Raw genomic sequence first — 43,654 nt, 5'->3', positions numbered from 1 at the left:
CCCCCCCCCCCCCCCCCCCCCCCCCCCCCCCCCCCCCCCCCCCCCCCCCCCCCCCCCCCCCCTCGACTCTACAAAAAAGCAGCCGAGCGTGGGCTCGGCTCTACCAGACGCGCATCACGCGGCGTCGATGGCCTCGGACAGGCGTTCGACCGCGATCACTTCCATGCCCTTCACCGTGCCGCCCTTGGGGGCGTTGGCCTTGGGCACGATGGCGCGCTTGAATCCGTGGGTCGCCGCTTCGCGCAGGCGATCCTCGCCATTGGGTACCGGGCGGATCTCGCCCGACAGGCCGACCTCGCCGAAGGCAATCGTCTTTTCCGCCAGCGGCCGGTCCTGCAGCGACGACAGCACGGCCAGCAGCACCGGCAGATCGGCGGCGGTCTCCTGCACGCGGATGCCGCCCACAACATTGACGAACACGTCCTGGTCGCCCACCAGCACGCCGCCATGACGGTGCAGCACCGCAAGCAGCATGGCCAGGCGGTTCTGCTCCAGGCCGACGGCGACACGGCGCGGGTTGGACAGCGGCGAGGCATCGACCAGCGCCTGCACTTCCACCAGCAGCGGCCGGGTGCCCTCGCGGGTCACCATCACGCAGCTGCCCGGCTGATGGGTGCTGGCACCGGACAGGAAGATGGCCGACGGGTTGGAGACTTCCTTCAGGCCCTTGTCGCCCATGGCGAACACGCCCAGTTCGTTGACCGCGCCGAAGCGGTTCTTGAACGCGCGCAGCAGGCGGAAGCGGCTGCCGCTCTCGCCTTCGAAATACAGCACGGCGTCGACCATGTGTTCGAGCACGCGCGGGCCGGCGATGCCGCCCTCCTTGGTCACGTGGCCGACCAGGAACACGGCGGTACCGGTTTCCTTGGCAAAGCGCACCAGCCGCGCGGCACTTTCGCGCACCTGGCTCACCGAGCCGGGGGCCGCAGTCAGCGTTTCGGTCCACAGGGTCTGCACCGAATCGGCCACGATCAGCCGCGGGCCGGCCTTGGCCGCGTGCTGCAGGATCGACTCGACGCCGGTCTCGGCCAGCACGTTGACCCCGTCCAGCGGCAGTTCCAGCCGGTGCGCGCGGCCTGCCACCTGGGCCAGCGACTCTTCGCCGGTGACGTACAGCACCGGCAGCACGGCCGCCATCTTCGCCACCGCCTGCAGCAGCAGGGTGGACTTGCCGATGCCCGGGTCGCCACCGACGAGCACCACTGCACCCTCGACCAGGCCGCCGCCCAGCACGCGGTCGAACTCGCCGATGCCGGTACTGACCCGGCGATGCTCGGTCTGCTCGACGTCCTTCAGCGCGGTGATCTTCGGCGGGTCGATCTTGCCGGCCCAGCCAGCCCGGCGCGAGGCAGGCGCCTTGGCCGCCGCCGCGCTCTCCAGCACGATTTCCGACAAGGAGTTCCAGGCGTTGCACTCGGTGCACTGCCCCTGCCACTTGCTGTACTCGGCGCCGCATTCGTTGCAGACATAGGCAGTGAGGCGGGCTTTGGCCATGGGGCAGGACTTCGATGCGGGGAGGTGAAGGAGGATAGCCGAGGCCAGTCGCAGGCGCTGCGACCCCCGGCATGAGGGTTGCCCGGTCATGACATCTCCTAATATGAGATGAACATCACACTTTGAAGCACTAAAGTGCAGCACCGCGCGGCCGCTATAGTCCGCGCCTCCGTGCCCCCTACTCCGCCCCCGAAGGACGTTCAATGACTGGCACCTACAGCCAGAGTCTGGTTGTTTTCTCGCTGCTGGTCGCCATCCTGGCGTCCTATACCGCACTGGACATGGCCGGCCGCCTGGCCACGACCGAAGGCCGGGTGGCGCGCTGGTGGCTGACCGGCGGCGCCACGGCCATGGGTCTGGGCATCTGGTCGATGCACTTCGTGGGCATGCTGGCGTTCAACCTGCCGATCCCGATCGGCTACGACCTGGCCATTACCCTGTACTCGCTGGCGGTGTCGGTGGGTGCATCGGCGTACGCGCTGTGGCTGGTCTCGCGCCCGCAGCTGCCGCGCCGCCGCCTGCTGGCCGGTGCGGTGCTGATGGGGCTGGGCATCGCCACCATGCATTACCTGGGCATGACCGCGATGCGCATGCAGCCGGGCATCGATTACGACCCGCTATGGTTCATCGCTTCCATCCTGATCGCCATCGGTGCGGCGGGTGCTGCGCTGTGGATCGCCTTCCGCCTGCGCAAGGAAGGTGAGCGCACCTTCCGACTGCGCCTGCTGGCCTCGCTGGTGATGGGCCTGGCCATCGTCGGCATGCACTACACCGGCATGGCCGCCGCCCGCTTCCCCGATGGCAGCATCTGCGGCGCGGTGATCGACGGCGGCATCGACAGCCGCTGGCTGGCGGTGCTGGTCATCGTCACCACCCTGGGCACCATCGGCATCGCCCTGGTCGCGTCGCTGTTCGACCGGCAGATGCGCGAGCGCACCGGCCTGCTGGCCGAATCGCTGGAAAAGGCCAACGACAAGCTGCTGCAGGCCGCCCTGCACGACCCGCTGACCCAGCTGCCCAACCGCATGCTGCTGCAGGATCGCATCGAGCAGTCCATCGAGAAGGCGCGCCGCCGAAACCACGGTCTTGCCGTGATGTTCTGCGATCTGGACGGCTTCAAGGCGGTCAACGATGCCTATGGCCACCAGCTGGGCGACCGCCTGCTGGTGCGCATGAGCGAGCGCGTCAGCAACCTGCTGCGCCCGCAGGACACCTTCGCCCGGCTGGGCGGCGATGAGTTCGTGATCGTGCTGGCCGTGGATGAGCCGGACGATGCTGTGGTGGTCGCCGAGCGCATCATTGCCGCCGTGGCCGAGCCGTTCCTGATTGATGCGGCCGAACTGCAGGTCAGCGCCAGCCTCGGCATTGCCCTGTACCCGGACGATGGCGCCACCGAGCGCGAACTGATGGCGCACGCCGACGCGGCGATGTACCACACCAAGGACGGCGGCCGGAATGGCTATACGTTCTTTACGCCGTCGATGCAGGTCAGCGCCAACCGCCAGTTGCGGCTACTGCAGGACCTGCGCCGTGCCGCCGACCGTGGCGAGCTGCGCCTGCACTACCAGCCCAAGTTCGTCGCCGCCGGCACGCCCGCAGTGGGCGCCGAGGCCCTGCTGCGCTGGGAGCACCCGGAGCTGGGCATGCTCGCCCCGGATGTGTTCATCCCCATCGCCGAGCGCAGCGGGCTGATCCTGCCGATCGGCGATTGGGTACTGGACCAGGCCTGCGCGCAGCTGCGCGCCTGGCACGACTCGGGCCACCCGGAATGGACGATGGCGGTGAACCTGTCGCCGCTGCAGTTCTCTTCGCCCTCGCTGGTGGACAACGTGCGCGACGTGCTGGCCCGCCATGCGATCGCGCCGGAGCGACTGACCCTGGAGATCACCGAGACCACCGCGATGAAGGACGTGGAAGCCAGCCTGGTCATCCTCAACGACCTGACTGCGATGGGCGTGCACATCTCCATCGATGATTTCGGCACCGGCTATTCCAGCCTGCTGTACCTGAAGCGCATGCCGGCAACTGAACTGAAGATCGACCGCGCGTTCGTGCGCGACCTGGAGCAGAACGCCGAAGACGCAGCCATCGTGTCGTCGATCGTGGCACTGGGGCGCTCGCTGCAGCTGCAGGTGGTGGCCGAGGGCGTGGAAACGCGCGAGCAGCAGGAATACCTGAGCGGGCTGGGCTGCGACCAGCTGCAGGGGTACCACCTGGGCCGGCCGATGGACCCGGACGAATTCCTGCGCAAGGTGGGGTAAGGCGGGGTCGGATCCCTTTCCGCAGGAAAGGGCCCTGCCCCCCGATGCATCCGCGCATGGCGTGGATCTACTGCTGCCGACAAGCGGCCGGCACTACCGATCCGCGATCACCCCACCCAAACGAAAAGGCCGCCCCGAAGGGCGGCCTTTTCGCGTGTGGCAACGTCGCGAAGACGTCAGTGCATCATGTGCACGTTCATGTTGTGCATGACCCACAGGGTACCGGCCACGATGATGCCGATTACCACGACGGTGAAGGCAGCAGCGTTGACGTTCCAGCGGCTTTCCGAAGAGCGGTCCAGGTGCAGGAAGAACACCAGGTGGACCAGCATCTGCAGCACCGCGGTGACCGCGATCACCACACCGCAGACGGTGCGCGAGAAATCGCCGGACATCACCACCCAGAACGGGATGACGGTCAGCACCACCGCCAGCACGAAGCCGATCAGGTAGGACTTGACGCTGCCGTGGCTCTCGCCACCCGCTGCGTGGTCATGTGCATGGTTGTCATGTGCCATTACAGCGCTCCATTGAGGTAGACGACGGAGAACACGCCGATCCAGATGAGATCCAGGAAGTGCCAGAACAGGCTCAGGCACGCCATGCGGGTCTTGTTGGTCGGGGTCAGGCCGTACTTCTTCAGCTGCACGAACATCACCAGCAGCCACAGCAGGCCGGCGCTGACGTGCAGGCCGTGGGTACCGACCAGGGCGAAGAACGCCGACAGGAAGGCACTGCGGTCCGGACCATAGCCCTGATGGATCAGGTGCTGGAATTCATAGACTTCCATGCACATGAAGCCGAAGCCCAGCAGCCAGGTCACGCCCAGCCACAGGAACATCTGGCCGACCTGCTTGCGGTGCATGGCGATCATGCCCAGGCCGAAGGTCAGCGACGAGGTCAGCAGCAGCGCGGTTTCCCACGCCACGAACGGCAGCTCGAACAGGTCCTTCGCGCCGGGGCCGCCATCGGTACCGCCGGCCAGCACCACGTAGGTGGCGAACAGCGAGGCGAAGATGAGGCAGTCGCTCATCAGGTACACCCAGAAACCGAAGACGGTATTGCCGCCGGTGTCGTGGTGCTCGTGGTCGTCATGGCCATGGGCCGCCGCGTGTGCGGCGTGCCCGTGGCTCAGGGTCGAGGTATTGGTGCTCATGCCTTCAGCTCCGACTTCACCAGGCCCTGGGCTTCCAGGTGCTTGCGGTGTTCGTTCTCGATGCGTTCCACCTCGGCGGCCGGGACCCAGTAGTCCACGTCCTGGTCGAAGGTGCGGTAGATGAACGTGGCGATCATGCCGACGAAGCCGATGATGGCCAGCCACCAGATGTGCCAGATCATGGCAAAGCCGAAGACCATGCTGAAGGCGCCGATCACCACGCCCGTGCCGGTGTTGCGCGGCATGTGGATGTCGGTGTACTTGGCCGGCTTCGGCCAGGCTTCACCACGCTGCTTGCGCTCCCAGAAATCGTCCAGCTCGGTGACTTCCGGCAGGGCGCCGAAGTTGTAGAAGGCCGGCGGCGAAGAGGTTTCCCACTCCAGCGTACGGGCATCCCACGGGTCGCCGGTCAGGTCGACCGTCTTCTTGCGGTCGCGGATGGACACGGCCACCTGGATGATCTGGCACAGGATGCCGGCACCCACGATGAAGGCGCCCACGGCGGCAACCAGCAGGAACGGCTCGTAGGCCGGGTTGACGGTGCTCTGCAGACGACGGGTCATGCCCATGAAGCCCAGCACGTACATCGGCATGAAGGTCACGTAGAAGCCGATGAACCAGCACCAGAACGCGCACTTGCCCCAGAACTCGTTCAGGCGGAAGCCGAACATCTTCGGCCACCAGTAGGTGATGCCGGCGAACATGCCGAACACCACGCCGCCGATGATGACGTTGTGGAAGTGGGCGATCAGGAACAGGCTGTTGTGCAGCACGAAGTCGATGGCCGGGATCGCCAGCATCACGCCGGTCATGCCGCCGATGACGAAGGTGACCATGAAACCGATGGTCCACAGCACGGGCGTGGTGAAGTGCACGCGGCCGCGGAACATGGTGAACAGCCAGTTGAAGATCTTCACGCCGGTCGGGATCGAGATGATCATCGTCGTGATGCCGAAGAAGGCATTGACGTTGGCACCCGAGCCCATGGTGAAGAAGTGGTGCAGCCACACGATGAACGACAGCACGCCGATGCAGGCGGTGGCGTAGACCATGCCCTTGTAGCCGAACAATGCCTTGCGCGAGAAGGTCGCGATGACTTCGGAGAACACGCCGAAGGCCGGCAGGACCAGGATATAGACTTCCGGGTGACCCCAGATCCAGATCAGGTTGATGTACAGCATGGCGTTGCCGCCACCATCATTGGTGAAGAAGTGCGTACCCAGGTAACGATCCAGGGTCAGCAGCACCAAGGTGATGGTCAGCACCGGGAAGGCAGCGACGATCAGCACGTTGGTCACCAGGGCAGTCCAGGTGAACACCGGCATCTGCATCAGCTTCATGCTCGGGGTGCGCATCTTCAAAATGGTGATGAAGAAGTTGATACCACTCAGGGTGGTACCCAGGCCCGCTACCTGTAGGCCCCATATGTAGTAGTCCATACCTACATTGTTGCTGTACTCGATACCCGACAATGGCGGGAAGGCCAGCCAGCCGGTGGCGGCGAATTCACCGATCCACAGCGACAGCATGATCAGCACCGCGCCGGACACGAACAGCCAGAAGCTGAGCGAGTTGACGAACGGGAACGCGACGTCGCGCGCACCGATCTGCAGCGGCACGGCCAGATTCATCAGGCCAGTGATCAGCGGCATCGCCACGAAGAAGATCATGATCACGCCGTGGGCGGTGAAGATCTGGTCGTAGTGATGCGGCGGCAGGTAACCCTCGGACCCGCCGACGGCGATGGCCTGCTGGGTACGCATCATGATGGCGTCGGAGAAACCGCGCAGCAGCATGACGAAGGCGACGATGAGGTACATCACGCCGATCTTCTTGTGATCCACCGAGGTGAACCACTCCTTCCACAGATAGCCCCACAGCTTGAACTTGGTGATCAGGGCGATGACGCCCAGGCCACCCAGCACCGCGCCGACCAGGGTGGTCAGCACGATCGGATCGTGGGGGATCGACTCAAGAGAGAGTTTTCCCAGCATGTTCATTCTCCCGAACCCATGTGGCCTTCATGGCCACCGTGTTCGTCTGCGTCAGTGGCATCCAGGTTCTTCCCGGATTCCTTGGAATCATGCGCCTCGGTCGGGGCATGCCCCTCGTGCGCTTCATGGGTAGACGCATCGGCGGCTGCGGCACCCGCGTGGGAATGCTTCATGCCGTAGTGCTTGTTGTCACCCATGTGCTTGGCGAGGACCCAGTCGAACAGGCCTTCTTCCACGGTGCCGTAGTAGGTCACCGGGTACCACTCGGAGTTCTTCGCTTCGCCCAGGGCCTTGAAGGAGGCCTGGTCCAGCGTTTCCTTGCCGGCGCGGACCTGGTCCAGCCATTGGCGGTATTCGGCATCGGTGACCGAATAGGCGGTGAAATGCATCTTGGCAAAGCCCAGGCCGCTGTAGTGCGAGGACATGCCCGGGAATTCACCGGTCTCGTTGGCGATCAGGTGGAGCTTGGTCTCCATCGCCGCCATCGAATAGATCATGCTGCCCAGGTGCGGGATGAAGAACGCATTCATCACCGTGTCGGACGTGATCTTGAAGTTCAGCGGGGTGTTGACCGGGAACTTGATCTCGTTGACGACCGCAACCTTCTCTTCCGGATAGATGAACAGCCACTTCCAGTCCAGCGAGATCGCCTCGATGGTCACCGGCTTGACGTCCGATTCCAGCGGCTTGTACGGGTCAAGCGCGTGCGAGGACCGCCAGGTCAGCACCGCCAGGACCAGCACGATCATGCACGGGATCGACCACACCACCACCTCGATCGCCGTCGAGTGGGACCACTTCGGCTCGTAGCGGGCCTTGGTGTTGGAGGCGCGATACTTCCACGCGAAGGTCAGGGTCATGATGATGACCGGGATGACGACCAGCAGCATGAGCACGGTGGCCGTGATCAGCAGGGTCTTCTCATCCTGGCCAATCTGGCCCTTCGGACTGAGGATGGCCACGGCATCGCAACCGGTGAGCATCACCAGCAACGACAGCAGCAGGCCCGGGCGCAACCAGCGCCCAAGGGTTTTCAACGGAATCATCGGTCGATCCAATTGCGAGGGAATGCCGTTCCCCGTCCTGCCCGCTCCGGCCAAAGCCGGTCCCGCCTGCGGTTGAGACAGGCAGTGAGGTGGGGTCGAGTCAGCCTTTCAATTTTAGGCCGTCACGCAGCATTTAAGAAGGGCATTGACAATGATCCAGCGCAGGAAGTGGCCGGATATCGCTGCGACACGTTGTCGCACCGGGTACGCAGAGCGCGCGGATGCCGGAATCGGCAAAGCATGATGAACGCATTCAGGAATGCAGATGGCTGGCGCCCCTACTGCCCCGCCGCGCCACGGGGCGCGGGGTACTCGAAGCGCAGCTCGCGCTGGCCCTCGCCCACTACCGGCAGCAGCGGATCGACGCCCACGCAGCCCATGCGCAGCCGCAGCTGATCCTCCGCAGGCACCCCGCCGCAACTGCCGAAGCTGGTGATCTCAACGCCCGACAGCAGTGTCCTGAAGAAGGTTTCCGCCTCGCGGCGCGCCTGCTCGCGGCTGGCCGCGGTCTCCTCCACGCTGTAGCGCAGCTTGATGGCGTACAGGCGGTCGATCGCGAAGACCATCACCGAGCTGTAGGCCGTGCCTTCGTGGCTGTAACGGAAGTCCAGCACGTTCGCATCCACCCGTGCAGGCCCACCGGGCCCGATACTTGCGACCGGCACCGCCATGGATTGCAGCGGGGACATGTCGCGCTCGCTGGCCATCTTTTCCCTGCGCGCGTCCAGCAATGCCTCGCGCTCGCCTTCGGCCGCCGCCCGCTGCTGGGCCGGTTCCTGCAGGCCGGCGGGATAGAAGTACAGGTCGATCCAGCCGGTTTTGTCGCCCGGCCGCTCGAAGCGGACCGAAGCGCCACCCAGCACATCGTCGTACCGGCGCTCATTTACCGCCTGCCACTGGCCCACCTGCATCGGATAGACCACGCTGGTGCCGCGCAGGAAATCGCCCAGGAACACCGTGCGGTCCGGCGGCCCTGCATCGTCCGCGTCCAGGCTCAGGGTTTCCCGGGGCGCATCGGCGCCGCACTTCTCGTCAAGGATCGCCGCCACATGCGCGCGCAGGGTGCCGGCCTTCTTCAGCGCGGCCAAGTGATCCACGCCCGGGATCTTCAACGACGGATCAGCCTTCATGAACACCGCGTAGGCCTTGAGCGCACTTTCCACGCCGGCCAACTGCCGATCCAGCTCGTCGCCGTCGCTGCCTTCGGTGATCTGGTGCGCCAGGTTTCCGAAGGTCTGCTGCGCGAGTACTTCCGGCGCGATCGAGGTTTCCTCATCCACGGTCTCGGGCAGCCCGAGGACCGGGCAGATAATCACCTGATAATCCGGGGTTTCCAGCGCCCAGTTGAACAGCCACCGGCGCATCTCATCCGCGCCGGGCTGCAGCGGAGACACTTCCAGTTGCCGGGTTTCCCGCACGAACCGGGTGGTCTCGGCCTCCGGCGCGGCCCCTGCCAGCGCAGGCAGTGCGGCCGCAACCACGAAGGCTGCGGCGAGGATGGACCGGCGCAACACATTCCCTGATGCCATGGCACACACTCCCTGGGGCCGCGCGACGCGGCGTGCAGGCGAAGCGTATCAGCTTGGCCTGACTTCCCTGCACACCAGTTCGGCCAGTTCGCGGCAGGCGAAAAACAGCCCCTCGACCACGCCTTCATCCAGATGGCGATTGGGCGTGGCCACCGACTTGCAGCGACTGGCCGCGTGCAGCATCTCCACCGCGGTCAGGATGGCGACGGCCGCACGGTCGATGCGCGCCAGGGACTGGCGACGGCCCTCGGACAGATTCTCTTCCGGCCAGAGCATGCCATCGGAGCCTTCGCCATCGCGGATGCGCCGGAGGCAGCCCTGGAAGGTGCTCAGTTCGTCGGCCGGGTTGGCGTCGTCGTTGATGGGGTCATCGATGGGGAACGGCGGAGTCTTGCGGGTGGTCATGGCGTCGGCTTCCGTGGCTGTACTTAACAGCGCCACCGCGCGGAAGCGGGTGGCGGACGGTGCGGGTTGCAAACCGGGACGTTTAGCTGAGACCGGTGGATCCGAAGATCCCCACGCACCGCCCGCCATAGAGGCCGACGGATTGCCAGCCGGCACCGCTTCAGGACGGTGCCGACTGGCAAGCGTAAAAACTAAACGTCTTCGGGTTTGCACACCCGGCCACCCGTTTTCGGTGGCGCGCCATGTTGTTTACGCCTGCACGTTCGATTCAATGAGAAAAATCCGAAAGGGTCGGACGCATCGAGCGTGCGGGAGGCAGTGTTGCATGCGCGCGGGAGTGGCAGAGGCGACATGGAAAGTCGCGAGTGCGCTGATGTGGGGGCGTACACGACATGGGGTGGCGCCGAAGGACCGGGAATCAGCAGGACGCGTGACGCTTTCCGCTTCCAACTATCTGCATGAAGGTGGACAACTGGATGTTCTGGAACCGCTAGGGACGGGGCATCGTGACGCAACCAGCTGAATTGACGTGCAATAAGCGACAGGCGCCAGCTACAGCTGCCCCGCACCCGCCCTGCGCCACATTGGTTCGAAGCCGCACCAAGCGTGATGCGAAATGATGGCGCAGATCATGGAAGCGGAACTCTTCAATGCGGGCATCGGCTATGAGGTTGCCCCACCGCTTCTTGATGTCCGTCACGTCGAAGACCTTGCCCGCACGGCGTTCGCCCGCTTGTCTAGCCCAACGCTGCAGGACTTCCATAGCTTCGACATTCAGCGGGATGTGACGTTGCCTACCGGACTTGGCGTTCTCGGCCTGAATGGTCAGCATCTTGGCTTCCCAGTTGATGTCCGCCCATGTCATCGACAACAGTTCACCCCGCCGCATGCCGGTATTGATGGCTGTAAGGACCACCGGTGTCAGGTGATCGACATAGCCGTCCATCGGCAGATCAGGCAGAACCACTTGCCGGTACTTACGCCGGGTCGCATTCGCGTTAGCCCTCCCCTCAACCCCCGCTAGATCGCGCGCTGCGAGCGCGGCCCGGAGCATCGCTTCTTCGTCCGGAGACAGGAACCGAACCACCTTGCGGCTAGCTGCTGATCGCTGACGCATGCCCAAGAGGGGATTGGTTTCGATCAGCTTCCACTCAACAGCCCGGGACAAGGCAGACCGCAGGCAAGCAAAGTCGCGCGCTGCGGTAGCCTTGGTGACTGCATCGGGGCCAGTGACACGCCCGCGCCACCATCGCTCCATAGTGGGCACGTCAATCTCAATGATCTGACGGCGTAACAGCCACGGGAACACCGATCGGATGCGGTCTGGGTACTGACGACCACCCTTTAGCTCAGCTATCGCCCAAGGTTCGAAGTGGTCATTGAGCAGTGTTTCAAGCGTGCAACTGGTGGGCTTGGACTTTGCGAGTGTCGGCAATCCGGACTGAACGTATTCAGCGACCGCTTGCCGGGCTTGGTCGCGGGCCTGATCAAGTGACAGATGTTCGACCGAGCCTAAGGTACGACGCTTACCGTGCGCCCAGGTCACGATCCACGCCTTGTGCCCTGATGGCTGCACACGCAGGATCAGGCCGCGAACCTGAGCGCCCCTAAGCTCATAGGGGCGCTGCCGGGGCTCCGCTGTGAGAACGATGCGCTTGGTGAGGGCGGATGACATTGCGCAAACTGTCCGTAAGTGGCGGTAGAGCCAACTTAGGACAGGATGCGAGACGGTGTTTGGATAAGGATCGTCCGCATGCGATGTCGAATGTCTTCGCCGTTAGAGCGAAAACTTGCTCGGATCACTGAACGGAAAAACCTACTGCCCTACGCCGTCGGTTCGCGCATCCTGGCTGTCGACGCGGGGACCCTCGGCGAAGTTCAAAAACTGAAGTACGATCTCCTCCAGGTTTAGCGCTCCACCGCAAGAGATATAGCGCCCGTCCGAAATCTCGGACTGAATCCAATCTACTTCCGAACGATCAATGCGCGTCCTGGGCAGCGAATATTCACTCAACTCCGTGTCAACCAGGTCGACAGTGAGAATCCACCCCGGGTTATCCAAAGTATCTATCTTGATACCGTAGGAATGCTCCCAATCTTCGTCACAGTGATTCAAGTACCAACTTTGTAAAAGCGCAATCGCAGTGCCCATAAATAATCTCAGTTTCGCTTTGGTAGCTCTTCTGGGAGCGCCGGACGCACCCCCTTTTGCCCTACCTCTTTCACATGAGGTGTGGCAACGATGGATCCATCAGGATTGGCATGAGCCTTTCCGGTTACGTCGACACGTTTTACCTCTTGGAAGCCTGACGGATTGTTCGGATTTGGCTGGTAAGTGGCAGTATTGCTGATATTGCCATCCTCACCACGCTTTAGGACAGAGTGTGCGCCCTGTGCATTGGCGTCCGGTCGCAATTTGTTTGTGTTCCGCCCAGATGGCGCGCCAACTGTAACAGTCCCAGTCCGGGGTGGCTGCATACGCAGGGGCGGCACTCGAACACCGCCAGCATGGGACTGACCGCCCTTGACAATACCGGCACCAATGCCATAACCAGCCTGCTCAGCCCAGTTTGCATGAAGCGGAAATCCGTGCTCGTATCGGGAAGCGTTGAGTGTTCCGTTCTCAAAGCCGGTCTGAAAGTCACTCCAACTCTGTCGCCCATCCGGATCTGTGAATTTGTACGGATTCCCGTTCGCATACCGATACCGGTTGAACTGCCCTACAGGCTGCTCATACGCCGTCACCGGATCCACCGACAGGAACACACCCAACTGCGGGTCCATGTACCGCTGCTGCATGTAGCTCAGCCCGGTCGACGCATCGCTCACATGTCCGGTATATCCCGGTCCATCCGTGACCTCACCACCCACCACGGCACCATAGGGCTCGTAGTCATAGCGCTTGATCACGTTGCCGTTGGCATCGCTCTCAGCCACGACCGAGCCCAGGGCGTCAGTATGGATGTATGTAACCGTCTGGGCACTGGCAGAAGCAACCATGCAAAGAAGCGACAGCCAGCAAAAGGTAAAACGCGAGATCAGGTTCGACATGATATTTCCCCCGTTCATAGAGGCGGCTCCCCCGGATTCTCCGGCTTCGGATCCCGCTCCACCGTAGGCACGAATGGTGCCGACCACCCAGAGCAGCCCGCCGCGTTGCATGCCCTTACGACGTAGGGATTTGCGCAGTACTGAATCGAGTAGCCGCTCCCCTGAATGTCATTGAGCGGCCCCGAGTACATCTGCCCATACACCGTCGTGCCATCGCCTGCGTGCAGCTCATAGCGCTCCGTTCCAGCAGAAGCAGTCCAACGTACATTGCAGGCAGTAAATTCGCTGTCCTGGGGCCCCGCGTAGTAATAGTGGTGATGTGCATAGGTAATCACGGGAGCCGACGGAGCTCGTATTACATTGACGGTCCTTGTCGCAGACCAGCCGCCACAGCCGCTGCTGTTGCATGCAGCGACGCGATAGGCGTAGCTGCCAGATGGCCCGGGATTGAATGAGGTACTCGTACCCGCATGATCGCCTGCACCGGCCCAAGCAGCACCGTTGATACTCTGTTGCAGGCTGTAACGTGTCGCTCCGGTGACGGCGGACCAATTGACCGAGTAAGCACCGGCTGCGGAGCTCGGCGCGCTCAGGGAAGGCGCGCTTTGGGGGGGAAGCAGAACCGTAACAACCCCCGTACCGGAGTAGCCACTGCAGCCGCCGCCATTACAGGCGCGGACACGGAACGAGTAACTACCGCTCCCCCGCCCACTGATTCCAAGGCTGGTACCCGCCCCGCTCTGAATCTGCGACCAAGCACCGGACACAACTTCTTCCAACCGGTACTCTGTAGTCGCCCCAACGGCGGTCCAGGAGACAGTAAACGCCCCATTCGCACTGGAACTGGGCACCGTCAGCACCGGGGCAGCCCCCGGCGGCCGGGTCACTGCTGTGGATACCGATGTGGAATAACCGCCACAACCACTGGCGTTGCAGGCCTTGGCACGATACTCGTACGTCCCGCTGGCTTTGCCGCTGACAGCTTTGCTGACTGCAGAACCGTCGTACACGTTGGCCCATGCACCACCGGCAACCCGCTCATCCAACTGGTAGGAAGCCGCAGTAGGTACGGATGACCAACTCACCGTCCAAGCGCCTGAACTGTTAGTGGCAGGAACAGTAACTGCTGGCGCACCCGGCACCAGCAGAACAACGATTCCCTTGTCTGCCGACCACGGCCCGCAGCCGCCAGCATTGCAGGCTTGCACACGGTAGCTCCAGGTCCCAGTGGCCTTGCCGGATACATTCCGTACTGTTGACCCTTCTGCCTGCACGCCCTGCCACGCCCCGCTGCCGAGACGCTCCTCCAAACGATACTCCACAGCGCCAGCCACTGCACTCCACGTCACAGGGAACGAGCCCGTCGTGCTGCTACTGGCAAGGGTGATCGATGGAGCGGCGCTTGGTGGCAGTAGGACTGACGTAGACACGACGTTTGACCAAGGGCCGCAGCCTGCGGAATTGCAGGCGCGTACCTGGTACCCATAGACGCCGGTCGATTTCCCGGCGATCTGCACAGCCGTTCCGGCAAGGCTGGCGAGGTTGGTCCACGCGGCGGTTCCGAGGCGCTCCCGCGGCTCATAGCGGATGCTGCCCGCCACTGATGTCCAACTTACGGTGTAGGCCCCGGAATAGCTGCTGGCGGGGGCGGTCACTGTCGGTGCCGTGTCTGTCGGGTAGATCACAGTCATCGCCTGCGCAGCCGAGTACGGCCCACAGCCGGACACGTTGCAGGCGCGAGCACGATAGCTGTAGCTGCCGGCCGTCCTGCCATGCAACGTCACAGCAAGTGCTGCTCCGTCATGCACAACCCCCCATGCGGCGGCTTCAGGCTGTTCCTCGACGACATAGCGGGACGCGTCTGCAATGGCCGACCAGTTGATGGTATGACTGCCATTGAGGCCAACCGCCGGCATGGCCAGCGCGGGCGTCGCTGTGGGAATGGGGACATAACTGATAAGGACGGACGCGCTCCAGCTTCCGCACCCGCTCCCTTGGCACGCCCTGACCTGGTAATGACGCGTTCCTTTCTCAACACCTGCAACGGCGTAGGACAGCGCACTGCCCGCATAGGCACTGCTCCACGAGCTACCCGAACTGGTAGAAACACGAAGTTCATACCGGTTTGCGTTTCCGATTGAACTCCAGCTCACCGTGTAGTTGCCAGTGGCCACGGTAGCCGGCGCGGAGATCACGGGCGTTGCCAGAACCACTCCCGTCTCCACTTGTGCGATCAAATGGGCGCCGAGGTTCACATACTCAACTTCTTTTCCGGTGCGCTTGTTGTGTTGACGGCGCAGGACTCCGTCGTTGCCATAGAAAGACAGAATGTCTCCCTGCGCGGCGTTATAGCTGCCCACACGGCGGCCATGGGCATCGTATGCATATGTCTCACGCCCTCCCACATCACGCAGACGATTGCCAAGATCAAAGCGGAACCCTTCACCATTCTTCTTGGCGAGGTTGCCCTGCACATCATAGTCAAGCCCGATGATGGCATTACCGTCGTCTTGGTTGACGGTCGTCATCCGGTTACGGGCGTCGTACCAGTAGTTGTGCTGCTTGATGCCCCCCAACTTGGCGCTGCGCAGGTTATCCAGAACGTCATAGGTAAACCGATAGATCTTGTCCCCACCAAACGAAGCAGAGTTTGCCTGCGTCAAGCGATCCGAGCTGTCGTACTGCATCTGCCGAGACTTGGCCGTCTCGATTGCATCGGTAATGCTGGCGACGTTGCCATTCTTGTCGTACGCAATGCTGACATCGATCACTCCGGAGTCAACCGCCCTGGCTGGCAGCCCGCGAGCGTTCTGCGACATGCTGTGGGTGACACCGTTCCCGTAGGTAAAGGCGCGCAATGCGCCATTGGGGTAGTAGCCCACGCCGGTAGCGAAGCTACCAACCCGAGTCGGTTGGCCAAGGGCGTTTGGCGACAGCGTCACCTGCAGGCCACTTGGGTACTGAAGACTGGCCATTGCGCCATTGGCATCGTAGCCATATCCCATCGACCAGATGCCCATCCCGGTCTGCTGAAGGGTTTCGTTGATGATCAAGCCGCGTTTGGCGTAGGCAAAGGTATTGATGACCTGCCTGCCGTCCGGATTGGCGGTCACAACCTGCGTAGGCTGCCCCACGTTGTTGTAGGACCATATCTGGTCACCGCTACCATCGGCAAAGAACAGTTGCTTCAGGCGATTGCGGGCATCATACGTGCGATCAACGCGACGACCGGACGCCTGCGCCGCTGCTGCATCGCACGTGTTGGGTGCCATCTGTGTCAATCCCGCAGCGGACCAAGCGAGGTTGCCCGCGGCATCGTAGCCCATCGCCGTCGCCCCGGTTTCGGGCTCCACGCTCTTGCAGAGCTCCTGCTGGGGGTTGTAGACGTAGGAGCGTGTAACCGACACACCACTGGTTGCATTGCGACGCTTGATGGACGTCGGCTTTCCGAACACATCGCGCGCGATATCGGTGAAGGCACCGCCCGGATGCTCTATGGCCACGGGCATGTCGTACATCGGCGAGTCATACACCCGGTGCTGGACGGTCGTCGATTGCCCTCGCGGATCCGTCGTCCGTACGCGCATGCCGGACAGGTAAGCCGTGATCGTAGTCAGCAGCCCCTGCTCGCTATCAACCGAAGTCGACGTAGGCCGACGCAATGCATCGAATTCGCTCCACTGTCCGGCGGTGGGATTGCTTCCCGCGGCCGGATAAGATTGGAACGTAGTCCTGCCTGCATGATCGTAGCTGAAGCGCTGATAGCGCGCAGTTGACCCGACACTGCCGCCATCCTGCTCAAGGATCAGTGCCGGACGCCACATCGCATCGAACCAGGTCACCTTGCTGCGATTACCGGTGTTCGTGGTCAACCGCCAATGGCCAGCCGCCAGCCCGTGCTCCACAGCATCGACACGCTCAAACACCTGGGTCGTGGGATTCCACGCAACTGAGTCACCCGTGGCAAATGTCTTGCGCACAAGGCGCCCCATGGGATCGTAGTCGAACGTGCTCTGGTAGCCCACCTCGTTGGTGGTCGACCGGATCCAGCCATTGTCATCAACGGAAGCCGACATCGAAGTACCGTCGGCAAAGCTGATCAACTGCGGCGTTCCGCGCTTCCAGTTGCTCAAACCGGTGGCATTGCCTCGCCCATCTGCAACGCTGGCCACGCTGCCATCGGCATGATAGGTCAGCGTCTGGACCAGCTTACCGAAGCGCCGCTGCTCGGTCGGAAGCGCAGCGGTGTTGTACGTCGTCTGCGCTTCGACCAAGCCTGAGTTGTTGTTTGTCTGCGAAGCAACTTGGCCGAGGATCCAGAGGGTGGTGTCGTTGTAGTAACTGGTGGTATCAGTCCGACTGGCTCCCTGTGAGCTACTACGCGTCACGCTTGCCGGGCGTCCATACCCGTCAAACGAGCTGACCTGCCAAGTCATTGTCACGTCATCCCGGGTCAATTGCCGCTGCTGCATTGGGCGAATGGTCACCGAACTGTCATCACTCCCACCCCAGCGAGATCCGTACCGATCAGGAAACGGCATGGACGACATCTGCGCGGTGGAAACATAGGTCAGCTTCTCTGACTCCAGTACCACCCCGGAGGATGACACCGTGCGCCGCCCCAGAAGCTTTCCTTCGTTGTGGCCAAAGACGATCCCGTACGTTTCTTCCAGCCTGCTGCCGTCCGGCTGGGTGATGCTCACCACCTTTGACTGCGTGCAGGTTGTACAAGGCGGCACGCCATCCCACATGCCCTGATATTCACCAGAGTCTCCATATGTCCAACGCAACACAGCGATCCCAGGGCCGCTGATGGTCTTCTCCGATAAAGACAACACATCGAAGTAGTACGGCGTTCCGAGCGTATGGGTGATCGTTCCGCCGCTCTCGGTTGCGCCGCCCTGCGTCTCCGCGACGCATTGAATGACGGGTACGCCGGCGCGATAGAAACGGCCGTGGTCGAAACGGAATGATCCTACCGCTCCCGATGGGTGCTTGATCTGCAGTGAGTACGTCTTGGGACGCAGCGGCGCTACACCGCCACAACCAGGACCCGGATCGTCGGTCCATTGCTCATAATCCACGTACATGTCTGGCACATGGGTAAACTCCCAACTCGCCGAGTCGGGTTGCACCACCCGTTGCAAGGTCGCTCCAGCGTAGACGTACGACCACGTACGCCCATTGGCCGTTGCACTTGCGAGTTGGCTTCCGGAGTACTGCAGCGAAATGGATCGTCCATCATTGGCAGTGATAGACGTCGGATGCCCATTGCCGTTTTAGGCAATGTTGACCCAATTGCCGAAACGATCCTCGATACGACTGGCGAGGATATAGACCTCGATCCGCGGCCGGCTCTGCGAGGTCGAGGAGTCTGTACCCATCTCGCCAACTGTGCGCACTGTTCCGATATTGAAGGTGTACTTGACCCCCTCCGTAGTCTGCAGAACAAACCCCTCACCCTCATAGCCTGAAATCATGGCAGTACAGGAGATCGCGTCCAGCGAACTCGTGGTCCAGTTGTTGCTCTGCCCACCCGTCGGCTTGAACTGGGAGGGCGGCATTCCGATCAACGTGCGCGCGTTGTCGCCAGGAAGGTTGACCGTATAGCCGGACCAGATGCTGTTGATGTTGTGGGGAGGCGAAGTCCACGGATGAAACGTATCCGTGCAACGCGCGGTCTTGCGCGCACCCATCCCGTAAATCCAGCCATAGTGGGAATCGAAGACCCCCGAAATGAATGGAACATCGACGTTCCAGTCACCCGCCCCTCCATAGATCTGCGGTGGCATGCCGCCTGTCGGGATCGGACGGACAGAAAGCTTACGTGACAGCCTTACCGGCAGCGCATTGGTCCCACGAAGATCAATGTCAGTCTGCTGGAACGATGTCGACTGGTCGTAGACGTTGACTGCATCGCCAAACAAGTCGGAGGTCAGCGCGCCCACCTGCTCGGCGGAACGCACCTGCTTGTCGTACTCCTGGTAGGGCTGCTGTACCGCTTGCTGGGCATGGGCGCTCCAGCCCGATGTGATCCCAAGAATGACCGCGCACACACGCGCAGACGGCCACATGCCGACTTTCAAAGACTCGATCCGCATCCCTGCCCCCTGATTGTTGCCAGGAGTATTCAGCCAAAGTTGGCAAATATCAATACCGCGTGAATATGCTAGTCAGACCCGACTTCTCAACAAGCCTTCGCGCGTTTTTTCGGCAGTGACAGCCCGGCCTCGCGACAGCCTTACGCAGTTGAACAGGAAATTCCGGTCATGGGGGTTGCGACAGGCCAAAGCTAATCAACAGCATGCAACATGCTGCACAGCCAAGCGCTTGATGCTCCCAATTTCCTAAGCGCCAGGGAAGCCGAACTAGTAATTTGGTCGCAAGAATCGGAAATTGAGGGCTGCCAGCCATGGGCTGGCACTACGGGTTGCCGGCATTCCGCCGGGCATGGCCCGGCGCTACCAGAGCACAAAAAAGCCCCGACCAAGGCCGGGGCTCTTCATACAACTGGTGCCGGAAACAGGAGCCGTTAAGGCACGTTCGGCAAAGCGTTGAGGCTACTGCCACAAGGCTTTCAGCTGTACCCTTTGTGCCCGCACTTTGTACCCGCACCACAATGTCCCTCCCCTCCGGCATCAAGCGCCGTGGCAACAGCTACTCCGCTCGCTATGTGCTTCCTCGCGCTGTGCAACGCATTGCAGGCAGGCATGACCTGGTGCAGGCACTGGGCACCAATTCCCTAGCTGACGCCGTGGCGCTAGCTGCACCGATCATCGCGGGATGGAAGGCGTGGGCGGTCGCCATCGGCAAAGGAGACACTGAGCATGGTCCCGAGGTCTACGTAAGGCGCGCTGAGGTGGCCCATCGACTGATTAGGGACGGCATCGACCAGTGGTCGCCGGAATTGATCGTGGAGCGGGCCCGGGAGAGCTACTCCATGCGCGCGTCGGGAGAGGTCTCTGCCATCGACGTGGAAGCCCAAGTATCGCGCGACGTGGAGCGGTATGTCGCGCAGCAAGAACACACAGGCGCACAGATCGACGCCGAGGGCCTACAGCGCGCGCACAGGGCAGCACGAGGCCAGCTGGGGACCACCGTATCGGACAGCCTACAAAGCTTTCTGCAGGAGCGCTCAGGAGACCTCACAGCGCAGTCTTTGGCTGAGGTTGAGAAGCGATGCGGCGCGTTCGTGCAGTGGATCGGGCGTAGCACCGAGATTGCCACTGTGAACCGCATCGCTGCCGGGCAGTTCGTTGCCAAGGTGATCCAGCCTCGTGACGTCTCGAGGGTGACGAAGACCAAGGAAGTTTCCGCCTGCCGCGTGTGGTTCCAGTGGGCCATGCTTCGCGGCCAGATTGACGCCAATCCCTTCGATCGGATGCAAGCGACGCTCAAGAAGTCGAAGCGAGGAGTCGAGGCTGCACGCAGGACGTGGACCGACGGCGAACTGCTGGTGGTGCTTAGGGGCCTGAAAGACGACCGACGGGAGCCCTTGTTGCTTCCCCTCACGCTGCTTGCGCTCTACACCGGAATGCGATTGAACGAGGTCTGCAACCTCACCGTGAGCGATTACGATCCTGCAGCCCAGGTGCTACACGTTCGCGAAGGTAAATCACAGGCGGCGGTGCGTATGGTCCCGATTCACCCGGCCATCGGCCCCACCGTCGCAGCGCTTGCGAACGCCACACCTGATGGCTATCTGCTGCCTGGGCTAGTGCCGGGCGGCCCGGACCGTAAGCGAGGTCATGGCATCGGCAAGACTTGGGGCCGACGCATCCGCTCCCTCGGCATCACCGACCGTCGCCTAGTGTTCCATGCGCTGCGCGCCACCTTCATCACATCCGCCCTCAACGGCGGGGCTCCCAAGGAAGTGGTGCAGCAGGTGGCAGGTCACGAGCGGGAGGGCGTGACCATGACGAGCTATGCGCGAGTGCTGAGTTTGGACCTGTGCCGGGCTGCGGTTGAAGGGGTCATCTTCGCGGCGGTGGACGGATTTCTTGCTCTACCCGCAGTCTCAGCCAGTGAGTCCCATGCTGCTTAAGTTAGCTGGATGGCTACCAAAAAAGATCATGAAGACCGCTGCCCTACCCGACCGAGAATGTTCGACCACTTGAACTTAGGGCCCGACCCTAGGTCACCCGAGAAAAGACTTGAAGCCGAGACCATGGAGCGCGCCCGACGGACCGGCCGGGGCAATAAAGACTGGTGGCTAAAGCGGCCAAAAGCGTAGGCTAGGCTTCTCAGGGGAGAGGGACACTGGATGCCAATATATTGCTACTACACCCCCCCCAGGCGCTGCTGGCTCAGTCCGACGATCTCCCTAAAGGATAATTACATTTACTCACTCGTCCGCGCGCAGACGGCCAAGGATGCCTTGGCCGCGCACCTGCCGGACCTTGGCGTCGAGGGCACCGTCACCGGCGTCCCTCACTAGACGTTGTTGGTCATTTGAATAAGACGCCAAGCAACGAAAAGCACAACTCCTGACACAAGGGTTCGGAATTGCCACGTCATTAGCAGCACGTTCTTACTGTTCTGCTTTTCCATCCGTGCGCTATGGCGCCTCATCGCCTCCTGAAGTTCCGTTGGGGGTGGCTGTTTGGGGTGAGTACCCATTCCAAGCTGTGCCAAGTCCGTGTTCATTCGCACAGTGGTTAATACGGACTCAATACGCATAAGCCCTAAGTAGAAGCTCACAACCCAAAGCACTATAGCCAGCACGCCTGTCGCCGAATGGGCGCTTAGGTGTACTCCGTCTAGTTTTTGTAGCCCAAACCCAATCGCCGCTCCTGTTGCCGCGAGCAGGAAATAGGCGTACTTGTCATACATGTCACTTCCAAGCTTATAAAGCATGGAGACATCGTCGCGCGTGTAGCTCATAGTTGGACCTCTTGGATTGAGGGCCAATTTTACCGCGCGTACAAGGTAAATCCTGCTTGCGGCAACGTCAATCATTTGAGATTGAAAATTGCCGACTATTAACTTCCCTGAGTGGATCACCTGTGAGTCTGAGCGTCGAATACACGACGACGTCCGGGTGTTCCTGTATGTCCTCTGGCGGCACCTGAAGCTACCCGAGCCGACCAAACGTCAGTACGCCATTGCGCAGTACGTCGCCAACGATCATTGATGACCTGGAGCCGCTGCTGAATCAGCACCGCCTGATCGTGGATGCCAGGGCAGTCAAGGCCGATGCCGAAGCCTGCAAGGGCGACGAGCGGGAGCAGAAGTACAGCCTGATGTACCAGCTGACGCGCATCACGAAGGACCGAGGGTGCCTGCGGCATGACGACCGCATCGACGCCCTGGCTCACGGCGTCCGGTGGTTCCGAGAAAGCCTGAGGGTTGACGCAGAGAAGGCCGAGAGGGAGCACCTGAAGGCCGCTGAGGATGCCCGCTGGGCTGCGCGGTTCGACGGGCGCGGTGGGCAGGCTGGCTCTGTCAGCGTTACCCGTTCCCGTCATCGTTGATTGACTAGGACAAGGACGGCCTACAACGAAGCCTTAGGTACACCTGAGGTACACCTAAGGTGGTGCGGGACAAGGGACTCGAACCCTTACGCCAAAGGCGACGGCACCTAAAGCCCTTGCGCCCACCAATTCCACCAATCCCGCAGTGCCCACGAAGCACACCTGAGGTGTCGCAATGGCGCTATTTTCCGTCCCTCTTAGGCAGTGCGTGGTCCTTTGCATAGCGCCCTGCAAGGTCCGCAGGCCTAGTGTTTTGCACCGGTTGCTTGGCAGGCGCGGCAGGCTGCGGAGATGGCTTGTCGTTACTCATCATCACTCCAGGTTTTGGATAATTACTTTGACTGGTTTTTCAGTGGCTGCAACAGTATTGAAGAGGTAGGCCGTCCCGGAAGCAATAAATAGGGTCAGGCAAACTACTAACGCGCGATTGGCTTTGTATGCCCATCCTGCGCGCTCATCATTGTGGACCCCATTCTCGCCAGCGCAGTTCATGTAAATCTCTTCGATCTTTTCGAGGTACTCGGCCGCCGCACGCCGCCGCGCTTCTTCTTCCGGAACGTCCTTCTCCTGCAAATGAAAGTTGAGGAAATCCGCCCGATACTTGGCAACCAAGCGGGTGTCGGGGAAGTAACGGTAGTCGTATCCAAAGATTGATCGGCACATGAAGTACACGGTGACGACAAGCCCTCCGCCGGTTAGCACGAGACATGCACCGAGTAACGTGTTTGCAACGGAACAGTCAGCCGAGACACCCCTCCACATCGCGACTGTTCCGCCTGCTAGAAGCGTCACGATGCCCACCGTGAGGTTTAGTGCGCTCGTGAGCGAATCCCTTCGCTGAAGTTCGAAGAAGTGGTGTTCCTTGAAGGTGGTATCCGTGTCCATACGGGGCTTGTGCTCTTTGGCAGGGTGCGGACGCATTCTTGCAGAAAAATCTGAAGGGGTCTCGATAGATCGGACGCAGCCGGTTACCCCCTGGCCCCACCTTCGTTAAGGCATCCGGGTAGGTCGGGTATGCTCGCCGAGGCAGCCTGAGCGGTACTATCCGGCACTTTCGGGTCAAACTGCGTTGCTAAGTGACTGACCGGAAAGGGATATGCACTAGATGGCGCATCTTGCGCGGTACGTATAGGGCACCTAAGGCCATGCCTGGGGGCCGACGTGCGCCCAGCGGGCGCAACTCGTTGCCTATGTTTCGCCGTCGCCCTGATTGGCGATAAGCCTTTTTCAGGCCGTCAGGATCGCAAAGAGGACTGAGGCCCCAGCGATCCATAGAACAGTCTTTACGGTGCCTTCAATCATGTTCCCGCCGAACAGAATTTCTAGAACTCGCATGGCATACCTCTGGCTAGTCGATGACCAATTATCCGACCAGCAGGACGGCGCGGTAAGACTTGTGCTGCCGCCAAATCTCTGAGCAGCCTTCGCCCGTCAGGGACCCGAGGGGCACACCTAGCCCGAATCAAGCTTAGTTATCCGGTTGCCCTGTCGCCCGCCCATACGGAAACCCCGCGTCGAAGTCCTGCGCTCCACGCACTGGAATCAACCACTTGCGAACATCATGATTGGCATACGCAAACCGATCGGTTACGGTATGCGCTTCGACGGGATTTCTGCCTGTCAAGACTGAGGCACACATGGGGTTCACCGCAGCACAGCACCGCGCACTGGCGAGGGCACAAGGAGAGGCGCCCGGAGGTGTCACCGTGGACGTGACCGGGCCTGATTGGGAGGGACCAGGACGATGACGAAGCGCCTTGCAATCTATGCCCGTGTCTCGAAAGACGAGCAGACCGTAGAGAATCAGACAGACACCCTACGGGAGTGGGGCGAACGATCCGGCCTGACAGTGGTACAGGTCTACACGGACGAGGCAATCTCAGGTGCGAAGGGACGCGACAAGCGCCCCGGCTACGATGCCATGTTGAAGGATGCGCAACGCCGCAAGTTCGATGTACTGGCGGTGTGGCACGTTGACCGTCTCGGACGCGGCACTCTGGACGCCTTGACCAACATTGAGATTCTTCAGGCCGCTGGCGTTGCACTGTGGGTTCAACTGCTAGGCATGGACACCCGAACCCCGGTCGGCCGGCTGGCGCTGGAGATGACTCTTTCGTTTGCTCAGTTCGAGCGCACCTTGAACGTAGAACGCACCAAGCTGGGCATTGCACGGGCGCGTAAGGCGGGTAAGCGGATTGGCCGCGCTCCCGTCGATATGCTCCGCGAGGAACGCGTTAGGTCGCTCCTGAGGGGCGGCATGGGGCAACTGAAGGCGGCGAAGGAGGCCGGGGTGGGTACGTCCGTGGCCCAGCGAATCGCAAGAGAACTGAAGGAAGAGGCGGATGCGGCCAAGTAGGCGGCCTCACGCTTCGCGGGGCGCTTCCGCGCCTGGATGGGTATAGCTGGAACCGTAGCGGATTTTTCACCGCTGGCACTTTTCCGCTACTCAACCCATCGCCGCGGAGAGCACGTTGACTGCCTGTTCGCAGACGTTTAAATCGGGCTGACCTTCGGAACATCAACGCCCAGTTTCGGCGAAGTTTTGCCAACTCTCTCGCCCGCACAGCGACACCTCAGGCGCCTCCTGCCGCACACACGTTGCTTGCATGTTCCCCGACGTTTCGATTGTTGTTGGCTATAGGAAGACTACCCCCACTTTCGCCGAAGTTCCTCATGCGGCCGTCCGCCCAAGCGTCTATCACGATCCGCGCTTTTGGTGGAGCCAGCCTGCGCGCCACTCTCGACAGCCCCAGTACCGACCACATGACCACCCCAGCCTCACCCACCGCCCACGTCAGTCTCCGCGCGCGGGCCCTCGCCGGTTCCAACCGTCTGGCCGAGCGCGCCCCCCCCGAACTCTTGGCCAATGTCGTCTCCCGCGTCGAGGCCCGCAAACCCGTCATTCAAGCAATGTTGGCCGCAGTCGCCACGCTACCGCCAGGACACACTGAGGCCGAGCTACAAGCCTGCCTTGCCGCCACCCTCGCGCCTTTCCCTGCGGAGCTACACGAAGAGTGCCTGAAGATCGCCTCACGTAACCACGCAGAACACCGCAGGACCCAAGGCGCGCGCATCCCTCACCCCGGCCTGACCCCGAAGAACCGCCCGCCTCGCGTTATGGTCCCGTGTCCGCCGTTCCCTACCAACGGTCCCGATCATCTCGCTGTCCAAGAGGAATGGGAGAGCGCCCATCTTCATGCCGAATTGGCCCGATACGAACTGCGCCCGGAAGTGCTGAACGCATGGGCCGATCATGAGCTACAGCTGGCCCGCTATGAGGCACAGGAGCATGGTCGCAAGGCATCCGGAGACCTACGCAGGAGCGTCCCGCGTAACCTCTTTCAGACCACCCGCGCCAGGCGGCAAGAGCACTATGAAGCCAGCCTGCGGCGGCACCTCGAAATCATCGAAGCCATTGCCTCAGGGGACGTAGAGGTCCATCACGGCGACGTTATAGAAGGCACCCACCACACCTACCGTATGGGCGAAGATGATACCCGCATCGACTGGAGCCGCACGGAGCTTGGCACTGACGGCATCACCGTGCGCATTCGCAGCGAGCGGGAACGCTGGGACGCCGAACGTGCAGCCCGAAAGGCCGAGCGTGACGCCCTGACCCCTGAAGAACGGGATGCCCGCTTCGACGCGCTAGTAGCTGCGGTCACGGCGGAGCCGCTGTTGGCCCCCGACGAACCAGATACGTCTGACATGTTCGATTTGCCGGATGACCCGGACCGCATGTCCCCGGCCATGATTGACGCGATGATCGGCTATGTCAGCCGGGCCAGCGATATTGCGCAAACTAAGTTTGAGAAGACATTGACCAAAGCCCGGACGGCGAAGCGTAGGGAAGCGGCAGCTGCGGACCCGGAAGCTGCCAAGGCCGCGCGGATGGACAAAGCCAGGTCTATGGCAAGGGACCGCACCGCCCGCCGACGGTCGAAGGAGACCCCCGAGCAGGCCACAGCCCGCAAGGCGAGGGATGCAGCTGCGAAGAGGGCCAAGCGCGCGGCGGCGAATGGGTGACGCGTCTGTCACGATCCCACGGCTTATGGTGAAGGGCAGCAGCCTAGTGGAAAGCCGAGGGCGTCTGTCACGATCCCACGGCTTATGGTGAAGGCACAGCCCTACGTACACCTCAGGCTCCACCTACGCCGTTCCAGTAATGATTGATCCATCGACCTGGCCAACCACGTAGCACCCAGGCCGCACCTCGCGTACACCACAAGGCCACCGCTAGTGCGCCTACGGCTCTACCTTCAGTTCCTCCGGACCCTTGGTCGGTACGGTCGGATACCGGAGGTAGAGCTGTGGACTCACTCGCGGTGGCCTTCGCGTATCCCCTACTACACCGACCCCGGAGCGCTTTATGTCACCTGATGACCTTACCGCCGATGCCTACAATCAAGCTTTGCCCCGCGCGCCCCGCGTCCCTGAGTACGTCCTGCCAATCGGCAATAGTGAATGCTCCGTGGCGGGGGTCTACGCAAGCGCCGTGCGCCGCCTGCCCCTGACCGTCAAACAATGGCGATGGATTATGTCCTTCGACCTTGAATGCTACCTGCTCACCGCCCGTGGCGCAGTTATGTCGAGTCTCGCCATCCTCGACGCCCGCAACGATGACGGCACCTACTACCTGAGCGACGAGACCGAGCGCGCTTGCCACGAGTTCGCGTTGATCGCTGACCGCAACGACCTCCGACTGGTCGAGTGGTGCGCCGAACTGCGCGCCCACATGTACTACGCGATGGCGGTGTTTAAGCACCGTCAGCGCAAAGCCGCGAAGAGGACGCCCGCGCCGCCGCAGTTGCAGCCGGTGCCGCCTGAAGCCGTCCCCCAGGACAACCCCACTACCCCCTGAAGCCACCCCTGCGGTGGCTTCTTCATTTTAGGAGCCATCATCATGGGCAACGTTCGCAACCCGCTAACCGGCAAGTTCCACCCCAAGCCACCGAAGGATCAACACAGGGGCTGCAAAGCCTGCGGCGCACCGCTGAAGCGAGCCTTCAGCCTTTACTGCTGGAAGCATAAGGCCACCCATGCGCGCACCCGTTCGCCGAACGGCAGGATGCCAACACGGGCCGAACTGAAGCCGTTCCGGTCCATCATCGAAGTGGCAATGATGATCGGCGTGGAGCAGGAACCGGAAGCCGCCAAGGCGTTCCAGTTCTTTCACGACCTGATCCGCATCCGCACCTCTGATCGTGTCATGCAGGCGCAGTTCAACCGGCTCCTGCAGGACGATGCGACGGGCCGCGAAATGGCCGTGCGGGTGATGACCGTCATTGCACTTCAGACGGAGACGTTCGGCGGACGCCCGGACCTTGGCAAAGGCGAACTGACACCCGACAACCTGCGCGCCGCGATGGGCAATCAAGTGCTACGCGCTACTGCACCGCCGAGGCGCGCGCGGCGCACCAGCAAGAGGTCCCAGGAGATTCCGCTACCGGGCCGGGTGTGCTTCCAGATTGGTGACGTAATCGTGGACCGCAACGCGTTCGGGTTCTTGCATCGCCTCTGGAAACGATGCCTTTACCGGTACGAAGAGGCCCGAGGAGACCACCTGTGCAAACTGTTCAAGCCAATGCCGGCTGATCCGTCGCAGCCCCGCGAACTGCGGGCCAGCATTGTGCAGGCGGTCCGCACCCCGACGCCCGGCATGCGCCACAGCCCACGGTCTCCCGCCATTGCACCTGCCGCTGCACCTTCAGCGCCTTTCATCAACCCCGAGCCAGTGGGCCACGACGCCCACGGCCTCCCCACGTTCGAGCCAGCACCATGACCCCGACTAAGGCCTCCGCGTTCCGTTCGTTCTGCACCTGCGGCCTGTTCCAGCTATGTCCAGCCTGTGACCTAGAGCCGAGCCGGTATGAGCCAGAGCCGGAAAGCGACGAACACTGACCCTCCACCTGCGCAGACGCGCGCAGGGACATCTGCCCCCACAGCGCCCCACCGTCTCCGCAGAGGGTTCCGCCCCGCTAAGAGCGAGACCACGCGGCTGTGACCTTCCGTCTACTTCCAGCCCCGCCCGAGGCCGACTACCAGCCGCCTATACGCATCGCAGGCGACCGCCGCCAGTCAAGTCCCAGGCCACCTCAGATAACCCGACGGTCTCCACGCCGTCCCATCCCGCTCAAATCCCGATGACACACAACGCAGATTCAAACCTGTTCGCCGCCATGCGTGACGCACGCGAGGAAGAGGCCCAGCTGTACACGTATCTCACCGAGTTGGAGGCGGTCAATCAAGAGAACGAACGCCGATACTCTGACCGCCAGCCGCTGCTACCTGAGCCGGAACGACCGCCGACCCGCGCCGAACTGGCAGAGGAAGCTGAAGCCGCCCGGATGCTGGCCTACGTCGAAGCGAACATGGCCCGCGAAGCACAAGGCCTGCCCCCGCTGCAGTATCAGGTCCCGGCGCAGGCACGACCCGCTGCACCGCGCCCGAGTACCACAACGGCACCGACTTACCACGGCCCGCCGTCACCGGTAGCCGCGCAGGCACCGGCCAACGCCCCCCCGGCAGTGGTTCCCTACATCTCTCCGGCGTTCGGGGGCGATATGCGGATGGATTACAACCCGGACACCAAGCCGCTGCCTAAGCGCACCGGCCCGGTCAATCCGCTGTGACCGTGCGGCACACCCCCAGGTCACCCAAGGTCAACCCGCTGGAAACCTCTCAACGCCTGATCGCTCAGGCCGAGGTCTCTCGCCGCGCCCATGAAGCCACGCAGCATCGCATGGCCGAGGCCGCAACCGAGAGGGCGCAGCAGGAAGCCGAGGAGCGCGCACGCAGAGCCGTCTTCGACGCCACCACTACCGCCGCGCAGACCGACCGTAGCGCGGCGCGCAGGGATGCGCTGCTGGCCGCTGGTGTAGCGCTAGCGGGCCTTAGGTCTGCCCTGCAGCGTCTGGAGACTACTGGCGTACACATCGGCGCTGCCATCCCTGTAATCAACAACATCGCCGAAAGCATCGGCATCACGAACTGAGAGTAACGAACATGCACGACACCATCCGAGTAGCCGCCAATCCGCTGAAAGCCCACGGCGAAGCCCTCGCAACCGAAGGATTCAAGCAGATTGGACTGACCGGCCACACCATCGGAAGCATTGCCACGGGTGAACAGGTCCTGCGCGCACGTGACCGCGCTATCACCAACGCCGTTTCTGCCGCCACAGTCTCAGGTGGAGCCGAGGGCGACACCTCGCGCACCGTCGAAATCGCCACGTCCGAAGGCAAGACTGCGCGCGTCACCTTGCGCGTTAAGGGCCGCCGGGACAACGAGACGCCAGACGAGCGTGACCACGCCCGACTGCTGAATCTCGATTACGCGTCCCTCGGGCGGGCTGAGACGAAGCAAATTGCGGCACTGGAAGCCGACCTGTCGGCCATTGCCCGTTACGATATTGACGGAGACGGCAATCCTGTGCCGGTGCGCAAGCTGGAAGGCAGAGCCCGCGAAATCGCAGAGCATCGTCTAACCAACGCGAGGCGCTCGCTGAAGAATGCGCAGATCGACGCCGCAGCCGCCAGCGTCGTCCAACGCGAACACCGCACCGCGAAGGAAAAGGCTCTCGCAGCCGATATGGCCGAAGCCCAGGCACAGGCCATTGCAGAGGCACGACAGGAGCGCATCAACGGACTGAAGCGCGTTGCAGCGCAGAAGGTCAGCCGCTCCGGCCTGTACGACTGAGGCCATCCGAGGGGCCACCTGCGCCCCTCTTCCGCTCCACTGCAACCACATAACGGCAACCTCCTGCACGTACCCCTCGGACCTGTGGGAGGCCCTGCCGTGCGCCAAAGGAAAACCGCATGCCCCCCGCAACATTCATCGCAATGTCCGATGCGTTCGGCACCTCGTGCAATACGCTGAAGGGACCGATGCGCAGCGTACTGAAGCCACTGCTGCCCAGCTGGTCCCGCCGTGTGGACGAGACCGCGCGCAACCTGTTCGCTGCCCAGCAAGCCGCATGGTCGGGCCACCTCACCGACTTGTCCACGGTCGGGGTTGGCGAGGCCAGCCGCGAAGCAACCGCAAGTGACCTTCAGGCCGTGTCGGGAATGCTGAAGGCCGATGCAGTGAACGCCTGCAACCTGCTGAAGGAACTGCACGACCACGTTGCCGACCGCTTTGGTCGGGGCATCACTGACGACCTGCTGCCGCCGCTGGCGCAGGCAATCGCCGCCCTTGAATCCATCTACAAGGATCCGACCGCATGACCGCGCCGAGTATGCGCCCCACGAAGATCATCACCGCCACCGGCAAGGAACGTACTGAAGGCCACCAACGAGGCAACCTGAAGTCCCGTGCGGTCTCATTGGCTAGGACGCCAGGCAATCTGCGCGAGGCCCGCGACCCCGAACAGGGCTACTCAAACATGGCGCTAGGCCACACCCCTGCCTATCACTTCTACAAGGAACTGCACCTATTCGCAGGGATGATGCGCAGCGCAGAGGCAGCGGCCCAGGTATACGAGCCAAGCGCCGAATGGCTGAAGCGTATCCAGCCAGTGGTCGACGCTATCAAAGCCCTGAAAGACACCCGCCTACCTCAATCTGTTCTGAGCAAGTGGCCCAAGTCGCTCTCATCTGTTCGCACTAACGGCCTGAAGCGTGCCCCCGCGATCCTGCGCGAGTTCGGCTTCACGGAGAAGGGCGCATAACGCGGCCAGGGCGATCCAATCTGGCACATCGAAGCAACCCCCTCCCCCGTGGTGTGGATCGACAGAGCATCGCGGCTCCCTGAGCAGTTCGCGACCTGAAACTACGAAGCCCCCGGCTGCGCTTGAAGACCCTTGAAGGGACCTCAGGTGCAGCCGGGGGCTTCCTCCGACCTTCTCCTAATTGCTGTCAGCATTGTTGCTGCGTTGCGCACTTGAAGCGTCTAGATACCACCCAGACGGCGATCCCAGAGCGGCTTATGCACTGTTCCATGCAAACTTACGCGTGGGAAAAGTCCGATTTCCACAAAGTCGCCTTCGTTCGTAGTTCCGCCACTGCATCCTTCTTCCTCACGATCAGCCTCAACCAGTCGGAATAGATTTCTACGGAGCGCCAGTGTCCCCGTCTGCTTTTTTCTCTCGGTCACGGGGCATGCAGTCCAGAAGACCAGCCATAAATGTCCGGCCCATTGGACTGAGTCGGGTCAACCTAAACCTTCCGTCTTGCGGCGCTAGGAAGACCTCAACCAACCCCAACTCCCGAAGTATGCGCAGGGATCTACTTATCGAACTTTGGGCGACAGGGACAGCCCTGCTCATCTGCTCCTCGATGCTACCCGCTGACAACCCCGAGGCATCTACGCGCCATAGCGCCATGAGGAAGTAAACTTGGCGTAGCGTGGTGTCAGGACCCATCAGATCAGAGAGACGCCGTATCGGAACCTCTAGCAGATGCGATTGACCTGAGACCGGCCCGTAGGGCACGTCATTGGCTACGACGGCGTCACGCTTTGCTTTAGAGGGGCGCGGCTGCCTCATTTGCGCCTGACCCTAACAGGCGTTCCAGAGCGCTTTCCAAGGTCCACTATAAGGCGGGTCCGGAAGGGAAGACAGATCATGAAGTATCGGCCGTATGCCGTTTTTCCTGCTGCGACCTTGGCAATTTCATCAAGAAGCAGCCGCTCAAGTGCAATTTTTAGCATTGCGTCAGCCTGATTTTGGGCAGACCAGAACTAAAGCACAGCCCTGCAGATATCGAAAATCCAATCTATCGGCAATCTTCGATGCACTTCGACTGGCGCATATAAGCGGAATCGACGCGGGTAGACGCGGGTAGACGCGGGTAGACGCGGGTAGACGCGGGTAGACGCGCAACCATAAATTATCACTTCTGCTGCCCTACGGCCCCGCGAGGGTAGCGAACCTTTGGTTGCAATGGTCAAGGGGTAGGGCTGGCGTCCGGGGATATCTCGTACACGGCTCCCTTCACACTTGTCCAACTGCCAAGGGTCTCTCGCTGAGAGTCTGCTACCGGCCAAAAACGGACAGCGCCCCATCGATGTGCAACCGTATCCCCGGCGCTCTTTTCTCAAGTAAACCATGGTTATAGCTCGGGGCGGAAAATTCCTGAGACGTTCTGTGAGACCTACGCCGCGCACGAAAAACTAATTCAATAGCCCCCCCACGACGGTAACCATAATGAACGCTACGCAGCCGATACTGCTGGCAGGTTGCATCTAAGTACAGCGATCAAGTCAGGTGCCTTTGTCTCATCTCGTAGCATCCTCGTGAGCCAGCCTTCAAATGCCGACATTCTTGTCTGCTTCAAATGAGAAGCCGCAAGGGCTATCAGTCCTTTGTTATCGTAGATGCTCAGCAAGCTCGGCAAATCAGCGTTTTTTACTGCCATATCAATCTTCTGAGCTGCAGTTGAAGCAATGCTTTGAACATCCAAGCCGACTGTCTCCTCCACGTACTTGGCGACTAGATCATCAAGATTTTCCTGAGCGGACAGGTCGATCCGTTTTAGAGCTCGATCAATCCGTCGGCGGCAGTACCGCAGTACGACCTCATCAATCTTTGCCTGCGAATCTAGAGTACCCAAGACAGCACTCTCTAGACGTGACAAGCGAGCTTCAAGCTCCCCTCCCGCGAATCCATCCAGCTTCGCAATTTCCCGACTAACCGCTGGAAGTAAAATTAGGTTCTCGACTTCGGATACGGAAAGTGGGAACACCCCCATTGCATTCATCTTCGCAATTTCGTCAGCCGAGTGGTCATCGGCGTCAACAATTCCCGCGCATGTGACTCGGGTCAGCTGCGCGTTCGAACGCATCGTCATGACCGCATGCACAACTTCCTCACATGAGCCTCTTGGAACCACCGTCCAGTCCGGGTAGCAGCAGCGGTAAATCGCTTGGTCCAAACTGTTATCGCCCCCTTCTACGAAAAGGATTGGACGTCGGCTCCCTAGAATCAGTGTAGCTAGCTCTTCGGGAAAATCGACACTAAGCGGGACTTCCTCCACGGTCCACGACGGTGATGGATCAAAGGATCGGAGAACGTATTTTTGTGCAGCCCTACCTGCTGCAAACTGCAAGTCGTGAGTTATAAATAGGAAGCCACAGTCTTTTCGCGCAGCTTCGACCTCGTCCCAAAGCTTTGACATGATTGACGGATGTACGTGTAGTTCTGGCTCATCAACGATGAGGAGTGAAGATTCTGCGGCAATGAGAGCCTGAGCTAGTAAGTAGAAGATGGAACGCTCTCCGTCGCTCATTTCCGACCCTGGGTAGGTATCTAATTTGCCCGTAATGGAGACTTGGATGTCATCGCCTGTAATTACTAAACGTCGATGAGGTAGAAGGCGATGCCAAATATCGGAAAGGGTTTCAAACTTCGTCGCCTTCGCGTTGCTCAGTGTTCCTGCCCTGTGACGCGTATGAGTGTCCAAGGTAGTGACGGCTTGGTCTGCGAATAGAGCTTGTAGCAAACTATCGAAGTCGTTGAGCATGGCAACTGCAGGATCTTGGTCACGCCACCGGTAACCTCGTCGATGATGGACTGTCGCTTTCTCGCCCTCCCAGCCGTATCTGAGCTTGCGTAGCGCTTCGGCACCACGAATCTTTGGAATGGCTGGATTAAGTCTGAGAGATCGGTGGGCAGAGATTCGGTGTGCCGCTTCACCAATTGCATCCTCAACAAAAACTGCCAGTCGGGTTTTCCCTGATCCATTCGCCCCCACAAATATTGCTGAGGCTCCCCGCTCGATTGCGACCTTGACGGGTCCACTTGGCCCGGGGACACTAAAATCAAACGACATTTGATCTGCTCCATATTACTGGCTCTGTTCCCATGAACTATATCTCATCAGGGCAGAAGGTCGGCAAAGACGGGCAAAGGAGCGCATGGATCAACGACGGAAGACGTCCATCAACTCATAGCGAGCCAACGCAAGGTGGGCTAACGTTCGTCATGTGTCGGAGCAGACCTGTATTAGCTTTGATGTACATCCTTGGTCCACTGCATAACCCAATGTCCGCTTCCGGCCAATAGGAGACATTGCTTCCCATACAAGCGTGGCCTAGGACTACTCCCCTCCACGGCGGGCACGTTTCCTGCTTTAACCTGGAGGGATCGCCGAAGCGGCTTGGTTTTTGGTCAGGCCTAGCTGCTAGGGAAGCAACCTATTTCGATGACGTGAGATCTTGATTGCGCGGCTACGGGAGGTGTTGTTGGCAAAGCACCCACTCTTCGGGACTCGCCCGCCATCAGGTGACCTATTGAACTCTCGCAGACCTTGTAATCGAGCGAATCGCCAACGAGGTCGTCCAGCCTAGCTCTTGTCGCGAGCGTCGCAGGCATCCCTCGCTGGCCACGATTTGGGCGGCAGTTGACACACTCGACCGCGCAGCGCGTCCAGCAGGCAACTCAGAATCGAGGGATCAAACGGCCCGTGGAGAATCTGCGCAAATAGTGCCGCAGTGACCATCAGTGGGCTTCTTAGGATCGTACCGCAGTGCTCCCGACTGTACCCCGCACGTGTACCGCAGGGCATCGTAAATCGCTGATTTGTAAGCGATAGGGAAGCATGGTGCCGGAAACAGGAGTCGAACCTGCGACCTACGCATTACGAATGCGCCGCTCTACCAACTGAGCTATTCCGGCTGAGCAGGCGATTTTACGGGCAGCCTACCCCGCTGGTCAATCCGCCCCGACCCGGTTGGCACACGCCCGCCCGGCGGCGAAATCGGCCAGGTTGCCCAGGGTGATGGCCGAGATCTCCTGCAGCGCCTCCACGGTGAAGAAGCCCTGGTGGCCGGTCACCAGCACGTTGGGGAAGGTCATCAGGCGCTGGAAGGCCTCGTCGTCGATGATCTCGCCGGACAGGTCCTGGAAGAACAGCGCGCTTTCCTGCTCGTAGACGTCGATGGCCAGATGGCCCAGCCGGCGCGACTTCAGCGCGCGGATCACCGCGTGAGTATCCACCAGGCCGCCACGCGAGGTGTTCACCAGCATCGCGCCGGGCCTCATCCGCGCCAGCGAGGCATCGTTGATGAGGTGCTGGGTGTCCGGCGTCAGCGGGCAGTGCAGCGAGACGATGTCCGCGCGCGCCAGCAGCTCTTCCAGCGCGACCATATCCCCCACCCCATCGAAATCCGCCGACGGATAGGGAGCATGGCCGAGCACCGTACAGCCCATGCCACGGAAGATGCGCGCGGTGGCCAGGCCGATCTTGCCGGTACCCACGATGCCCACCGTGCGGCCGTGCAGGGTGCGGCCGAGCAGGCCATCCAGCATGAAGTTGCCTTCGCGCACGCGGTTGTAGGCGCGGTGGGTCTGCCGGTTGAGGGTCATCACCAGAGCCAGCGCATGTTCGGCCACGGCTTCGGGCGAATAGGCCGGCGCGCGGGCCACGAAGAATCCCAGCCGTGCGGCTTCGGCCAGGTCGACATTGTTGAACCCGGCACAGCGTAGCAGCACGGCGCGCACGCCCAGTGCATGCAACGCCTGCAGTACGGGCGCATCGAGGCGGTCGTTGACGAATACGCAGACGGCGGTGCAGCCCTGCGCCAGTGCCGCAGTGTGCACATCCAGCGCGGCATCGAAATGGACGAACTGGAAGCCCTGCCCGGCGCCGTCGCGCGCGTTGGCTTCTTCCAGGAAGCGCCGGTCATAGGGACGGGCGCTGAAGACGGCAATCTGCATGGGCGGGCCTGCACGGAAATCCTTCGCAGACCATAGCGCACCGGCGGCCGTCATGCCGCCGGTGCGCCCTTTACTCAGAACGCGTAGCCGAGGCCCAGCATCACGCCGTTCTGCACCTGGCCATCGCGGCGCTCACCCACGTAGTCGACCATCACCGACAGGCGATCGCTGGCGCGGCTGGTGACGCCCAGGTTCCACGCCAGCACCTGCTCGCCCAGGGTCTGGCTGCTGCTGCCGAACACCAGGTCCGGGGCGGCGGCGAAGCCGGTGCTGTAGCGGGCCTGCGTGTCGCCCAGTTCCTTCTGCCAGACCACGCGCGCGCGCGGGGTGATGCGCTCGCCGTTGCTGCCGTCGAAGGTCTTGAACAGCTGCAGGCCGGCACCCACGCGGATGCTTTCCAGGCTGTCGCCACGGCCGGCCAGTGCGCCAGCACCCTGCCCTTCATTGAAACGCGTGGCCGAGGTGCGCGCGTAATCCACCACCGGCAGCAGAGGCTGCACCACCAGTCCGTTGCCGGTGGTGAAGCTGAAGCCGTGCTCCAGGCGCGCGGAGATCGCATCGTTGTTGTACTTGGCGCGCAGCGGATCGTTCAGGCCGTCGATGCCGGCAATGCCGCGGCGTGTGTCGTGGCGCAGGTCGGTGTAGCGCACGGCGGCCGACAGGTAGCCACGCGCATAGGTGGCATCGAGGTAGCCGCCGATATCCAGCGCGCGCACGTCACCGCTGAAGCCGGAACCATCGCGGGCCTTGGTCGACATGTCCGCCGCGGCCACGCTCACGCCCAGGCCGACGCGGTCATCGGCCACGCGTGTATCGGCACCCAGCACGATGCCGCCCACGGTGTGGGTCAGGCCGGCCACGCCGCCGTCGCCATCGATGCGGCCGTGGCTGCCGAAGCCGCGGCCCCAGAAGCCGTGGTTACGCGTGCCAGCGCCGCCGTCCGAACCTGCCACCGCCTGCGCCGCCGGCTCGACCAGATGCATGGCCAGCTGGTTGAACAGGCTGCCGTTGGCCATGCCTGGCTGTGCCGACGCCGCCTGTGCTGCCTGCGCGGCCAGACCACCGGCATCTCCGTTGCCGCTGCGCAGGCCGGCCTGGTGCTGGGTGACTACGGTGCCGATGCTGCCCAGCAGGGCGTTGTCGGCCAGGCGCAGGGTGGCGTGCGCATCACCGCGCAGGGCACCGGCCTGCTGCGCGATGACATCGCGGTCGGCAAACTGCAGCGCGCCCAGCAACGACTTCAGGCGCGCGTCCTGGCGATCACCTGCGGCGGCCAGGGCGACGCCCAGGCTCTGGTTGCCGTTGCTGGCGGTCAGCTGTGCCAGCTGGTCGAAGCCCGGGTTCGCGGTCAGCGACAGGCCGTCCTCGCTCTGATGAATATTGAAGCTGAGCAGCGAGTTGTGCCGCGGGCGGAAGACTTCGTTGTCGGTAATGCTGGCGCTGTAGGCGGTATCGCCCAGGCGCACGGCATCGGCAAAGCCATCCTCGTAGATCGGGCCGGTGACCAGTTCACGCTGGTAGTTGCCGGCGTAGAAGCCCTTGGCGACGTTCAACTCCAGGTGCGCACCGGGCGAGATCACCAATGCGCCGTCGTTCTGGCCACCGTCGAAGAAGCTGCCCACGCGCAGGCGACCGGCGGCGCTGCCACCGGCTTCGGTGACGTCGAACAGCACGTTGCCGCCCGGCATGATGTTGACGTAGCCGTGAGTGACCAGGTCGCCGCCGCGCGGCATCAGCGTGCCGTACACGCGCAGGCGGTTGAAGCCGTCCTCGCGCAGCGACGGGCCGGTGGCGTCGAGCAGTGCATCGGTGTCGGTTTCCAGCGAGGCGATGTCGCCGTGCCCGACCACCAGGCCGCCGGCCATCACCCGCACTTCCGGTGCGCGCAGGGCACCGCCTTCCAAGGCGATGGTGCCGCCGTCGACCAGCATGAAATCGGCACCCGTGGTAGCCGAGGTGCGCCAGGTGCCGCCCTTGGCGACGCGGATCACGCCGGCCGAGTTGGCCAGCGCGGAGGCATCCAGGTCGGCCAGACGCAGCTGGCCCTGCAGGAACGCTTGGTTGCCCGGATTGTTGAGGTAATCCTGCAGCGAGAACTGGCCGACGCCATTCGGGCCATTGGACGCACGGTTGTAGAGCGTCACCGCGTAGTTGATGTAGGTCGTGTCGTACTCGGCATCGTTCCAACGCGCGAAGTCATCCTCGACGAAGGTCTGCAGCTGGTGGGCGGTGGACAGGTAGCCCGGGTTGATGTCCCCAGTGACATTGCCGGTGACGGTGAGGGTATCGCCCGGGTCGCGGTAGCCGGCCGCGGTGATGATGTTGTTGCTGTAGATGTCCTGGCCCGGGAAGAGCTGCAGGTTGCGGCCGCTGCCATCGGGGTCGAAGCTGACCGAGGTGCCGGTGGTGCGCGACGGGTCGCGGAACACCAGCAGGCCGTTGGGCGCCACCACTTCATACATGGCCTTGTGCAGCAGGCCAGCATCCATGCCGCCGCCGTAGTTGCCGGTGTAGATCTGGGTCATGCGCGGCGACGGGCTGTAGGTGATGCGGCCGCCGCTGCTGGCGGCGTGGATCTGCACCGAGTCGACCACTGGCAGGTCGCCGGCCAGGTAACGGTTGACGCCGCCGGACTGCATGATCGAGCACGACGAGATGCAGTGGCCGGACACGATGGTATCCAGGCCTTGGGTGCGGATGATGGCCTGCAGCCACTCACCGGCGATCAGCGCGCCACCGTTGGAGGTGCGCAGCACGACTTCGCGGATCGGGCGGCCTTCTTCCTGTGCCTTGGCCAGCAGCGCCGGCAGCGCGACGACGTCGGCGAAGGTCACGCCACCACTGAGAACGACGCGGTCGTCCTGCACGTGGTAGTTCATCGCCGCTGCGTCGCCGATCGCGCCCAGAGTTGCCATACCCACCAGGCCGGCCAAGGCCAGGCTCAACTTCGAATGCTTCATTGCGGTCTCTCTCTCCAACCCGCACCACGCGGGACGAAGGCAGAACGCCGTAGCGCGCCGAACACCCCCAGTGCGTCGCACGCGAAAATCTGAACTCATTCATCCAAGCATGTCGTAAACGACACGCACTTCCCCCTGCGGTCATGGTCTTGTAAAACTCGATGACGCGTTTGTCGTTCGAGGCCTTCCCCCTGTCCGCCCCCTCCCCCCTGCCCCAGCGCGCGCCGGACCCGGCCGGGGTTCCGGATGCCTTCATCACCTTCATCCGTGAGGAACGTGCGCCGCTGTGTGCCTTCCTGCGCATGCGCGGTGTCGGCCCGGAGGATGCCGAGGACATCGCGCAGGACAGCATCGAGCGGCTGATCCGCTACCGCGGCCATGGCACCGACGAGCTGCGCCTGCTGCTGTACCGCATCGCCCGCAACCGCCTGGCCGACCGCGGCCGCTCGCCACACGCGCGCGGTCACCTGCCGCTGGGTGAACGCGACAGCAGCGAGGAGCCGCACGGCACTTCTCCCGATCCGCTGCGTCAGGCAGAATCCGGCCAGATGATCGCGCTGCTGCGACAGGCACTGTTCAAGCTTCCCGAACGTGCCCGCGAGGTGTACCTGCTCAACCGCATCACCGGCATGAGCTATGCACAGATCGCCCGGCACTGCGGCATCACCGCCAAGACGGTGGAAAAACACATCGCCCGTGCCCTTCAGGGCCTGCGCAAGGAGTTGGGCAGCAATCCTCTCCACACTGATGGAGAGAGTGAGTGACCCGCGACGCATACATGGATGACACGTTGCTGTTCGAGCGCGCAAGCGCCTGGGTGGCCCGCCTGGAGGCCCCCGACTGCACCTCGATCGAGCGCGAAGCGTTCGAGGACTGGCTGGCCGAACACCCCTCCCACGTTACCGCCTGGGCACAGGCCGAGAAGCTGCACCTGCGCAGCGCTGGCCTGTCCGGCGACCCGTGGCTGCGCACCGCCGCTGCCCGCGTCGCACGCACGCCCGCACGGCGCTGGCTGCCGTCGGTGGCGGCGGCGGCCGGCGTCTGCCTGGCCGTGGGCATCGGCTGGATGGTCTACACCGATGGCAATCCCACCCCGCAGCGCTACGCCAACGCCAGCCACCTGCCGCAGGTGCGCACGCTGGCCGATGGCAGCATCGCCACCCTCGATGCCGGCACCACGCTGAGCGCCCGCTTCGGCTGGCGCAAGCGCGAACTGGAACTGGAACGCGGCCGCATGCAGCTGCAGGTGGCCGCCTCCCTGCGCCCGCTGCGGGTGCAGGCCGGCGGCAGCAGCATCCGCGACATCGGCACCACCTTCCAGGTCGAGCGGTTGAACGACGGCCGGGTGGAAGTGGCCCTGCTGGAAGGCGCCGTGGAAGTGACCAGCGGCAGCGCGCAGCACACGCTCGCCCCGGGCCAGCAGCTGCAGGTGTCGCCGTCCGGCCGCATCCAGCCAGGCCCGCAGCTGGCCACCACCGCCGCGGCCGAAGCCTGGCCCGAGGGCCGCCTGGTGTTTGATGCCACGCCCCTGTCCACGGTGGTCGAGCGCATGAACCGCTACGGCAGCACGCCGCTGGTGATTGCCGACCCGGACATCGCCGACCTGGCCGTGAGCGGCAGCTTCCGTGCCGGCGATCCGCATGAACTGCTGTCTGCCCTGGAACTGGGGTGGTCGATCGCTGGCCAGCCGCGCAAGGATGGCGCGCTGGAACTGCGCCGCACTTACTGAGGCGGCGCGGATGCCCAGCCCCGGGGCACTGCGACAGCGTTTGATGGTCCTGCTGTGGCTTGCCCTGGCCGGTGCCACGGCCGCCGCAGAATCGCCCGCCGCCGCCCCGGTCGAATACCACATCGCCGCCGGCCCGTTGGCGCCGGCGCTGCAGCAGTGGGCGCGGCAGAGCGGCGTTTCGCTGATGTTCGATGCACGCGAGCTGGCCGACCTGCGCACGCCCGGGACGCAGGGATCGCAGGAACCTGCCGCTGCGCTGAAGGCGCTGGTGGCCGGCCGGCCCGTCAACATCCTGCGCACGCCCGGCGGTGGCTACGTGCTGCGCCGCCATGCCGTGGCGGCCGCAGCGCCTGCTGTGGTCGCGCCTGCCCCGCCACCGCGACCGCAGCGCCCGGCACAGGTGGACCTGGCACCGATCCACGTGACCGGCAGCCGCCTGCCGCGCACCTCCGTGCAGACTACCTTGCCGGTGACGGTGATCGAGCGCGAGGACATCCTGCGCAGCGGCTACGGCACCCTGTTCGATCTGCTGCGCCACCTGCCCGGCATGAACGGCCATCCGCCGCTGAGCACCTCGCGCGGGGGCGATTCGCTGTACCTGCCGGTGGGCGCGGCGGCCACCACCAGCCTGGATGGCATGGGCCCGCGCGCCACGCTGTTTCTGGTCAACGGCCGCCGCCTGCCGCGCTACCCGATGGTGTCGCTGGAGGAAGGCGGCCTCACCGACCTCGGCGGCCTTCCGCTCAGCTTCGTTGAACGCATCGAACTGGTGCGCGGCGGCGCCTCGGCCATCTATGGCGCCGATGCGATGTCCGGCGTGGTCAACATCATCCTGCGCGACCAGGCCGATGGCCCGGAAGCCACCCTGCAGACCGGCGTCAGCGGCCGCGGCGATGGTGACCAGCACCGCGTGCAGGCGGCCACCGGCGGCGTGCGCGACAACGGTGACCGCTGGTTCGCCGGCCTCGACCTGCACCGCCTGCGCCACGTGGCCGGCGACCGCCGTAGCTGGCATGCCGACAGCGAGCGGTACCCCATCGGCCTGATCCTGGCCAACGGCGATTACTACCCGGCCAGCCAATGCCATGCGCCGCTGCAGAAGGACGAGGATGGCTGCTGGTACGACAGCGTGCGCCCGCGTTCGCTGCAGCCGGCGTCGGACACGGTGGCCGGCTACCTGCGATACCGCCACGAGCGTGGCGAAGGCCGCTACGCCTATGTCGAAGCGCGTGCCAGCCACAACCGCCAGCGCTTCGAACTGGGCCCCACGGCAGTGGCGCTGGATTTCAACCGCAATGCCCTGCTCAACGTGGTGCTGCAGGAGGGCGGCGAGGTGCAGCCGCGGGTGCGCGCCAGCGAAGGCGACCTGACCGTTGGCATCGGCCGCGACCAGCGCGGCCGCAGCTGGGAGGCCGGACTGAGTGCGCAGCGCAGCCAGGTGGACCTGCGTACCGGCGGCGCCGTGCGCAGCGAACGCCTGCTGGAGGCCGCGCTCGCGCTGGACTTCCTGCCCGGTTTTTCCACGCTGCCACCGGGTCTGGCCGACGAACTGTTTCCGACCATCCGCAATCGCGGCCGCACCACCCAGCTGCAGGCCTGGTGGGGCGTGCAGCGCGAACTGATGGACCTGCCCGGCGGCAAGGCACAGCTGGCCACCGGCCTCGACCTGCGCCAGGAGCGCTGGACCTCGCTGCCCGACCCGCTGCTGGGCAAGGGAGAACTGGCGCTGGGCCTGCCGCTGGAACAACGGCGGCTGTCGCGGCCGAGCAGCGCGGCGTATGCCGAAGTCGGCCTGCCGCTGGCGTCGACACTGCGCCTGGACCTGGCCGCGCGGCTGGACCGCGATGATGGCGACAGCGCGTTCTCGCCGCGTGCCGGCCTGCGCTGGAGCCCGAGCCCGCACTGGTCGTTCCTGCTGGCCAGTGGCCGCGGCTTCCGCGCACCCAGCCTGTTCGAGCGGCGCCGGCCACCGGCCTACTTCGGCCTGCTGGCGCTGCCCGCGTCGGACACCCTGCCGCCCTGCGCGCGCACGCTGCGCGGCGGTGGCTGCGCGGTGGAAGTGGACGTGGTGGAGAACGATGCGCTGCGCGCCGAGACCTCGCGCAGTCATTCGCTGGCGGCCAGCTGGACGCCCACCGACGCGTTCTCGCTGTCGCTGACCCACAACATCGTCGAGCTGCGCAACGAAATCCTCGCGCTGCAGCCGAGCGATGCGCTGTGGAACCCCGACACGTGGGAACTGGACGAGCAGGGCCGCCTGCGCGACCTGCGCCTGTCCTTCGACAACATCGGCCGCACCGCGTCGCGCAACTGGGTGCTGCGCGGCGAGTACCGCATCGATGCCGGCCGCGATGGCCAATGGCTGTTCTCGCTGGATGGCCTGCAGCAGCAGGAACTGCGCCGCGACCGCGCGCACGGCGAATCGGTGGACCTGCGCGGCCACGCCACGCCCACCTTCGCCGGCATCATCAACGTGCAGTGGCAGAACCCCTCGTGGGACATCGCGCTGCGCGGCAACCGCGTGGGCCGCACGCGTGCGTGGCTGGCCGGCGAGGACTGCCCGGTGGAGCAGCGCGAGGCGCGCCGCTGCATGAACCCCGCGCAGCTGCGCTGGAACCTGCACGTGGCGCGCAAGCTGAGCCCGCGCGTGGTGGCGGCGCTGGACGTGCACAACGTGCTGGATACCGCGCCGGTGAACTACCTGGTGGGCAGCGGCGGGCAGATGGCCGGCCTGGATGATCCGCTGGGGCGTTACTTCCTGTTGACGCTGCAGGTCCGCTGACCGATTTTTGTAGTGCCGAGCCATGCTCGGCTGCCGCACCTCCTGTAGAGGGGGGGGGGGGGGGGGGGGGGGGGGGGGGGGGGGGGGGGGGGGGGGGGGGGGGGGGGGGGGGGGGGGGGG

The 43,654-nt window shown here is 63.1% G+C and carries 33 protein-coding genes and 1 tRNA gene; 15 read left to right on the top strand and 19 right to left on the bottom strand.

Annotation, left to right across the window (positions count from 1 at the left end; translation table 11 throughout):
- Positions 1 to 114 precede the first annotated feature (114 nt).
- A complete protein-coding gene (gene radA / locus NQ204_RS16285; RefSeq protein WP_256644418.1) occupies positions 115 to 1,494 on the bottom strand; it encodes a DNA repair protein RadA in 1,380 nt (459 codons plus the stop codon).
- Positions 1,495 to 1,697: 203 nt separating this feature from the next.
- Between radA and NQ204_RS16280 the strand changes: the two genes are divergently transcribed.
- On the top strand, positions 1,698 to 3,755 hold the full coding sequence (locus NQ204_RS16280; protein WP_256644417.1) for a putative bifunctional diguanylate cyclase/phosphodiesterase: 2,058 nt from the start codon (positions 1,698 to 1,700) through the stop codon (positions 3,753 to 3,755).
- Between the two features lie 176 nt (positions 3,756 to 3,931).
- Here the strand turns inward: NQ204_RS16280 and cyoD are convergent, their stop codons facing one another.
- The 11 genes from cyoD to NQ204_RS16225 all read right to left on the bottom strand — a co-directional run bounded on the left by cyoD (position 3,932) and on the right by NQ204_RS16225 (position 19,037).
- A complete protein-coding gene (gene cyoD / locus NQ204_RS16275; protein WP_116863971.1) occupies positions 3,932 to 4,273 on the bottom strand; it encodes a cytochrome o ubiquinol oxidase subunit IV in 342 nt (113 codons plus the stop codon).
- Positions 4,273 to 4,911 (bottom strand): cytochrome o ubiquinol oxidase subunit III, encoded by a 639-nt coding sequence (cyoC, locus tag NQ204_RS16270; protein ID WP_150455229.1) that lies wholly within the window; start codon positions 4,909 to 4,911, stop codon positions 4,273 to 4,275. The genes cyoD and cyoC overlap by 1 nt, the downstream gene beginning before the upstream one ends.
- Positions 4,908 to 6,905, bottom strand: coding sequence for a cytochrome o ubiquinol oxidase subunit I (gene cyoB / locus NQ204_RS16265; RefSeq protein ID WP_256644416.1), 1,998 nt, complete (start codon positions 6,903 to 6,905; stop codon positions 4,908 to 4,910). Before cyoB ends, cyoC begins: the two co-directional genes overlap by 4 nt.
- Before the next feature lie 2 nt (positions 6,906 to 6,907).
- Positions 6,908 to 7,951 carry a ubiquinol oxidase subunit II gene (gene cyoA, locus NQ204_RS16260; protein ID WP_116863973.1) on the bottom strand — a complete coding sequence of 348 codons (1,044 nt, stop codon included), beginning with the start codon at positions 7,949 to 7,951 and terminating at the stop codon, positions 6,908 to 6,910.
- Positions 7,952 to 8,229: 278 nt separating this feature from the next.
- A complete protein-coding gene (locus tag NQ204_RS16255) occupies positions 8,230 to 9,480 on the bottom strand; it encodes a hypothetical protein (RefSeq protein ID WP_256644415.1) in 1,251 nt (416 codons plus the stop codon).
- Between the two features lie 48 nt (positions 9,481 to 9,528).
- Complete coding sequence (locus NQ204_RS16250; protein WP_256644414.1) at positions 9,529 to 9,885, bottom strand: hypothetical protein; 357 nt, start codon at positions 9,883 to 9,885, stop codon at positions 9,529 to 9,531.
- A 490-nt stretch (positions 9,886 to 10,375) separates the two neighbouring features.
- Entirely contained in the window at positions 10,376 to 11,560 is a 1,185-nt protein-coding gene (locus tag NQ204_RS16245) for a site-specific integrase (RefSeq protein WP_256644413.1), read from the bottom strand.
- A gap of 141 nt (positions 11,561 to 11,701) precedes the next feature.
- The gene (locus tag NQ204_RS16240) at positions 11,702 to 12,037 is read right to left on the bottom strand and encodes an immunity 53 family protein (protein WP_256644412.1); all 336 of its coding nucleotides are present in this window, start codon (positions 12,035 to 12,037) and stop codon (positions 11,702 to 11,704) included.
- Between the two features lie 8 nt (positions 12,038 to 12,045).
- On the bottom strand, positions 12,046 to 12,936 hold the full coding sequence (locus NQ204_RS16235; RefSeq protein WP_256644411.1) for an RHS repeat-associated core domain-containing protein: 891 nt from the start codon (positions 12,934 to 12,936) through the stop codon (positions 12,046 to 12,048).
- 14 nt (positions 12,937 to 12,950) lie between these two features.
- The gene (locus NQ204_RS16230; RefSeq protein WP_256644410.1) at positions 12,951 to 18,026 is read right to left on the bottom strand and encodes an RHS repeat protein; all 5,076 of its coding nucleotides are present in this window, start codon (positions 18,024 to 18,026) and stop codon (positions 12,951 to 12,953) included.
- Positions 18,027 to 18,215: 189 nt separating this feature from the next.
- Positions 18,216 to 19,037: a hypothetical protein gene (locus tag NQ204_RS16225; RefSeq protein WP_256644409.1), complete on the bottom strand. Its 822-nt coding sequence runs from the start codon at positions 19,035 to 19,037 to the stop codon at positions 18,216 to 18,218.
- A 518-nt stretch (positions 19,038 to 19,555) separates the two neighbouring features.
- Here NQ204_RS16225 and NQ204_RS16220 point away from each other — a divergent pair.
- The gene (locus NQ204_RS16220; RefSeq protein WP_256644408.1) at positions 19,556 to 20,980 is read left to right on the top strand and encodes a site-specific integrase; all 1,425 of its coding nucleotides are present in this window, start codon (positions 19,556 to 19,558) and stop codon (positions 20,978 to 20,980) included.
- Positions 20,981 to 21,369: 389 nt separating this feature from the next.
- Here the strand turns inward: NQ204_RS16220 and NQ204_RS16215 are convergent, their stop codons facing one another.
- A complete protein-coding gene (locus NQ204_RS16215; RefSeq protein ID WP_256644407.1) occupies positions 21,370 to 21,819 on the bottom strand; it encodes a hypothetical protein in 450 nt (149 codons plus the stop codon).
- Positions 21,820 to 22,040: 221 nt separating this feature from the next.
- Between NQ204_RS16215 and NQ204_RS16210 the strand changes: the two genes are divergently transcribed.
- Positions 22,041 to 22,409, top strand: a complete 369-nt coding sequence (locus NQ204_RS16210; RefSeq protein WP_256644406.1) for a hypothetical protein — start codon at positions 22,041 to 22,043, stop codon at positions 22,407 to 22,409.
- A gap of 312 nt (positions 22,410 to 22,721) precedes the next feature.
- Here NQ204_RS16210 and NQ204_RS16205 read toward each other — a convergent pair whose 3' ends face one another.
- Positions 22,722 to 23,294: a hypothetical protein gene (locus tag NQ204_RS16205; RefSeq protein WP_256644405.1), complete on the bottom strand. Its 573-nt coding sequence runs from the start codon at positions 23,292 to 23,294 to the stop codon at positions 22,722 to 22,724.
- Between the two features lie 859 nt (positions 23,295 to 24,153).
- On the opposite strand from NQ204_RS16205, the gene NQ204_RS16200 reads away from it, so the two are divergent.
- The 9 genes from NQ204_RS16200 to NQ204_RS16160 all read left to right on the top strand — a co-directional run bounded on the left by NQ204_RS16200 (position 24,154) and on the right by NQ204_RS16160 (position 31,077).
- Positions 24,154 to 24,765, top strand: a complete 612-nt coding sequence (locus tag NQ204_RS16200; protein WP_256644404.1) for a recombinase family protein — start codon at positions 24,154 to 24,156, stop codon at positions 24,763 to 24,765.
- A 407-nt stretch (positions 24,766 to 25,172) separates the two neighbouring features.
- Positions 25,173 to 26,435, top strand: a complete 1,263-nt coding sequence (locus NQ204_RS16195; RefSeq protein ID WP_256644403.1) for a hypothetical protein — start codon at positions 25,173 to 25,175, stop codon at positions 26,433 to 26,435.
- Between the two features lie 343 nt (positions 26,436 to 26,778).
- Positions 26,779 to 27,270, top strand: coding sequence for a hypothetical protein (locus NQ204_RS16190; protein ID WP_256644402.1), 492 nt, complete (start codon positions 26,779 to 26,781; stop codon positions 27,268 to 27,270).
- Positions 27,271 to 27,312: 42 nt separating this feature from the next.
- On the top strand, positions 27,313 to 28,191 hold the full coding sequence (locus tag NQ204_RS16185; protein ID WP_256644401.1) for a hypothetical protein: 879 nt from the start codon (positions 27,313 to 27,315) through the stop codon (positions 28,189 to 28,191).
- Positions 28,192 to 28,552: 361 nt separating this feature from the next.
- Entirely contained in the window at positions 28,553 to 29,041 is a 489-nt protein-coding gene (locus NQ204_RS16180) for a hypothetical protein (protein ID WP_256644400.1), read from the top strand.
- Positions 29,038 to 29,403: a hypothetical protein gene (locus NQ204_RS16175; protein WP_256644399.1), complete on the top strand. Its 366-nt coding sequence runs from the start codon at positions 29,038 to 29,040 to the stop codon at positions 29,401 to 29,403. The genes NQ204_RS16180 and NQ204_RS16175 overlap by 4 nt, the downstream gene beginning before the upstream one ends.
- A gap of 11 nt (positions 29,404 to 29,414) precedes the next feature.
- Positions 29,415 to 30,107 (top strand): hypothetical protein, encoded by a 693-nt coding sequence (locus tag NQ204_RS16170; protein ID WP_256644398.1) that lies wholly within the window; start codon positions 29,415 to 29,417, stop codon positions 30,105 to 30,107.
- A 119-nt stretch (positions 30,108 to 30,226) separates the two neighbouring features.
- Complete coding sequence (locus NQ204_RS16165) at positions 30,227 to 30,634, top strand: hypothetical protein (protein WP_256644397.1); 408 nt, start codon at positions 30,227 to 30,229, stop codon at positions 30,632 to 30,634.
- Positions 30,631 to 31,077, top strand: coding sequence for a hypothetical protein (locus tag NQ204_RS16160; protein ID WP_256644396.1), 447 nt, complete (start codon positions 30,631 to 30,633; stop codon positions 31,075 to 31,077). Before NQ204_RS16165 ends, NQ204_RS16160 begins: the two co-directional genes overlap by 4 nt.
- A gap of 381 nt (positions 31,078 to 31,458) precedes the next feature.
- Here NQ204_RS16160 and NQ204_RS19700 read toward each other — a convergent pair whose 3' ends face one another.
- From NQ204_RS19700 to NQ204_RS16140, 5 genes are all read right to left on the bottom strand, one after another.
- Entirely contained in the window at positions 31,459 to 31,674 is a 216-nt protein-coding gene (locus tag NQ204_RS19700; protein ID WP_488192369.1) for a helix-turn-helix domain-containing protein, read from the bottom strand.
- A gap of 886 nt (positions 31,675 to 32,560) precedes the next feature.
- On the bottom strand, positions 32,561 to 34,177 hold the full coding sequence (locus tag NQ204_RS16155) for an AAA family ATPase (RefSeq protein ID WP_256644395.1): 1,617 nt from the start codon (positions 34,175 to 34,177) through the stop codon (positions 32,561 to 32,563).
- A gap of 769 nt (positions 34,178 to 34,946) precedes the next feature.
- Positions 34,947 to 35,022: transfer RNA gene (locus NQ204_RS16150), tRNA-Thr, on the bottom strand.
- A 36-nt stretch (positions 35,023 to 35,058) separates the two neighbouring features.
- Positions 35,059 to 36,063 carry a 2-hydroxyacid dehydrogenase gene (locus NQ204_RS16145; RefSeq protein ID WP_256644394.1) on the bottom strand — a complete coding sequence of 335 codons (1,005 nt, stop codon included), beginning with the start codon at positions 36,061 to 36,063 and terminating at the stop codon, positions 35,059 to 35,061.
- A 74-nt stretch (positions 36,064 to 36,137) separates the two neighbouring features.
- A complete protein-coding gene (locus NQ204_RS16140; protein WP_256644393.1) occupies positions 36,138 to 39,023 on the bottom strand; it encodes an autotransporter domain-containing protein in 2,886 nt (961 codons plus the stop codon).
- 302 nt (positions 39,024 to 39,325) lie between these two features.
- Here NQ204_RS16140 and NQ204_RS16135 point away from each other — a divergent pair, with 302 nt between their 5' ends.
- From NQ204_RS16135 to NQ204_RS16125, 3 genes are read left to right on the top strand one after another with little or no spacing between them, the layout of a single operon-like run.
- On the top strand, positions 39,326 to 39,787 hold the full coding sequence (locus tag NQ204_RS16135; RefSeq protein ID WP_488192370.1) for an RNA polymerase sigma factor: 462 nt from the start codon (positions 39,326 to 39,328) through the stop codon (positions 39,785 to 39,787).
- Positions 39,788 to 39,801: 14 nt separating this feature from the next.
- A complete protein-coding gene (locus tag NQ204_RS16130; RefSeq protein ID WP_305888451.1) occupies positions 39,802 to 40,752 on the top strand; it encodes a FecR domain-containing protein in 951 nt (316 codons plus the stop codon).
- Positions 40,753 to 40,762: 10 nt separating this feature from the next.
- Entirely contained in the window at positions 40,763 to 43,534 is a 2,772-nt protein-coding gene (locus NQ204_RS16125; protein ID WP_256644390.1) for a TonB-dependent receptor, read from the top strand.
- The last annotated feature ends 120 nt before the right edge of the window (positions 43,535 to 43,654 follow it).

The sequence above is a fragment of the Stenotrophomonas testudinis genome (genome assembly GCF_024499815.1).
Lineage (GTDB): Bacteria > Pseudomonadota > Gammaproteobacteria > Xanthomonadales > Xanthomonadaceae > Stenotrophomonas.
Note: the sequence above shows the minus strand (reverse complement) of the source record. Positions and strands in the feature narration are given on the sequence as shown.

Bases quoted from the DNA above. Each gene is read 5' to 3' on its own strand.
- NQ204_RS16230 (WP_256644410.1), bottom strand. From the start codon at position 18,026: ATGTACGTGGATTATGAGCAATGGACCGACGATCCGGGTCCTGGTTGT.
- NQ204_RS16160 (WP_256644396.1), top strand. From the start codon at position 30,631: ATGACCGCGCCGAGTATGCGCCCCACGAAGATCATCACCGCCACCGGC.
- cyoC (WP_150455229.1), bottom strand. From the start codon at position 4,911: ATGAGCACCAATACCTCGACCCTGAGCCACGGGCACGCCGCACACGCG.
- NQ204_RS16280 (WP_256644417.1), top strand. From the start codon at position 1,698: ATGACTGGCACCTACAGCCAGAGTCTGGTTGTTTTCTCGCTGCTGGTC.
- NQ204_RS16220 (WP_256644408.1), top strand. From the start codon at position 19,556: ATGTCCCTCCCCTCCGGCATCAAGCGCCGTGGCAACAGCTACTCCGCT.
- NQ204_RS16250 (WP_256644414.1), bottom strand. From the start codon at position 9,885: ATGACCACCCGCAAGACTCCGCCGTTCCCCATCGATGACCCCATCAAC.
- NQ204_RS16135 (WP_488192370.1), top strand. From the start codon at position 39,326: ATGCGCGGTGTCGGCCCGGAGGATGCCGAGGACATCGCGCAGGACAGC.
- NQ204_RS16245 (WP_256644413.1), bottom strand. From the start codon at position 11,560: ATGTCATCCGCCCTCACCAAGCGCATCGTTCTCACAGCGGAGCCCCGG.
- NQ204_RS19700 (WP_488192369.1), bottom strand. From the start codon at position 31,674: ATGAGCAGGGCTGTCCCTGTCGCCCAAAGTTCGATAAGTAGATCCCTG.
- NQ204_RS16155 (WP_256644395.1), bottom strand. From the start codon at position 34,177: ATGTCGTTTGATTTTAGTGTCCCCGGGCCAAGTGGACCCGTCAAGGTC.
- NQ204_RS16205 (WP_256644405.1), bottom strand. From the start codon at position 23,294: ATGGACACGGATACCACCTTCAAGGAACACCACTTCTTCGAACTTCAG.
- cyoB (WP_256644416.1), bottom strand. From the start codon at position 6,905: ATGCTGGGAAAACTCTCTCTTGAGTCGATCCCCCACGATCCGATCGTG.
- NQ204_RS16235 (WP_256644411.1), bottom strand. From the start codon at position 12,936: ATGTCGAACCTGATCTCGCGTTTTACCTTTTGCTGGCTGTCGCTTCTT.
- NQ204_RS16180 (WP_256644400.1), top strand. From the start codon at position 28,553: ATGACACACAACGCAGATTCAAACCTGTTCGCCGCCATGCGTGACGCA.
- NQ204_RS16170 (WP_256644398.1), top strand. From the start codon at position 29,415: ATGCACGACACCATCCGAGTAGCCGCCAATCCGCTGAAAGCCCACGGC.
- NQ204_RS16200 (WP_256644404.1), top strand. From the start codon at position 24,154: ATGACGAAGCGCCTTGCAATCTATGCCCGTGTCTCGAAAGACGAGCAG.
- NQ204_RS16145 (WP_256644394.1), bottom strand. From the start codon at position 36,063: ATGCAGATTGCCGTCTTCAGCGCCCGTCCCTATGACCGGCGCTTCCTG.
- NQ204_RS16185 (WP_256644401.1), top strand. From the start codon at position 27,313: ATGGGCAACGTTCGCAACCCGCTAACCGGCAAGTTCCACCCCAAGCCA.
- NQ204_RS16140 (WP_256644393.1), bottom strand. From the start codon at position 39,023: ATGAAGCATTCGAAGTTGAGCCTGGCCTTGGCCGGCCTGGTGGGTATG.
- NQ204_RS16125 (WP_256644390.1), top strand. From the start codon at position 40,763: ATGCCCAGCCCCGGGGCACTGCGACAGCGTTTGATGGTCCTGCTGTGG.
- NQ204_RS16255 (WP_256644415.1), bottom strand. From the start codon at position 9,480: ATGGCATCAGGGAATGTGTTGCGCCGGTCCATCCTCGCCGCAGCCTTC.
- NQ204_RS16240 (WP_256644412.1), bottom strand. From the start codon at position 12,037: ATGGGCACTGCGATTGCGCTTTTACAAAGTTGGTACTTGAATCACTGT.
- NQ204_RS16195 (WP_256644403.1), top strand. From the start codon at position 25,173: ATGACCACCCCAGCCTCACCCACCGCCCACGTCAGTCTCCGCGCGCGG.
- NQ204_RS16190 (WP_256644402.1), top strand. From the start codon at position 26,779: ATGTCACCTGATGACCTTACCGCCGATGCCTACAATCAAGCTTTGCCC.
- cyoA (WP_116863973.1), bottom strand. From the start codon at position 7,951: ATGATTCCGTTGAAAACCCTTGGGCGCTGGTTGCGCCCGGGCCTGCTG.
- radA (WP_256644418.1), bottom strand. From the start codon at position 1,494: ATGGCCAAAGCCCGCCTCACTGCCTATGTCTGCAACGAATGCGGCGCC.
- NQ204_RS16130 (WP_305888451.1), top strand. From the start codon at position 39,802: ATGGATGACACGTTGCTGTTCGAGCGCGCAAGCGCCTGGGTGGCCCGC.
- NQ204_RS16225 (WP_256644409.1), bottom strand. From the start codon at position 19,037: ATGCGGATCGAGTCTTTGAAAGTCGGCATGTGGCCGTCTGCGCGTGTG.
- NQ204_RS16165 (WP_256644397.1), top strand. From the start codon at position 30,227: ATGCCCCCCGCAACATTCATCGCAATGTCCGATGCGTTCGGCACCTCG.
- NQ204_RS16215 (WP_256644407.1), bottom strand. From the start codon at position 21,819: ATGAGCTACACGCGCGACGATGTCTCCATGCTTTATAAGCTTGGAAGT.
- cyoD (WP_116863971.1), bottom strand. From the start codon at position 4,273: ATGGCACATGACAACCATGCACATGACCACGCAGCGGGTGGCGAGAGC.